The following is a 54,143-nucleotide window of genomic DNA, read 5'->3' as shown; positions in this document are numbered from 1 at the left end:
CGGCAAAGGTGTCAGCGCAAATAGTCCTGGACCCACTTCACCCAACAATCGGCGCCCACCTTCACCAACGCATCGTTGAAATCATAATGAGGGTTGTGCACCGAGCAACCATGAAACTCGCCGGTGCCATTACCCAGCATGAAGTAGCAGCCAGGCCGTGCCTGCAGCATGTAGGCGAAGTCTTCGGTGCCCATGACCTTCTTCGGCATTTTGTCCAGCAACGCGCCTTCAACGAACAACGGCCGCAGGCTTTCACGCAACAACGCGCTTTCGTGATCGCTGTTGCACAATGCCGGCGCCAGTTGGGTGAATTGCACCTCGATCTCCACGCCAAAGCTTGCGGCGTGCCCCTTGGCCAGGGCGTCAATGCGGCTGTTGATCTTCTGCTGCGTCTCGGCCGTGTCGGTGCGCACACTCAGCAGCATGCAGGCCTCATCGGGGATGATGTTGTAAACGGTGCCAGCCTGGATCATGCCGATGCTGATGACCGCATACTCTTCCACGCTCAGGTTGCGCGACTTGATGGTCTGGATGCCACTGATCAGGCTGTTCAACGCCATCACCGGGTCTACCGACAGCTCCGGCATCGCACCATGCCCGCCTTTGCCGGTGATTCGAATGCTGACACGCTCGGACGACGCCATGGTTGGCCCCGCCTGCACCACGCAAGTACCCACCGGCATGCCGGGCATGTTGTGCAGCGCATATACCGAGTCACACGGGAAGCGCTCGAACAGGCCGTCGTCGATCATCGCCTTGGCGCCGGCCAGCCCTTCTTCATCCGGCTGGAAGATCACGTTAAGCGTGCCGTTGAAGTTGCGCGTTGCCGCCAGCTGGGCAGCGGCTGCCAGCAGGATCGCGGTATGCCCATCATGGCCGCAGGCATGCATACGCCCAGGAATTTTGCTGGCATGCGCAAAGGGATTCTTTTCGCTCATGGGCAATGCGTCCATGTCTGCCCGCAGGCCCACACTGCGCGGGCTGTCGCCAACCTTGAGCACCCCGACCACACCATGCCCGCCCACATTGCGATGCACTACATAGCCCAAGGCCTGCAGCTTGTCGGCCACCAGTGCCGCCGTATCGGGGGTGTCGCCACCAAGCTCCGGCGCGGCGTGGATCTGCCGGCGAAGCATGACGAACTCGTCCAGCGCTGCTGCCGAGTGCCGGGGTTGATTGCTGTGCAAAATACCCATATCACGCGCATCCTTTGTTTTCGGGGAAGTTTTTGAGGCAGGCCAGGCTGACGACACCGCCGGCCAGCAGGAAATAGGCAGGTGCCAACGGCGTGCCCAGCGCGGCAATCAGCCAGGTGGCCACCAACGGAGAAAAGCCGCCGAACAACGTCACCCCCAGGCTGTAGCTGACCGAAGTACCGAAGGAGCGACTGGCCTTCGGGAAGCCCTCCATGATCAGCGCAAAGAACGCACCGGCACCGATACAGGTCGGCAGGATCAGAATTGCCACACACATCATGGCCAGGCCCATGTGCTGCACATGCCCCAAGAGGTAGAACACCGGCAAGGTCAACACCACTGGCGCGGCAACCGTCCACACCAGCAGGCGCTTTCTGAGCTGGTATTTATCGGCGAACTTGCCCGCCAACGGGCAGATGACCGCCATGCAACCGCTACTGATACAGGCAATCGCCATCGCGCTGCCCGCCGGATAATGCAAGGCCGTGGTCAAGTAGGTAGGCATGTAGAACACGAACAGGTACATGCCAATGGTCGAACTGGCCATCAGGCCGATGCCCAGCGCGATGCGCTTGAGCAGGTCGCCGTCCAGCCTCTTCTCCCCTTCGCGCGCCGGCGCGGCCTCGTGGGTTTCCGGCAAACGCGTGCGAATGTACCAACCGACCGGCCCGATCAGCAGGCCGAAAATGAACGGTATCCGCCACCCCCAGCTTTCGAGCGCAGCGGGGTCGAGCAATTGGCTGAGGGCCAGGCCAAAGCCGGCCCCGACCAACGCGGCATAGCCTTGGCTGGCGGCCTGCCAGCTCACGCTCTGGCAGCGGTTGCCAACCGCACTGGACTCCATCAGGAACACCGACGCGGTACCGATCTCCCCACCCGCCGACATCCCCTGGATGAGCCGGCCGGTTACCAGCAGCAGCGTGGCGAAAATACCGATCTGCGAATACGTGGGGGCAAAGGCAATCAATGCGGTGCCCAGGGTCATCAGCCCGATGGTCAGGCTCAATGCCGCTTTGCGCCCATGCCGGTCGGCATAGCGACCGATGACCATCGCCCCGACCGGGCGCATCAGGAAACCGACGCCAAACGTGGCTAGCGACATCAACAACGAAGCCATCGCCGAGTCGGAGGGGAAGAAATGCTTGCCGATCAATACAGCAAAGAAGCTGTAGATCGTGAAGTCGTACATTTCCAGCGCATTGCCCAACGAGCAGGCGATCAAGGTTTTGCGTGAAGACGATGCCTGCGCGGCAGAATGCGCGCCCTTGTGCAAGCTTGGCGATGCGGGTAGCGGTCTGGTCATTGTTATCTCCGTTGGCAAATCGCGGCGTGCAGCGAATATCAGCCAATCGGGCACTCAACACACTTGCAGTTTCGGCATGTGGCTAACCAATGGTTAATTGCCTGGCGCGGCCGTTGGCTAAATTGCCCTGAGCTGGCGCACAGTTCGCCCTCACTCCGCGCGCTGCCCCAACAAGGCTCACCGAGCAGCGACCTTGGGGCGGCCTTGCAGCCTGTTCCACGCCTGTCTAATGCGCGTGCTAGCGCCAATCCTCGCGCTGCGCCGACCTTTGATTAACCAAACGGCATGACCTGGCTGAATAAGCAATCACGCTGCAACCTGTTGTTCACCGAGGCTACAGCCACCACATCACCGTGCTGGCCTGGAGTCGTGAATGAACACTCGCACTACGTCGTTGCTGTTGATGATCCAAGGGGCCTGCCTGGCCGCGCAGGCACAGGCAGAGGGCTTTCCGACGCTCGCTCGGATTGCGCCGGGTTTTGGGTATTACGGGGTGGATCAAGGTTTCGATGACAAACTCAAGGTCCACGGCACCGTGGATGCGTTCGCCAGCTATCACGATTCACAGCACCACTCGGGCTTCAAGCTGGCCGGTGGCGGTGCCTGGACCAACAAGCTCGGGCTGTATGCACGCAAGGGGCTGACCCCCGAGACCGTCGTGGAACTTGACGTCGAGGAAGGCTTCAACGTCAATGGCAAGGCCCTGGAGGGCACCTGGGACACCCTCGGTACCCTGCGCCTGGCGACCGTTGCCCTGCGCTCGCGCACCTTGGGCAAACTCGAATTCGGCAAGACCTACAGCATGGGCACCCCCACCTACGCCGACCCGTTCCTGGCCACCTATGGCTCGCCCTACACCTACCTGGCGTTGCCCGCCGCCGGCAAGGGCGCCTTCTACCTGGACCTGCGCCCCAAGCACACCCTGGCCTACACGAGCCCTACCCTCAGCGGCTTCAGCCTCGGTACCGCACTGAGTTTCGGCTTCGACGATGCCGCCAGCCAAGGGCGCACCGTGCGCGGCGGCGGTGCCAGGTTGCAATACCGCAACAGCCGGGTGATGCTGCTGGCCTCGTACAACCTGTACTACAGCGACCCCTGGGATGACGGTGGCGTTTCTCGCCAGACCGCCAACTATTACAAAAGCCTGTCAGCGTTCTACGATTTCGGTCCGCTGGCCACCAGCTTGACCTGGCAGCGCCAGGACGTGGACCAGGCCGGCACGCCCAGCACCACGCTGTACACTTTCGGCGTGATGGCGCCAGTCGGCGAGCGGGATGTGCTGCGCCTGGCGGTGATGCAGCGCCAGGTCACCGCCCATGACAAGGACGCATGGGGGGCGATGGTCGGCTATGACCACTTCATCACCCTGCGCTGGGCCGTGTACGGGCGGCTCGGCATGATCGGCAACCAGCGCGCGTCATCGGTCACCTACGCAGGCACCCCGGTGGATCAGGTGGGTGACAACCCAAGCAACGTGTCGCTAGGCATGTACTACCACTTCTGACGCCACTGGACGGGTTTGCCTGAGCACCTGCCCGCGCAAGCTATGGAACAGCTCCTGGGCAGGCGCCGTGAGGCTGTGGCGGTCAATGCAGACCAGGTTGATGGGGTAATCGGGAATCAGCTCTTGCACCGGCATTGCCACGTACTCGCAATCGACGCCGAAGGTGAACCCCTGGTCCACCGCCAGCTGGCTGATGGTCATCAACGATTCGGTGTTCTTCAGCAGCTTGAGCGCCATCATCACCGAGGTGCATTCGACGGTGTTCTGCGGTACCCGCAGGCCGTTGGCTTCGAACAGCTGATGGAACTGGGAAGCCTGGTCGGACAGCTCGTCCAGGCTGATCCAGTGGGCATACTGCAAGGTGCGCAGTGACTGGGTGAACTTTTGCTGGTTAGAGGCATGGCAGATCACCCTGCCCTTGATACTGCCCAGTGCCTCCCAATCCAGGCTAAGCCGGCTCAGGGGTTGCTGCGAGGTAATGGCAAAGTCCAGGCTACCGTCGCGCAAACGCTGCAGGATCTGGCTGGGGCGCAAGTCGGTGATGGTGATCTTTACCCGAGGGTACTTGCGCCTGAACGCCAGGATACTTTCGTCGACCCCATCCAGCATTGCCGTCAGCGATGTCACCCCGATCGACACCGCCCCCAGCGCCGCATCCTGAATGCTCGCCGCTTCGATCTGCAGGCGGCGGATGCTTTCCACCACGAGGTTGGCATGGCGGATGACACGCTTGCCTTCTTCGGTAAGCGCCATGCCTTTGTGAGAACGCTGCAACAGGATGAAGCCCACCTCCCGCTCCAGTTCCTTGATCGAACGGCTCAGCGCAGGCTGAGTAATGTGCATCAGCTTGGAAGCTTCAAGGATGCTGCCTGCGTTATGGATGGCGACCAGCGCCCTGAGTTGGTGAAGTTTCAACCGTCTTTACCTTGTTGTTAGCGGGCGGTTTGAAATGTTCCTTGGCGGCCCCGACAGCCTATGCCGGCAAGGCCTGAAGCGTGAAACTAGCGCAGCGCAGCCAGCATGCTGGCGGCATCACTGACTTCGAACTTGCCGGGGGCTTCCACCGCGATGTGCTTGACCACCAGGTCGTCGACCAACATGGCATAGCGCTGTGAACGACGCCCCATACCGCGCGCCGAAAGGTCCTGGATCAGGCCCAGCGCCTCGCTGAATTCGCCATTGCCATCGCCGATCATCTTGACCGCGTCACCCACCTGCAGGCTATTGCCCCAGGCATTCATGACAAAGGCATCGTTCACCGAGACACAGAGAATTTCGTCGATGCCAGCCGCGAACAGCGCAGGTGCTTCAGCGACATAACCGGGAACATGACGTTCAGAACAGGTCGGTGTGAACGCGCCCGGCAATGCGAAGATCAGTACCTTTTTCTGCTTGCAACGCTCGCGAATGGAAAAGGCATTCGGGCCGATCGCGCAGGCGCCTGCGTCAGTGTTGTATTGGTAAAGGGTAACGTCGGGCAGTTGATCGCCAATTTTGATCATCGCTGTTTCCTGATTAGGGTGATGGCCGAGCGGGATATGATGCCGCAGTGCGCCACGCCAGGTACACAGTGCTTGCGCCAACGCCCGCCAGTTAACCCGCTGCTCAGGGGAACAGTATCGCCTGAGCATGATCGATGGCAGGAACCGACACCTGACCGCGCTGCGCGACCAGCCATTCGCGCATGCGCTCGGTATCGAAGATCTGCCCCTCTTCCATCATGACCAGAATGAGCGCCTGGGACATTCGGTAACATCCGCATCGGGAACAACACCGCTCTTCCCACCCGTGGGCACACTCGACGGATTCCGCCTGCCCTGCGCAGATCAGACAACTCATGTAAGCCCCCTTTTGTTCTTCATCCATGGAGGGTGGTTGATAAGCCTGGATAATCGTATGGCTTGCGATTGGCATGAGATATTCATGCCAACTGTAAATCCCTCCAATGTGTGTGACAACTTCTGTGGCCCTATCACGCACAGCCGCCTGGCCCAAAAACCGCCTCATCAACCCTGCAAGCAGTGCCCTTGCTGGACAATTCGGTCCTCAGCCCTGACACCCAACAGGCCGAATCGTAGAACGCATCATGAACAGCACTAAAAAATCTGTGAAATATCTTCAATACCCTTCATGCAAGGGGGCTGCCTAAAATACGTCTTAATCAAGGACAACATTAAGACGCCTGAGTGAAGGCCCCGGGAAATGACCGAGTCGATCGACCTCAGGCAACAGGACAGCGCCCAAGATGAATATTGAACCTGAATTTACCGTCAAACGCATCGCCTTCGACGAACATTATCACCCTGCCGAAAACACCCGCATCACGACCAACTTCGCCAATTTGGCGCGGGGTGCGAACCGCCAGGAAAACCTGCGCAACACGTTGGCCATGATTGACAACCGTTTCAATGCACTGGCGCATTGGGATAACCCTGAAAGTAATCGATATCACGTCGAACTGGAAATCATATCGGTCGAAATGAACATTGAAGCCGAGCGGCACGGCCATGCACTGCCGTTGATCGAAATATTGAAAACTCATATTGTCGACCGCAAAACCAACACCCGCCTGGCGGGCATGGTAGGTAACAACTTTTCCTCGTACGTGCGTGACTACGACTTCAGCGTGCTGCTGCTCGAACACAACAAGCATCGGCCAGCCTTCAGCACGCCTGACAACTTTGGCGAACTGCATGGCAACCTGTTCAAGTGCTTCGTCAACTCGCAAACCTACAAGGAGCACTTCAACAAACCACCGGTTATCTGCCTGAGCGTCTCGAGCAGCAAAACGTACCATCGGACCGAAAACCAGCACCCCGTGCTGGGTATCGAGTATCAGCAGGATGAATACTCCCTGACGGATGAGTACTTCAACAAGATGGGCTTGAAGGTGCGCTATTTCATGCCGCCGAACAGTGTCGCGCCGTTGGCGTTCTATTTTGCCGGTGACTTGCTGGCTGACTACACCAACCTTGAGTTGATCAGCACCATCAGCACCATGGACACCTTCCAGAAGATCTACCGACCCGAGATCTACAACGCCAACTCCGCTGCGGGCCATGCCTACCAGCCCAGCCTGAAGCACCAGGACTACTCGCTTACGCGCATTGTCTACGACCGGGAAGAGCGCGGTCGCCTGGCGATCGAGCAGGGCAAATTTGCCGAAGCGCAATTTGTCAAACCCTACCAGGCCACGCTGGAACAATGGTCCGCGCAATACGCCCGTTGATTAATTCAAAGTACAAGGTCACTGTTCATGAACACATTGCTCCCCACTTCCACTGCCGGCAGCCTGCCTAAACCCTCCTGGCTGGCCCAACCCGAAACCCTCTGGTCACCCTGGAAGTTGCAAGACGAACAACTGAGCGAAGGCAAGCAGGATGCCTTGCGCCTGGCGTTGCAAGAACAACAACACGCCGGTATCGACATCGTCAGTGATGGTGAGCAAACCCGTCAGCACTTTGTCACCACGTTTATCGAGCACCTCAGTGGTGTTGATTTCGAGCAACGTGAAACCGTTAGAATCCGTGATCGCTACGATGCGAGCGTTCCTACAGTGGTGGGTGCAGTGGCTCGGCAAAAACCGGTTTTTGTCGACGATGCCAAGTTCTTGCGCCAGCAAACCACACAGCCGATAAAGTGGGCGCTGCCCGGCCCCATGACCATGATCGATACGCTGTATGACAGCCATTATAAAAGCCGTGAGAAGCTGGCCTGGGAGTTCGCCAAGATTCTCAACCAGGAAGCCAGGGAACTGGAGGCCGCGGGCGTTGACATCATCCAGTTCGACGAACCCGCCTTCAATGTTTTCTTTGACGACGTGAATGAGTGGGGCGTGGCCGCATTGGAAAGGGCCATTGAAGGCCTGAAGTGCGAAACGGCCGTTCATATCTGCTATGGCTATGGCATCAAAGCCAATACCGACTGGAAAAAGACCTTGGGCGCCGAATGGCGGCAATATGAACAAGCCTTCCCCAAGCTGCAACAGTCCAGCCTCGATATCATTTCGCTGGAGTGCCATAACTCGCATGTGCCGATGGACCTGATCGAGCTGATTCGCGGGAAGAAAGTCATGGTCGGTGCCATTGATGTGGCCACCCCTACCATTGAAACACCCGAGCAGGTCGCTGCCACCCTGCGCAAGGCACTGCAGTTCGTCGACGCCGACAAGCTCTACCCTTGCACCAACTGCGGCATGGCGCCGCTACCGCGCCAGGTTGCCAGCGGCAAGCTCAAAGCGTTGAGTGCAGGCGCGGCCATCGTCCGCCAGGAACTCGCTAACGCACGCTGAAGCAAACGCAGCCACAGGACCTACTATGTTGCTTACCGGTAAGGCTATCGAACCGTCGGCTTTTCGCCAGGCACTCGGGCACTACGCATCTGGCATCACGGTGATTTCATCGCACCATGACGGTGAGCCGATCGGCTTCACCTGCCAGTCGTTCTACAGCGTGTCGATGAGCCCGCCGCTGGTGTCATTCAGTGTGATGTCCAGTTCGGCCAGCTACCCAAGAATTCGCCAGGCTGGCCGCTTCATGGTCAATATCCTGTCGGGTGAACAGGCCGGCATTTCCAACCGGTTTGCACAGCGAGGCGCCGACAAGTGGCACGGCGTCCAATGGCAGGTGTCGCCGCTGGGTAACCCGATCATTGCCGGCTGCCTGCACTGGCTCGATTGCGAAATTCACGCCGAGCACACCGCCGGGGATCACCTGATCGTGATTGGCGAAGTAAAAGCGCTGAACCTGCAGGCAGGTGCTGCTGCGCAGCCGCTGCTGTATTTCAAGGGGCAATATTGCAACCTCGCCGCGCACCACGCGGCTTGAGCCTCAGCCCTACTCACGGAAACCCACTGAAAGGGATTGTCAGGACCACTCGATAATGAGGAAAACCCACCTCTAGCGAGTGGATCCGTAATTTACCCATGATCGATTTACGCCACCTGCGAACCCTCCACGCGCTGCGTGAAACCGACAGCCTGCACGAGGCCGCCGAGCGCCTGCACCTGACCCAATCAGCCCTGTCGCACCAGTTCCGCGATATGGAGGAGCGCATCGGCATGCCGTTGTTCGTGCGTAAATCCAGGCCGGTGCGCTTCACCAGTGCCGGGCTGAAGCTGCTGCAGCTGGCCGATCAGGTACTGCCGCAGATCCGCAGCACCGAACGGGACCTGGGCAAACTGGCCGGGGGCTCCGCCGGGCGCTTGCACATCGCCATCGAATGCCACAGCTGCTACCAGTGGCTGATGCCTTCGGTGGATGAGTTCCGTGGCGCCTGGCCAGAGGTAGAGCTGGACCTCGCCTCCGGTTTTTCCTTCGCGCCGCTGCCGGCCCTGGAGCGCGGGGACCTGGACCTGGTGGTGACCTCCGACCCGGTGACCCTGCCGGGTATCAGCTACGTGCCGTTGTTCGGCTACGAGGCGCTGCTGGCCATCGACAACCATCACGCCCTGCGCCACAAGCCTTACCTTGAGCCCGCCGATATTGCCAGCCAGACTCTGATCACCTACCCGATCGAACGCAGCCGCCTGGACATCTTCACCCGCTTCCTCGACCCCGCCGACGTCGAACCCGCACAGGTGCGCACCTCTGAACTGACCGTGATGATGATGCAACTGGTGGCCTCCGGGCGCGGCGTTTGCTGCCTGCCCAACTGGGCAGTGCATGAGTACAGCTCACGCGGCTATGTCACCGCCAAGCGCCTCGGCGAACACGGCTTGCAGGCAAACCTCTACGCAGCGCTGCGCAGCGACATGCTGGAAGTACCCTACGTGAGTGATTTTCTGCTCACGGCCAAGGACATCTCCTTCACCACGCTGGCGGGTGTCAGCGTGGCTTCAGGCCCGGTCCTCTGAAAGAAAGTTGGGCAGCCGTTTCATCCCCCGCTGCCCAACCCACGCTTACACAGCCTGCGCCTGTCGGTCCGCATGGTAGGACGAGCGCACCAATGGCCCGGAAGCTACATTCCTGAAACCCATCGCCAACGCTTGCTCGGCAAACCAGGCGAACGTGTCCGGGTGGACGAAGCGCTGCACCGGCAAATGACTGCGCGAAGGTTGCAGGTACTGCCCCAAGGTCAACATGTCGACCTGATGCTCGCGCAGGCGCTGCATCACTTCGAGCACTTCGGCATCGGTTTCGCCCAGGCCAAGCATAAGCCCTGACTTGGTCGGCACCGTGGGTACACGTTGCTTGAAGCGCTCCAGCAGGTCCAGCGACCACTCGAAGTCCGAGCCCGGACGTGCCGCCTTGTACAAGCGTGGCACGGTCTCGAGGTTGTGGTTGAACACATCCGGTGGTTGCTGCTCGGTGATCGCCAGCGCCACGTCCATGCGCCCACGGTAATCCGGCACCAGGGTTTCCAGTTGGATGCCCGGCGACAATGCGCGGATCTCGCGCAGGCAATCGACAAAGTGCTGGGCACCACCGTCACGCAGGTCGTCGCGGTCTACCGAGGTGATGACCACGTATTTCAAGCGCAGGTCAGCAATGGCGATGGCCAGGTTCTTCGGCTCGTCGACGTCGAGCGGCTTGGGCCGACCATGGCCGACATCGCAGAACGGACAACGCCGGGTGCAGATGTCGCCCATGATCATGAACGTCGCCGTACCGCCAGAAAAGCACTCGCCCAGGTTCGGGCAGGCGGCTTCCTCGCACACACTGTGCAACTTGTGCTTGCGCAGCAGGGCCTTGACCCGCGCCACCTCCGGTGTAGTGGGAATCGCCACGCGGATCCAGTCGGGTTTGCGGGGTACATCTTCGGTGGGGAGGATTTTCACCGGGATACGCGCCACTTTCTCGGCACCGCGCAGTTTCACCCCGGCCTGCAGCGGCTGGGGACGCGGTGGGCTGTGTTGCAGTTGTTCGGTTGACATGGCTGGCTCCTGGCCTGCGATTCAGGTGTTGGGCTCAGGCCGGATAAACCGGGAACAACTTGCACAGTTCGCCCACCTGCCCCGCCACATGGGCCTCGACATCGGCATCACCAAGGTGGTCGAGGATGTCGCAGATCCAGGTCGCCAGGGCCCGGCATTCCGCTTCCTTGAAACCACGGGTCGTTACCGCCGGGGTGCCAATGCGCAGGCCCGACGTCACGAACGGCGACTGTGGGTCATTAGGCACGGCGTTCTTGTTCACCGTGATGTGCGCCCGGCCCAGCGCGGCGTCGGCGTCCTTGCCGGTGATGCCCTGGCGGATCAGGCTAAGCAGGAACAGGTGGTTGTCGGTGCCCCCGGAAACCACGTCGAAGCCCCGCTGCATGAAGACTTGCGCCATGGCCTGTGCGTTGTTGACGACCTGGCGCTGGTAGTCCTTGAAACCAGGTTCCAGGGCTTCCTTGAAGCACACCGCCTTGGCTGCGATCACATGCATCAGCGGCCCACCCTGCCCGCCTGGGAACACCGCCGAATTGAGCTTTTTCTCAAGCTCCGGGTCCGCCTTGGCCAGAATCAAGCCACCCCGTGGCCCGCGCAGGGTCTTGTGGGTGGTGGTGGTGACCACATCGGCATAAGGCAGCGGATTGGGGTACAGGCCTGCCGCCACCAAGCCGGCGACGTGGGCCATGTCAACGAACAGGTAGGCCCCGACCTTGTCGGCGATCTGCCGGAAACGCGGGAAGTCGAGGGTTTTCGAATAGGCCGAGAAGCCTGCCACGATCATCTTCGGCTGGTGCTCGACGGCCAGGCGCTCAACCTCGTCGTAGTCGATCAAGCCGTTGGCATCGATGCCGTATTGCACAGCGTTGTACAGCTTGCCCGAAGCCGACACCTTGGCGCCGTGGGTCAAGTGGCCGCCGTGCGCCAGGCTCATGCCCAACAGGGTATCCCCGGCCTGCAGCAAGGCCAGGTAGACCGCGGCGTTGGCCTGCGAGCCTGAGTGCGGCTGGACGTTGGCGTAACCCGCGCCGAACAGTTGCCTGGCACGCTCGATGGCCAGTTGCTCGACCACGTCGACATGCTCGCAGCCACCGTAATAGCGCTTGCCTGGGTAGCCTTCGGCGTACTTGTTGGTCAGTTCGGTACCTTGGGCCTGCATCACCTGCGGGCTGGTGTAGTTTTCCGAGGCGATCAGCTCGATGTGGTCTTCCTGGCGTTGCACTTCGCGGCGAATGGCCTCGGACAGCGCAGGGTCGAAGTCAGACAGGGTCAGGCTTTTATGGAACATGGGGGTGATTCCTTTTGGTTAGATCGGCAAGTTCAGGCGTCTTGATAACTCGACAGCGGCGGGCAGGCGCAGGCCAGGTTGCGGTCGCCGTAGACGTTGTCCACGCGCCCCACGGGCGGCCAGTATTTGCTTTCGCGCAGGTCGGCAAGCGGGTACACCGCCAGCTCCCGGCTATAGCGGTGCGGCCATTCGCCCGCCAGCTCGCTGGCGGTATGCGGGGCGTTCTTCAATGGGTTGTCGAGTGCGTCCAGCGTGCCGTTTTCCACCGCACGGATTTCTTCGCGGATGCAGATCATCGCGGCGCAGAAGCGGTCCAGCTCCTCTTTCGACTCGCTCTCGGTCGGTTCGACCATCAGCGTGCCGGCTACCGGAAACGACATGGTCGGGGCATGGAAACCAAAATCGATCAGCCGTTTGGCTACGTCCTCGACGCCAATGCCGCTGCTGTCCTTGAGCGGGCGCAGGTCGAGGATGCATTCGTGGGCCACCAGGCCGTTGTCGCCGGTGTACAGCACCGGGTAATGCTCCTCCAGGCGCCGGGCAATGTAATTGGCACTCAGGATCGCCAGCTGCGAGGCACGCTTGAGCCCTGCCCCGCCCATCATGCGGATGTACATCCAGGTGATCGGCAGGATACTGGCGCTGCCATACGGCGCCGCACTGACCGCGCCCTGCTGCTTCTGCAAATGGCCATGCCCCGGCAGGAACGGTGCCAGATGCGCCTTGACCCCGATTGGACCAACCCCAGGGCCACCGCCCCCATGGGGAATACAAAAGGTCTTGTGCAGGTTCAGGTGCGACACGTCGCCACCGAATTTGCCCGGTGCACACAGGCCAACCATGGCATTCATGTTGGCGCCATCCAGGTAAACCTGGCCGCCGTGTGCATGAATGATGTCGCAGATGCGCGTGATGCCGTCTTCGAACACGCCGTGGGTCGAGGGATAGGTAATCATCAAGGCCGCCAGCGTGTCTGTGTGCTGCTCGGCCTTGCGCTGCAGGTCGTCGATATCGACGTTGCCACGCGCGTCGCAGTTGACCACCACCACCCGCATGCCGGCCATCTGCGCCGTGGCCGGGTTGGTGCCATGGGCTGACGATGGAATCAGGCACACATCGCGCCCCGCCTGGCCACGGCTGGCGTGGTAGGCGCGAATGGCCAGCAGGCCAGCGTACTCGCCCTGGGACCCTGCGTTGGGTTGCAGCGACATGGCGTCATAACCGGTGGCCGCACACAGCATGGCTTCGAGCTCATCGGTCAACTGGCGGTAGCCCAGCGCTTGCTCGGCCGGGGCGAACGGGTGCAGGGCGGCGAACTCGGGCCAGGTGATCGGGATCATCTCGCTGGCCGCATTGAGCTTCATGGTGCACGACCCCAAGGCAATCATGCTGCGGTCCAGGGCCAGGTCTTTGTCACCCAGGCGCCGCAGGTAGCGCATCAGCTCGGTTTCCGAGTGGTAACGGTTGAACACCGGGTGTTGCAGGAATGGCGTAGCGCGCAGCAACGCCAGCGGCAGGCAGTCGGTGCCGTCGGCCGCCAGGGCGGCGTAATCCGGCAGCGTTTGCCCGGCCACCGCAAACACCTGCCACAGCGCCTCGACGCTGTCTTGCTCACAGGTTTCATCCAGTGAAAGGCCGACCCGCACCGAGTCGATCGGACGCAGGTTCAGTCTTGCGCTTTTAGCCGCGGCAAGCACATCGGCCACTGGCCCTGCAGTCACCACGGTAAAGGTGTCGAAGAAATGCGCCTGCTCCACACGATGCCCAAGCTGACGCAGCCCCTGCACCAGGATCGTGGTCAGGCGATGCACACGCCGGGCGATCTGGCTCAAGCCCTGAGGGCCGTGATACACCGCATACATGCTGGCGATGTTGGCCAGCAGTACCTGCGCGGTGCAGATGTTGCTGGTGGCCTTCTCGCGGCGGATGTGTTGCTCGCGGGTTTGCATGGCCAGGCGCAATGCCGGCTTGCCGAAGCGGTCGATGGATACCCCGACCAGCCGGCCAGGCATGTCGCGCTTGAACGCGTCACGGGTTGCAAAATAGGCCGCATGCGGGCCGCCGAAACCCAGCGGTACACCGAAGCGCTGGGCGCTGCCGATGACCACGTCGGCACCCAGCGCTCCCGGCGGGGTCAGCAACGTCAGTGCCAGCAGGTCTGCGCACACCGAAACCAGTGCGCCATCAGCATGGGCGCGCTGGATCAAGGCACGATGATCGACAATTTCGCCGGTACTGGCCGGGTACTGCAGCAGCAGGCCGAAATAGCCGTCGAGCGGCTGGCCATCCAGGGCCGCCTCGTCACCGATGACCACGTCGATCCCCAGTGGCTGGGCACGGGTACGCAACACATCGAGGGTTTGCGGGTGGCAATGACGGGAAGCAAAAAACGCCGGCGCCTTGTTTTTTGCCAGGCGCTTGCAGAAGGTCATGGCCTCGGCGGCAGCCGTGGCTTCATCGAGCAATGAGGCGTTGGCGATTTCCATCCCGCTCAGGTCGCTGACCAGGGTCTGAAAGTTCAGCAGCGCTTCCAGGCGCCCTTGGGAGATTTCTGGCTGATAGGGCGTATACGCGGTGTACCAGGCCGGGTTTTCCAGCAGGTTGCGCAAGATCGGTGTCGGGGTATGGCAGGGGTAATAACCCTGGCCGATATGGTTGCGGTACAGCTGGTTGTTGGCAGCAACGGCCTTGAGCGCGGCCAAGGCCTCTGCTTCGCCCAGCCCTGGGGTCAGCTCGAGCACATTGCTGCCCTTGATGCTGGCAGGGATGACGCTGTCGATCAGCGCGTCGAGCGATTCATGGCCGGTCAGCGCCAACATGGCCGCGATATCGTCTTCGCGCGGGCCAATGTGGCGGGCGACGAACTCATTATCGGTGCCCAGCGGGATGCGCGGTTTGTTCATGGCTGCCACCCCGGCTCAGGCGTTTTCGGCCAGGAAACGGTCATAGCCGTCCTGGTCCATCAGGCTATCGAGGTCGCCAGGGTTGCTGGCCTGGATGCGGAAGAACCAGCCGTCCTGCATTGGCGAGGCGTTGACCAGCTCTGGGTCGTCGGCCAGCGCCTGGTTGACGGCCACCACGGTGCCGGTCAAAGGCATGGTGATGTTGCTGGCGGCCTTCACCGACTCGAGCACCGCGACTTCATTGCCCTCGCCATACGCACCCGGCTCCGGCAGCTGTACGTACACCACGTCCCCCAAGGCCGCCTGGGCATAACTGGTAATACCGACGGTCAACTCGCCAGTCGCCTCCAGGCGCAGCCATTCGTGTTCGGGGGTAAAACGCAGAGTGCTCATGGATTGTCCTCTCTTGTTATTGGGTAGGCCCCTTCGCGGGGCTGCCGGATACCAGAGCAAGAGCAATGCCAATCAGTATTTATTTATATTTATCAGGTGCTTATAAACGTATCGTAGTGTTTTCGCCCCCCTGCAGCGGAGCGTATTCGCTCCACTGCCTGAGCCCTCTGCCTGCTTCTTTTGGGGCCGCCCATTGAATGCGCGCCTCACAGACAAACGGAGCGCTATCGCTCCAGCGGAGCGCATTCGCACCGAGCCGGTTACAAAGCCCGGCTGGCGATCCCGTACTTGCGCAGGCGCTGGCCGATGGCAGTGTGAGACGTCTGCAGACGCACGGCCAACTGCCGAGTCGAGGGGTAGCTCTCGTACAACTTTTCAAGCAAGGACTTTTCAAAGGCCTGAACGGCGGCTTCCAGGCTGATGATTTCGGCCCCGTCAGCCTGCTGACTGCTCAACGCGGTACCGGCCAGCTCCAGGTCATCGCAGTCGATCACCTCGCCTTCGCTGATCGCCGCGGCGCGGAAAATCACGTTCTGCAACTGGCGCACGTTACCTGACCAGCGATTGCCCAGCAGCAGCGGATGGGTCGCCAACGCCAGACGGCATGGCCCACGCTGTATCTGCGCACAGGCCTGGCGCAGAAAGTGTTCGGCCAGCAGCAGGATGTCCTTGCCCCGCTCACGCAGCGGCGGCACCTTCAGGTTGAGCACGTTCAGCCGGTAGTACAGGTCTTCGCGAAAACTGCCCTCCATCACCATGCTCTCCAGATTGCGGTGGGTGGCACAGACCACGCGCACATTCACCCGCACTTCGTTGCCGCCCCCTACCCGGCGAAAACTGCCGTCATTGAGAAAGCGCAACAGCTTGGCCTGCAAGTACGGCGACATCTCGCCCACTTCATCGAGAAACACCGTTCCGCCGTCGGCCAGTTCCAGCAGGCCTGGCTTGCCGCCACGTTGGGCGCCGGTGAAGGCACCAGCGGCATAGCCGAACAGTTCGCTTTCAGCCAGGCTTTCGGGCAGTGCCGCGCAGTTCAGCGCCAGGAAAGACGTGTCGCGCCGGGCGCTGAGCGCATGGCAGGCGCGGGCCACCAGCTCCTTGCCGGTGCCGGTCTCGCCCTGGATCAGCAAGGGTGCCTCCAGGCTCGCCACTTTGTGCAAACGTGCCTTGAGCGCCTGCAGCACCGCCGACTCCCCCAACAACGCGCCCAGCCCGTCTGCGTTGTCATGCAGCAACGAGGCCAGGCGCTCGCCGATGCGGCTCGCCGGGTACAGGGTCAGCAGGCCACCGACCAGGCCATCGGCCCCGCCGCTGATGGGCGTAGCCTCCAACAGCAACGGTTGGTCCTGAAAGCTCACCTCGCACATCGGCAGGCGAAAGCCCTTGTCGATCAGGGTGCGGGCCAGGTTCGGCTCGGCAAACAATCTGTTCAACGGCTCCCCCGCCGGCTCGCGGCCCACCAGGCTGACCAGCGTCGGGTTGGCCAACAGCACATGGCCAGCGGGGTCCACAGCCAGCACCGGGTCACTCATGGCCGCCAGCAAGGCTTCCAGCTGCAGGCGCCGGCGGTGGCCAGGCAGGAAGTCGACCAGCGACACCTCCTGCACACCGTCCACACCCAACAGGGCTGCATACAGCTCATCCAGCACGGCCGGAGACAAAGTTGGGGCATCGATGTAGACGTTGGGCGGAATCATTTCCACCGCGTCCAGGTTGAGGTTGCGCGCCCCAAGCAGCGACAGGATTTCCTGAGTGATACCGACACGGTCGACGAAAGTGACGTGGATTCTCATCAAAGCTCCTTATCCAAAGCCCTGCCTGGCAGAAAGACAACAGGGGGACAGCGCAATGGCGCCGTCCCCCTTGGGCAAAACGTGAATGTGCCGATCAATCGGCGTCGAACGACAACTGCGCGGTCTCCTGTTTCTTCTGCCGAATGGAGCGGTACGCCAGCCCCAGCACGGCAAACCACACCGGTACCAGGTACAAGGCCATGCGGGTATCGGCTTCCAGGGCCAGCAACGCCAGGATGAAGGCGAAGAACGCCAGGCACACCCGGCACATGAAGGTGCCGCCCGGCATCTTGTACTTCGACGCTTGGTGCAACGGGTCACGCTGCTTGCGGTACGCCAAGTACGACAGCAGGATGATCGACCAGACGAACATGAACAGCAGCGCCGACACCGTGGTGATGAGCGTGAAGGCATCGAGCATGTTCGGCACCAAGTAGATGACCAATGCCCCACCGGTCAGGCACACGCAGGAGAAGATCAGGCCATTGGAAGGCACGGCACGGCTGGACAGTGCGCTGAACTTGCCGGGCGCATCACCATCCACCGCCAGGCCATAGAGCATGCGGCTGGTGGAGAACACCCCGCTGTTGGCCGAGGACATGGCCGAGGTCAGCACCACAAAGTTGATGATGCCAGCGGCGGCAGGCAGACCGGCCAGCACGAACAGCTCGACAAAGGGGCTCTTGTTGGCCACCACTTCACGCCAGGGGGTCACGGCCATGATGGCGATGAGCGCCAGCACGTAGAAAACGATGATACGCACCGGAATCGAATTGATCGCCCGCGGCAGGTTGCGCTCAGGGTTCTTGGTTTCGGCCGCTGTTGTGCCAACCAACTCGATTCCGACGAAGGCAAACACGGCGATCTGGAAGCCAGCGAAGAAACCCATGGCACCATGGGGGAACATCCCCCCGTCGTTCCACAGGTTGGCCAGCGCGGCCGCATGCCCGGCCGGCGACTGGTACGCTGCCGCCACCATGTAGAAGCCTGTGCAGACCAGGGCGCAAATAGCCACGATCTTGATCATGGCAAACCAAAACTCCATTTCCCCGAACATCTTCACCGTCATCAGGTTCAGCGTGAGCAACAGGCCAACGCACGCCAGTGCCGGTATCCACAACGGCATGTCCGGGAACCAGAATTGGGTATAGGCAGAGATCGCAATCACGTCGGCAATACCGGTGACGATCCAGCAGAACCAGTAAGTCCAGCCCGTAAAGAAGCCTGCCCACGGCCCTAACAGGTCGGCGGAAAAATCGATGAACGACTTGTAATTCAAGTTGGACAGCAACAGCTCGCCCATGGCCCGCATGACGAAGAACAGCATGAAGCCGATGATCATGTAGACAAAGATGATGGAAGGCCCGGCAAGGCTGATGGTCTTGCCAGAGCCCATGAACAGGCCGGTGCCGATGGCACCGCCGATGGCGATCAGCTGGATATGGCGGTTGGACAGGTTGCGCTTGAGTTCGTGAGTATCGCCCTCAGGCGGGCAGTGACCGTGCGGCAAGTTATTCATTGTCATGTACCTTGCTAGTTTAATTGTTTTTATAACGTCACAAGTTCAACGCTCGAGACCGGATGAACAACTTTCAACGCCGATCGAGTGCAAGGTCGGGAGCAAGGTCTGTGCCAAGTGCAAATAGCGCTAGTTAGAGGGGGTTTATTGAGAGCACGGGTACTTCCTGTAAAGAAGTCACTCCATATATTCGTATCAATCAGGCGGTTTAACTGCCGGAGGCATCGGCAGCACTGCACTTGCCCGCCACGTATCGAAATCATTCCAATGGAGCGTATTCACTCCACAATCATCGACTGGCCTCTGTGGAAGCGGCCTTGGCCGCTCCCACGTTGACCCCATCAAGCGGATATTTAACGGATAGGCATCTCCCGCACGGGCTTGCGGCTACGCTGCTCCTCCTCCCAGCCCCCCACCAGGCCCACCGGTACATCGACCGGCGCCAGCGGCTGACGCCCGCGCACCAGGTCGGCTGCGCGCTCGGCCAGCATGATAGTCGGCGCGTTGAGGTTGCCGTTGGGCTCGCTCGGGAACACCGACGAGTCGATCACCCGCAGCCCCTGCAATCCACGCACGCGCAGCATTGAATCGACCACCGCCATCTCATCCTCACCCATACGACACGAGCCGCACGGGTGCATGGTGCTTTCCATGTTCGCGCGCACGAAGGCGTCGATTTCTTCGTCGGTCTGCACCTGCGGCCCGGGCGCCAGCTCCTCGCCACGGTAGCGGTCCATGGCCGGCTGGGCGATGATCTCGCGGGTCAGCCGTACGCACCGACGGAAACCTTCGCGGTCCTCTTCGCTCTCCAGGTAGTTGAAGCGGATTTGCGGATGCTGGTACGGGTCGGCCGACAACGCCCGCACATGGCCTCGGCTCTTGGGCTTGTTGGGCCCGGTCAGCACCATGAAACCATGGCCTTTGAACGGTTTGTCGCCGTCGTAGCGCATGGCCGCCGGCAGGAAGTGGAACTGGATGTCCGGCCAGCGCAAGCCCTTGGACGAGCGGATGAAACCGCCGGCTTCGAAGTGGTTGCTGGCCCCCAGCCCGTCCTTGAACAGCAGCCAGCGCAAGCCGATCATGGCCTTGCCCAGCAGGTTCATCTTGCCGTTGAGGGTCACCGGTTGCTTGCACGCATACTGGATGTAGATTTCCGAGTGGTCCTGCAGGTTCTCGCCCACCCCCGGCAGGTCGTGGCGCACCTCAATGCCGGCGCTTTTCAGCACCGCCGCTGGGCCGATGCCAGAGCGCTGCAGTAAATGCGGTGAGCCGATCGGGCCGGACGCCACCAGCACTTCCCGGTTACACATGACTTTGTGCGTCTGCCCGCCATGGTCATATTCCACGCCCACCGCCCGCTTGCCATCGAGCAGGATGCGCCGGGTCATGGCATGGGTGATCACGGTCAGGTTCGGCCGGGTCATCGCCGGGCGCAGGTAGGCATTGGCGGTGGACCAGCGCACACCGTCCTTCACCGTCATGTGCATGGCACCAAAGCCTTCCTGCATGTAACCGTTGCAGTCATCGGTCTTGATGTAGCCGGCTTCGGCGCCCGCCTCGACCCAGGCACCATACAGCGGGTTCTGCATATTGTTGCCGTTGTTGGTCGACAGCGGCCCGGCGCCGCCCCGGTAGTCGTCGCCACCGAACTTGTACTGCTCGGCACGTTTGAAGTACGGCAGGCAGTTGCGGTAGCTCCAGTTTTTCGCGCCGAGGCTTTCCCACTCATCGAAATCACAGGCATGGCCGCGGATGTAGACCAGGCCATTGATCGACGACGAGCCGCCCAGCACCTTGCCCCGAGGGCAATGCAGGCGCCGGTTGTCCAGATGCGGCTCGGCCACGGTCTCGTAGTGCCAGTTGTATTTCTTGGTGTTCATCGGCAAGGAGAACGCACTGGGCATCTGGATCAGCACGCTGCGGTCGCTGCCACCGAACTCCAGTACCAGCACCGAGGTACCGGCGTCTTCGCTGAGGCGGTTGGCCAACACGCAGCCGGCAGAGCCCGCACCGATGATGATGTAGTCGTATCGCTTGGTCATTGTTCTAGTCCTGTGCGCGAAGGCCGACGGCCTCGAAGTTGCGTTCGTTACGCTTTGGGTAGCCGCCCCAACCCAGGCGCGCGGCCAGCAGTCGGGTCAAGCCGTAATGCACCAGCCCGGCCAGCAGGCAGGACGGTAGCGAGGCCGTGGCGAAGGTGAAGAAGTCGGTATGGGCCAGGGTCTGCGGGTTGAACACCACCACATAGATCGCAAAGCCCGCCACCAGCGCCACCAGCGCAATGGGGTTGAAGCCTTTGCAGTAGCGCAGGGGTGACACGCTTGGTTCGGCGTAGAGCTGGCGCAGGTTCAAGCGCTGCTTGCGAAGGAAGAAGTAATCGGCGATGCCAATGCCGGCCAGGGCGCTGTTGAGTGCGGAGGTCCACACCAAAAAGATGAAGAAGCCATCGTAGATACCCGGCACCAGCACCACGATCACCACCGGGATGATGCAGAACAGCGTGATCAATACCCCCCAGCCCATGCTGCGCAGCCGTTCCCCGGCCAGCTGACGCAGGCCGATCACCGCCGTGTAGAGGATGTTGACCATGCCGGTCAGGTTGGCCAGCGCCAGGAAACTCAGGGCGATGATGCCAAAGCCCATGCCACCGGCCAGGCGCATCCAGGCGGTAGGGTCGCTGCTGCCCAGGGTGGTGGCGGCGAACAGGCTGACCGACTCGCCCAGTGAAGCGGCACCGAAGATGCCCACCAGGTTGGGCCAGAAGGCGGTACGCTGGTTGCTGCACAGGCGCGACAGGTTGCCGATGTAGGGCCACCAGGAAAAGCCCGCGGCAATGTTGATTTCCACCGCGACCATGAAGTTGACGTGCGGGTTCTCGAACGGTGGCTGCAAGGGCGGCATGGCCAGCAGCTGGTCAAGGCTGTAGCGGCGCGAAATGAAGTACATCAGCGCCAGCATGATCAGGATCAGGCTGGGCGCGATCACCGCACTCAGGCGGCGGATCATGTCTGGCCCGCGCATGGCGACCAGCGCTGCCAGCACAATGGCCAGCAACGCCCCGCCGGTCACCAGCCAACCGTCGCCGCTGGGTTGGGCCTGGTGCACCAGGGTCTGCAGGTTGTCCAGCGCCCGCCCGCACATCAGCCCCAGCACCGCCAGCCAACCCATGGTCAGCACCACCACCGAGAGGAAGTAGACCAGGCGGCTGCCATTGAGGCCGAACATGCTGCGCAGGAAGGTGAACTGCTCGACACCGTACTTGCCGCAGGGCAGGCAGGTGGACGAGGCTGCCAGGACCACGCCGATGATGTTGCCGATGATGATCGCCGCAATCCCTTGCAAGGGGCCGACGAACAGCGCCGTGGCACCGCCGATCAGGAACACCCAGGTAGCCACCGCCAGCGCCGAGTTGGCGTAGGCAAAGCCCCAAAAACCCCACACCCGCTCACTGGGCAGCAAGGGGGTGTCACCACGTTCCGCACCCAGGCGAAACTCCTGCTCACGGGAAGCACTCATGGGTGGCCTCCCAGGTAGTACGCGCCAGCGATCATCACCAGCACCAGCAAAGCGAGTGCGACCACATCTGCCGCCGTCAGGGCGCCCGGCCAATGCGCCCTCCTCTCCAGTTCCTCATAGGCGCACAGGCGCCTTTCCAGGTCTTGCGCACGCTCTACATCCACTTGGCTGTTCATCGGCATCACCTCTACAGGTTCTTGTTCTTGAAATTCGATGCTTGATTGAACCCGCGTCGCTCGCCAAACCTCAGCGACGCAGGCCGGCCCTGAACCTCAGGGCAAGGTGATCCACACCGCCTTGGTCTCCAGCAGAAACTCCAGTTGTTCCGCGCCCAGGTCCTTGCCGTAGCCGGACTGTTTGTAGCCACCGAACGGCATGGCCGGGTCGAGGGTACTGTGGGCATTGACGTATACGGTGCCGGCGCGAAGCTGCGGGATCAGCCCATGCACCTTGCCCAGGTCGTTGGAGTAGATCGCCGCTGCCAGGCCAAACAGCGAGTCGTTGGCAAGCTGCAGTGCCTCCTCCTGGCTGTCGAACGGCTGAGTGACCAGCACAGGGCCGAAGATCTCCTCGCTGACGATGCGCATGTCATTGCGGCAATGGGCGAAGATCGTCGGCTGCACGTAGAAGCCGGGGCCGTCGAGCAGCTCGCCACCATAGTGCACCTGCGCGCCTTCGGCCTTACCCAGGGCGATATAGTCCAGCACGCGCCGCTGCTGTTGCTGCGACACCATCGGGCTGATGAAGCAATCGGGGTCAAGCCCTGGGGCAATCTTCAACGTCGCCGTGTAGCGTGCCAACGCGTCGAGAAATGCCGGATAGACACTGCGCTCTACATACGCACGGGTACCGGCATCACACACCTGCCCAGAGTTGAAGAACACCCCATTGGCCACGGCTTGCGCCGCCGCCTCGATGTCCGCGTCGGCAAACACGATCACCGGGGACTTGCCACCCAGTTCGAGGGTAAGGCGCTTCATCTGGTCCATCGCCGTCTTGCCCACCGCACACCCCACTGGGGTAGAGCCGGTAAAGCTCAGCTTGTCGATGCCTGGGTGGCTGGACATCGCCTGGCCGACCACGCTGCCGCGCCCGGTCACGATGTTCACCACGCCATCGGGAATACCTGCCGCCTGTACCAGCTCGGCAAAGCGCAGCGCCGACAGCGAGGTCAGCTCCGCCGGTTTGACCACCACGGTGCAGCCGGTGGCCAGCGCCGCGCCCAGTTTCCAGGCCATGGTCTGCAGGGGGAAGTTCCACGGCACGATGGCGCCGACCACACCCACTGCCTCCTTGCGGGTATACGCCAGGTAGTTGCCAGGCAGCGAAGGCTCGACCGTCCGGCCGTGGATCTTGCTGGCCCAGCCGGCGAAATAGCGCAGGGTATCGACCGTGCCCTGGATGTCGACTGCGCGCGCCTGCACCACCGACTTGCCCATGTCGATGGCTTCGATCTGCGCCAATTCGTCGCCGTGGGTTTCGATCAAGTCGGCCAGGCGATGAATCAGGCGCTCGCGCTCCAGCGGCTTCAGCTGGCGCCAGGCACCACCGTCGAACTGCGCGCGCGCGGCGCACACGGCACGGTCGAGGTCATCTGCGGTGCCCATGGGGATGCGTGTCAGTACCCCTTCGGTGGAGGGCTCGATGACCTCGGCGGTACCTCCGTCGCTGGCCTCCAGCCAGGCACCGCCGATGAACATGCGCTGCGGCTTGCTGAGAAAACGCTGGGTCGCCTCGGAAACGCCAAAGGCCTGCAAGTAGGCTTTAACCTTGTTGTCCACAGTACAGTCTCCGGGTCAGCGGGCGTTGGCGCGCGCGTGGAAGATGAAGCCGATGCTGTTCATCAGCAATTGTGCGGCCAGGATCGAGGTCATGCCGGTGGGGTCGTAGGCCGGGGCCACTTCGACCAGGTCCATGCCGACGATGCGGCCATGGCTGCGCCGGGCCAGGGCCTGGATGATCTCCAGCACTTCGTAGTACAAGAATCCGCCATGGCTCGGCGTGCCAGTGCCCGGGGCGATGGACGGGTCGAAGCCGTCGATGTCGATGGTGATGTAGTAGTTGCGGCCTTCAGGAATTTTCGCCAGCACGCCCTCGCAGCCCAACCGACGTACGTCACGCACCGAAAGAATCTGCGAACCGGCGTCACGCGCGGCGTCGTAGTCGTCGCGGTTGGATGAGGACACGTTGCGGATGCCCATTTGGGTCATGCCAACGATGTGCTCCAGCTCCGATGCGCGGCGCAGCGGGCTGCCGTGGCCGTAGCGCACGCCGTGGCGCTCGTCGACGAAATCCAGGTGGGCGTCGAAATGCACGATGTGGATCGGCCCATGGCCTTCGAACGCCTTGATCACCGGGGCATGCACCGAATGGTCACCGCCCAGCACCACCGGCATCGCCCCCGCCGCAAGAATCTGCCGCACGGCCGACTCGATGTTGGCGTTACTGCTGGCCATGTCGGTGTGCACGATGTCGGCGTCGCCCACATCGACCATGCGCACCTGGTCTTCGGTCAGGTAGGTGGCGTCATCTTCGAAGTCATAGGCACCGGCATGGCCGAAGGAAAACAAGGTCGATGCCTCACGAATGCCGCGCGGCCCAAAACGCGCACCCGAACGCCACTGGGTGCCCATGTCGTTGGGTGCCCCCAAAATCGCCACATCGGCGTCGATTGCCGCCCAGTCGGTGCATACCGGCGCCTTGGCGAACGTGCAATGGCCCACGAAGGGCAGGTTCAGGCGGCCAGACTCGTAACCGTGCTTTGCCATGTTCTGCTTTCTCCACGTGTTGTTCTATGTCAGGAGACGGGGCGACTGCTCGACCACCGTTGCAGCCACTATGGCAACCAGGTTGGCGGGGAAAAATGCGCAAGTGCAGATACATACATCGCCATAGCCCGAAGTATTGGCAGGCAGCGAGTCCAGAAAATGCCAGGCATTGCAGTGGCGAGGCGCTCATGTTTAGCTTGCGCAACAAGAACAATACATGGGCGCTCATATCAGCACTGGCGATGTGAGGCTCTGCCGGGAGGCTACGGTGATCCAGCTCCACGATGTCGACCTGAAGCTGCTCAGGGTATTCACCACTATCGTCCGGTGCGGCGGCTTTTCCGCAGCGCAAGCGGCGCTCAATGCCGGGCAGTCGACCATCAGCGAACAGATGTCGCACCTGGAAACCCGCCTGGGGGTCAGGCTTTGCCAGCGCGGGCGCAGTGGCTTTCGCCTGACCGAGCAAGGGGTGGCAATCCATGAGGCAACCCTGCGCCTGCTCAGTGCCGTGGAGAGCTTTTGCCTGGACGCCGACGTGCTCAAGCAGCACATCAGCGGCAAGCTCAACCTGGGCATCATCGACTCCACCCTGACCGACCCCGTCTCGCCACTGCCGCGCACCACCCAACGCTTCGTTTCACGTGGGCATGATGCCCACCTGCACATCTACATCGGTGCCCCGGCAGAACTTGAAGAGCGCGTGCTGGACGGCAGGCTGCACCTGGCCATCGGCCATTTCCCCATGCGCGTCGCCGGGCTGTCCTACCTGCCGCTTTATGACGAGGCGCTTGGCCTGTACTGCGGCAGGCGTCACCCGCTGTTTGCCAGCAATGCGGGCAACGGCCGACTGATGGAGGACGTGCGCCAAAGCCGTATCGTGGTGCGCGGCTACATGCAGCAGTACGACCTGGAGCAGTTGGGCATCACCAAGGCCGATGCGACGGTGGAGAACATCGAGGCAGCGGCGATCCTGATCATTTCCGGGGCCTATATCGGCTTTTTGCCCGTGCACTTTGCCGAGCAATGGGTCAAGACCGGCGAAATGCGCCGCCTGGGGGCCAACACGCTGGACCTCAGCTCGCCCTTCGATGTGGCTACCCGGCGCGGTGTGTCGCGCCCGCCTATCCTGCAGGCCTTTCTGGAGGATTTGGCTGCCTGTACCGTGAGGACGGCCTCTCATCTCGACGCCGTCTAGAAATGTCTTTGAGCAATGTCTTCAGCAAATACGTAGTCACTCTGAAATGCTCATCCTCCTGACGAACCGTGCAGCAGGTTTTGGACTGATCTTTTCGTTGTTGAAATTTACGCTGTCACCGGCGCGCAGCGCACCGAGATCATGCCGGAGGCAATATCGACTGCAATGTGGAAGGTGCCCGGTTCATGCTTGGCTGAATACCGTTCAGGTGTGGCATCTGAATTGAACATGAGCAGCTTGTAGCGTGCGGCAGCGCCGCCTTGACGTAACTTGCGCAGGGCGCTGGCCTTTTTGCCTTGGAAGAACGACGGCGCGACATTGAAGGCCTCGCCAATCAGCGTTTCGCTGGGGGAGGAGGCGCGAATGTCGAAGCCGTTCTTGTCTTCATTTCCAAACTCCACCGTGTATTCGGTGAACGGGAATGTTTTTTCTCTAAGCAGGCCAGCGATGCCATTGAGGATCACCAGGTCGGACATGATTCGGTTGGCAGCTTCAAAGAGGGTGACCTGCGGGTAGGGGCCGGCCCCCACCTTATCCCGCTTGATCGAAGTCAATAGCTGAACACCGTGCTTGCCTTGAATTGACGCCCCCAGGCAATCAAGGCTCTGTTCAAACTCACTCTTGATGGCGTGTATGTTTTCGGCGTTCAGCGTTCTTATTGGTTGACGCATGGGTGTCCCTGGCAAACGAAAGATTGGAAATAGCGCCAGCCTTGCGCAAACGCTACAAAGGTGACCGCCATTATTGTGCCACCGCTGTATTCGTCAGTGCCATCCATCAGGTGCCAGGTCCATAAGCCATTACCTCCGAAGCTTGCTCCCGAGCGCTCTGGCAAGTAATACCGCCCTCTTCGCAGGTGACACCGGACAGCCTGCTCGCTGCACGCCCCAACGCGGGTCAAAACCCATAAGCGGATTCAAAGTGCCCTTTTTTGATGCACGTCTTCTTCCAGCCAGGTGTTGCTTGTTTGGGGCCGAGGCGAACACCGCCGTGTACTGGCAACCTGAAGCAGCACCTATTTGCTGTTTTCGCGCCCGTTCCACTCTATTTCGGAACGCCACAGGCCTTTAGGCACCTTCATTGCAAAGGCAATTGTGCGCATGACGCATAGACGATCACTTGCAACCGAGGCTCACAGCACCCACCGACCCCAGCAAGGCAGCACCCTGTAGAACCCAGAAAAACAGCAATGAAGCTGCCGGCGACGGCGGCAAGGAGTGGGTATGTCCCGGGCTTTTTTCAATGAAATGTACGAAGCGAACGGCAGTTGCCGCCCGCATTACCAGGAGTTCGCCCGCTGGCTGGCCAACACCCCGCTGGAGCTGTTGGAGCAGCGCCGGCGCGAGGCCGATCTGCTGTTCCACCGCGCTGGCATCACCTTCACCTTGTACGGCGACAAACAGGACACCGAACGCCTGATCCCCTTCGATATCATCCCGCGCAGCATCCGCGCCAGCGAATGGCGCACGGTCGAGCGTGGCTGTATCCAGCGGGTGCAGGCGCTGAACCTGTTCCTGCAGGACATCTACCACGACCAGCGCATCCTCAAGGCCGGCATCATCCCGCCAGAGCAAGTACTGGCCAACGAGGGCTACCAGATCGCCATGCAGGGCCTGGACCTGCACCGTGGGCTGTATGCCCATATCGCCGGGGTCGACCTGGTGCGGGACGGCGATGGCAGCTACTTCGTGCTGGAAGACAACCTGCGCACCCCCAGCGGCGTCAGCTACATGCTCGAAGACCGCAAGATGATGATGCGCCTGTTCCCCGAACTGTTTGCCGCGCAGCGTATCGCGCCCATCGACCACTACCCCAACCTGCTGCTGGACACACTCAAGAGCGCCAGCCCACTGGACAACCCCACTGCCGTGCTGCTCACCCCTGGCCGGTTCAACAGCGCCTACTTCGAGCATGCCTTTCTGGCCCGGGAAATGGGTATCGAGCTGGTCGAAGGCGCTGACCTGTTCGTGCGTGACGAGCATGTCTACATGCGCACCACCGCCGGCCCACAACAAGTGGACGTGATCTACCGGCGCCTGGACGACGACTACCTCGACCCGCTGTCTTTCAACCCGGAATCGACACTGGGCGTACCGGGGCTGATCTCGGTGTACCGTGCCGGCAATGTGGTGCTGGCCAACGCAGTGGGCACGGGCGTGGCCGACGACAAGTCGATCTACCCGTATGTCGACGACATGATCCGCTTCTACCTGAGCGAAGAGCCGATCCTCAACAACGTGCCGACCTGGCAATGCCGCAAGCCGGCGGACCTGTCCCATGTGCTGGCCCACCTGCCCAAACTGGTGGTCAAGGAAACCCAAGGCTCCGGCGGCTATGGCATGTTGGTCGGGCCGGCGTCGACTGCAGCCCAGATCGAGGACTTTCGTGCGCGCATCAAAGCCCGCCCGCACGCCTATATCGCGCAACCCACCTTGTGCCTTTCAACCTGCCCGACCTTCGTCGACAGTGGCATCGCACCGCGCCACATCGACCTGCGCCCGTTCGTGCTATCGGGCAGTGAAACGCGCCTGGTGCCCGGCGGCCTGACCCGCGTGGCATTGCAGGAAGGCTCGCTGGTGGTCAACTCGTCGCAGGGCGGCGGTACCAAGGACACCTGGGTGGTGGAGGACTGAACCATGCTTTCGCGAACCGCTTCGGACCTGTACTGGATGTCCCGCTACCTGGAACGTGCAGAAAACCTCGCGCGCATGCTTGAGGTCAGCTATTCGCTGTCGCTGATGCCACAGGCTGGGCGCAGCGACGGCCATGCCGAGCTGGCGATGTCGCTGTTGGCCTCCGGCACACTGGACGACTACATCCGCCGGCACACCGAGCTCGACACCGAGCGCATGCTGCACTTCTTCGCCCTCGACGCGACCAACCCCAGCAGTATCTATTGCTGCCTGCAGGCCGCCAGGACCAATGCCCATGCGGTGCGCGGCCGGATCACCGCCGACATGTGGGAGAACATCAATGCCACCTGGATCGAAATGCGCAACATCGCCAGCAATGGCCTTGGCCGCTATGGCATCAGCCAGTTCTGCGACTGGGTCAAGGAGCGCTCGCACCTGTTCCGTGGCGCGACCTCCGGCACCATCATGCGCAACGACGCCTACAGTTTCATCCGCCTGGGGACCTTCCTGGAACGGGCGGACAACACCCTGCGCCTGCTCGATGCGCGCTACGAAATGTTCGGCGAGGCTTCCGAAGAGGTCAGCGACAGCTCCGCCCGCGGTTATTACCAATGGAGCGCCCTGCTGCGGGCGCTGACCTCGTATGAAGCCTTCAACGAGCTGTATCGCGCGGCGCCCAGTGCCCGGCCGGTGTCCGAGCTGCTGTTGTTGCGGGTGGACGTGCCGCGCTCGCTGCATGCCTGCATCGAGGAGCTGGACCTGATTCTGGCCGGCCTGCCCGGCAGCAGTGGGCGCGCCGCCCAGCGCATGGCCGCCGAACTCAATGCGCGCCTGCGCTACACCGCCATCGACGAAGTCCTCGACGCAGGCTTGCACGCCTGGTTGACCGACTTCATCGGCCGCGTCAACCAACTGGGCCAGGCGGTCCATCACTCCTACCTGGAGGTTGTATGAAACTGTGCATTCGCCACGACACTACCTACAGCTACGCCAGCGACGTCAGCAACAGCATTCAGTTCCTGCGCCTGACGCCACGCAGCAGCGAACGCCAACGCATCGATGATTGGCAACTGGTCCTTCCCAGCAAGGTCAAGAGCCAGATCGACCCGTACGGCAACATCCTGCATGTGCTGACCCTGGACAAACCCCACGGGCACCTTGCACTGACTGCCAGTGGCCAGGTAGAGATCGACCCGGATTGCGAGCAGGAGGGCGAAAGCCAGTCGCCTCTGCCCTTCCTGCGTGACAGCCGACTGACTCAAGCCGATGACACACTCAAGGCCTTCGCCAACCGGCAGTGCGGCAAGCATCGCGACCGGGGGGCATTGACGGGGCTGATGCAAGGCCTGGCCGAGCACATGCCCTACAGCCCTGGGGCCACCTCGGTGGGCACCACAGCCATCGAAGCGTTCAGGGGTGGCGCTGGCGTGTGCCAGGACCACACCCATGCCTTCCTGGCCTGCGCACGCAGCCTGGGGGTGCCGGCACGCTACGTTTCCGGTTACCTGTGCACCGAGGACGAGCAGCATCTGGCCAGCCACGCCTGGGCCGAAGCGTGGATCAACGACGCCTGGTTCAGCTTCGACGTCACCAACCGCCTGACGCGCCCAGAACGTCACCTGAAGCTGGCAGTTGGCCTGGACTACCTCGATGCCTGCCCAGTCAGGGGGGTGCGCCGTGGCGGCGGCGTCGAATCGATGCAGGCCAGCGTCCACGTTCATCGCCAGTGACAGGTTGGCTGCAGGCAGGTCTTGTCGCGCGAGCGCGGCAAGGCCACTCCATACGCAACACAAGGGAAACCGCATGACTTACTGCGTCGCCATGCACCTGGAGGACGGGCTCGTCTTCATCAGCGACTCACGCACCAATGCCGGCATCGACCAGATCTCCACCTTTGCCAAGTTGTTCGTCTTCAGCGTGCCAGGCGAGCGGCTGATCGTGCTGCAGACCGCCGGCAACCTGGCGACCTCGCAGTCCGTGGTCAACCTGCTGCGCCAGCGTACTCTAGGCAGCGGCCAGCACCTGCTGAACGTTGCCACGCTTTTCGATGCCACGGTGCTGGTTGCCGACACCCTGCGCGAAGTGGTCAGCCGTGACCGCAGCAAACTCACCGCGGGCATCGACCTGAGCAGTTCATTCATTGTCGGCGGCCAGATAGCCGCCGGGCCCATGGCCATTTTCAATGTCTACGCGCAGGGCAATTTCTTTCAGGCCACGCCGGATACTCCGTTCCTGCAACTGGGTGAAAGCAAGTACGGCCGGCCCATACTCGACCGCAACCTGGATTACCGCACGCCGCTCGATGAAGCGTTGCGCTGTGGCCTGATTTCGTTCGACTCCACCATCCGCAGCAACCTGTCGGTGGGCATGCCGCTGGACTTGCTGGTGTACCGCAAGAACAGCCTGGAGAGCATGACACGCAGGCGCATCAACAGCGACGATGCCTATTACCAGCAAATTCGCAAGCAATGGAGCGACGGGTTGAAGACACTCCTGGCTGAACTGCCGGCGCCGCCTTATGGCTGAATGAGGCGCCGTGGCCAGGTTTCATTGGGGAAGCGACGCAGGTTATCCTGCACCCTCCCCTTGTCACGAGATTGTCATGTCGTCCGTCGCCACTCCGGTGCAAACCCAACGCGCCGACCGAGACTCGCGCAACGCGGCCCAGGTGCTCAGCCTGTGCCTGCCCAGTGACGTACTGCTCTACCTGCTGCTGCCGATGTACGCAGCCGACTTCGGCGTGACCTTGGCCGAAGCTGGCGTGCTGCTGGCGGCCAACCGCCTGGTGCGCATCATCGGTTACGGCTGGGTCGTGCGCTTCTATGCCCGCCATGGCGACCGCGCGGCCTGCAGCCTTGCGGCCTTCGCCGCCGCCGTGTGCGCACTGGGCAATGCGATGCTGACCGGTTTCGCCGCGCTACTGTTGCTGCGCCTGGTCTGGGGCCTGTGCTTTGCCACGTTCAACCTGAGTACCCAAACCCTCGCTACCGCTGAGGTACAAGGGGCGGCACGCCGTGCGGGACGCTCGCGAGCGACCCTTTCCATCGGGCCAATGCTGGCCTTGCCGCTGGGTGCGCTGATGGCACAGGCCTACGGCCCGCGCAGTGTGTTCTTCGTGCTCTGCATCGGTGCTCTGTTCGGGCTGTGGCGTGCGCGCGCCCTGCCCGGCACCGGCCACGCGGTCGCCAGCCGCGGGGGCCGGCGCCTGCGCCTGCCCGACAGCATCGCTACCTGGTCCTTCATCGAAGGGGTGACCCTGGACGGCTTGTTCATCTTCGGCCTCTCGCTCTACGCACAAACCCACCTGGGGGAGTCCGGCGTGCTGGCAGCGGGCGTGCTGATGGCGGTGCGCTACCTGAGCGAAATGCTCTTCAGCCCCTTCGGCGGGCGCCTGGCCGACCGCTTCGGGCCGCTGCGCATGTTGGTAGCGCTGTCACTGGCCACGTCGCTGGCGCTGCTGCTGTTTGCCAGCCACTGGTTGTTCATCGGCGCCTTCTTCGTGCTGGTGCTACGCGCCCTGCAACTGCCGCTGGTGATGACACTGGTGGCCCTGCGCAACCCGCAACAACGCATCCAGGCGCTGGCCGGCAACGCCGTGTGGCGTGACATTGGCGCGGGGCTCGGGCCGATGCTGGCGGGTGTGCTGCTGCCGCAGGTGCCAGCGATCTGGGCCTACGCCGGGGCGGCACTGGCGATCGCGATGGCAGCCTTGAATTGCGCCTGGTCGGCGCGACAATGAGTGCTGACGCCATGCATGACATGGGCTCACCTATGGTGTGAGGAGTGATCGTTTGAGTCGATCAAATCGCTGAAATCTAATGGTTGCAAACCAACAAGAAGCTCGCACGGAAGCGATCAGCGATAGAGATAACTATACGATGACTCCAACGTTCTCATTAATCGTTCTGGGCACTGCAATACTGCTGATCGTGGTCATGATCAGCAAGCTCAAGGTCCACCCCTTCCTGGCACTGCTGGCCGCAAGCCTGGTGGTGGGCATTGGTACCGGCATGCCGCCGACGGCCATGGTTGCCGCGTTCGAAAAAGGCATGGGCAGCACGCTGGGCTTTCTTGCCGGCATCATCGGCCTGGGCAGTATCCTCGGCAAACTGCTGGAAGAGTCGGGTGGGGCCAGGCGCATCGCCACCACGCTGCTGAACCTGTTGGGTGAACGCAATGCTTCATGGGCCATGATGCTGGTGGGCTTCATCGCTGGCATCCCGGTATTTTTCGAGGTCGGCTTCGTGCTGCTCATTCCGCTGATCTACGTGGTTGCCCGGCAAACCCGCATCAGCATGCTGTACCTCGGCGTCCCGCTGGCCACCTCGCTGATGGTGGTGCACTGCATTCTGCCGCCACACCCAGCTGCTACGGCGATTACCGGCATGCTCAATGCCGATATCGGCACGGTCATCCTCTATGGCCTGATCGTTGGCTTGCCCACTGCCATCATCGCCGGCCCGGTCTGGGTACGCTTCGCCTGCAAGCGCGGCGCAACACAAGCGCAAGATACCTTCCTTTCGGCACGTACCGAGGCCCAGGTCAATGACCAGCCGCTGCCTGCTTTCGGCATTACCCTCGCCACCGTCCTGCTGCCGTTGCTGCTGATGGTCGGCAAAACCTTGGCCGTCATGGTGCTGGCAAAGGGCTCCACGCTGTACGAGTGGGTGGCCTTCGTTGGCAACCCACTGATCGCCCTGGCGCTGTCGGTTATGTTCGGCTACTGGGCACTGGGCCTGCGCCGCGGCCTGGACATGGCGCAGTTGCTCAACCTGACCCAGCGCTGCTTCCCGCCCCTGGCCGGTATTTTGCTGATTATCGGTGCCGGCGGCGCCTTCAACGACATGCTGGTCGGTAGCGGCATCGGCAAGGCGCTGGCTGACGTGCTCAACCAGACCCAGCTCAACCCGGTCATCCTCGCCTGGCTGATCGCTGGGATCATGCACTTCGCGGTCGGTTCGGCCACGGTGGCAATGATCAGCGCGGCCGGCATGGTCATGCCGATCCTGGGCCAACACCCCGAATACAACCGGGAAATCCTGGTGATCGCCATCGGTGCAGGCGCCATCGGCTGGACACACATTACCGATTCGGCGTTCTGGGTGGTGAAGGAGTATCTGGGGCTGTCACTCAGCGATGCGTTGAAAAAATTCACTGCGGCGACAGTGCTGGCCTCGGTGATCGCCTTGTGCCTGACCCTGCTCCTTTCAAAAATTGTCTGATCTACTCTGCAAAGACTGCACAACAGGTGAAATCATGATTCACGGAAAAACCCTGGAAGCCTGGCAACAAAGCCACCCGATCATCGCCGACCTGGTCGCCCTGAAAGAAACAAGCTGGTTCAACCCGGGTATCGCCCAGGCATCCGAAGCCCTACGCGACGTGGGCCTCACGGCTGCAGACGTGCAGGCGGCGAGCGCACGGCTGCAGCGGTTTGCGCCGTACCTGGCAACAGTCTTCCCCGAAACAGCGCCAGCCGGTGGCATCATCGAGTCGCACATCGCCCCATTGCCGCTGCTTCGCCAACGGCTGATCGAGGAAGGCGCATTGCGCAACGCCGGCAGCCTGTGGCTCAAGGCAGACAGCGACTTGCCTGTTTCCGGCTCGATCAAGGCCCGGGGTGGTATTCATGAAGTACTCAAGCATGCCGAAGACCTGGCCCTGGCGGCCGGCCTGATCACGCCAACGGATGACTACACCCGGCTGGCAAGCGAGCAGGCGCGCGCCTTCTTCGGCCAGTACAAGATCGCCGTGGGCTCGACCGGTAACCTGGGTTTGTCGATTGGCATCATGAGCGCGAAGCTGGGCTTCCAGGTGAGCGTGCACATGTCGTCCGACGCCAGGCAGTGGAAAAAGGACAAGCTGCGTGCCAACGGCGTGACCGTGGTCGAGCACGCCTCTGACTACAGCGTTGCGGTCGAGCAAGGGCGCCAACAGGCGGCAGCCGACCCCAGCTGCTACTTCGTTGACGACGAGAACTCGCCTCAGCTGTTCCTGGGCTATGCCGTCGCCGCTGAACGGCTGGCCCTCCAGTTCGACCAGGCTGGCATCCAGGTGGACGCAGATCACCCGCTGTTCGTCTACCTGCCTTGCGGCGTAGGGGGCGGCCCTGGCGGCGTAGCGTTCGGGTTGAAGCTGGTATTCGGCGATGCGGTGCACTGTATCTTTGCCGAACCCACCCACTCCCCTTGCATGTTGCTGGGCGTGTACACCGGCCTGCACGATGAAACCAGTGTGCAGGACTTCGGCATCGACAACATCACCGCCGCCGACGGTCTGGCGGTCGGGCGGCCATCCGGGTTCGTCGGCAAAGCCATGCAGCGGCTGATCGATGGTTACTACACCGTGACCGACGAAGCACTGTACCGCTTGATGGTCATCGCCCATGAGCAGGACAAGGTCAAACTGGAACCTTCTGCCTTGGCCGGCGTACCCGGTATGCTACGGGTATTGCAGGCAGACGAGTACCTGGCTCGTCAAGGCTTCACCCCAACCCAGCTGCAGGAGGCAACCCACCTCGTCTGGGGAACCGGTGGCAGCATGGTGCCGGAAGATGAGTTCAACGCCTACCTGGCGAAAGGGCGCAGCGTGTAACCGCAATCAGTGAACTGCACAGGAAGGATTGAACCATGAAAAAGCCCAGCGGCGGCGCCGTGAAACTCAGTGGCTCGCACCTGGGCAGCCTGCATGTCTTTCTGGTGGCCGCACGGCACTTGAGCTTCTCTCGCGCGGCGGATGAGCTGTGCCTGACGGCCAGTGCCGTGAGCCATCGCATCAATCGACTGGAAGATGAACTGGCGCTCAAGCTGTTCCACCGCATGCCGCGCAAAGTCAGCCTCAGCGAAGACGGCGAGCGCCTGTTCGCGGTCATGCAGCGCACCATGGATGAGCTCAGCGAGGCCGTGCAGGCACGCGCGCACGCCGAAATCGCCGGCCAGCTGACGCTGTATGTACGCCCGTCAGTCGCACAGTGCTGGCTGGTGCCACGGCTGGCGCAGTTCACCACCCGTTACCCCGACATCCAGCTCGATATCAGGGTGGGCAACGAGAGCATCGATTACCGCACCCGCAAGATCGACCTGGTCCTCTGTTATTCGGATGGTCACCATCCGGGTTTGCAGAGCATCCATTTGATGAACGAGCGAATCGCCCCGGTGTGCTCACCTCATTACGCTCAGACCCATGCATTGGCCAATGACCTGAACCGGCTGGATCAATGCACCACATTGCATGATGTAGCGGCCTGGGACAACGCTGCATTCGATGCCGAATGGCAGCTCTGGGCCAGCACCACAGGTGCGCGTATCAGCCTCCCGCGCCGGTTCCTCACCTTCGATCGCTCCGACCTTTGCACGCTCGCGGCACTGAACCACACAGGCGTCGCGATCGGCCGGGAACAACTGGTCAGAACGCGCATTGCGCAAGGTGAACTGGTCCTGCCGTTCGGCGGTTTCGTCGACACCCCCAACTATGGCTATTACCTGGTCTACCCGCATCATGACCCGATGCCCAAACGTCTGCAGGTGTTGATCGACTGGCTCGTGGAATGCGCCCAGTCACCTGGCCCGAACCCATGACTTGCACGACGGCGCAAGCTTCAACCCTTTATCTTTATCGATGTATCCAAGCTTCGCGCCCGTGTTCGATTGCTTCTTTTCATTTGTTTGCGGTCGGCTGCGCTGGGGTGCGCAGCGCCGATGACGACACATTCTGACCATCGCCCCCCAGACCATGAGCACCCCACAGCATCAGGATGTTCATCATGGGTTCTCGACTGCACCCCTTCGCCTTCGACAGCCGTCGCACTGTCGATACCTGCACACTGTCCCTGAAGTGGAGTTTCCAGCTGCTCCTGGACCTTGGGGCGCATCGTACGTTCATCGGCCGCCACGGGCTGAATGACGATGACCTGGGTTATGAGCTGGGCATCGCAAAGTGGGTGGATGACGACCACTACAAACCTGCCCTTGCCTTGGCCGCGTTGCGCAAGAGCGCGCGCGCCTTCACCGCCGAGCATCCGCAAGTAGATTACCCGGATAACCTGGCGGCCAATCTCGAGGCTTTGGGGCAATTGCTGAGTTTTTCCGAAGCGGACCTGCAGGTACTCGGCTTCTGCGTGTTGTTGCACTGCGACCCAACGCTGAGCGATGCCACCGACCAGTTGGGCATGCTGGGGTTCAAACAAGCAGTGAAAGTGCTGTCTGTACTCCTCGGCTTGCCACTTGCGACCGTAGAAGCGTGCCTGGCACACAACAGCCCGCTGCTGCGCACCGGCCTGCTGGAAATCAGCACCAGCAACCGCGCCGCCATGGCGCTGAGCTCGATGTTGTCGGTGAGCAACCAGGAGCTGCCTGGCCGGTTGCGCTTCAACAAGGGTACGCCCCTGGAGCTGTTCGCCTACGCTTTTCGCTTGAGCCCACCTGGCAGCTTGACGGCGGAACACTACAGCCATGTCAGCCAGCAGTTGCTGATCGCCGAGCGCTACCTGGGCAGCGTCCTGGCCAAACAGCGCCCAGGTGTGAACATCCTGCTGTACGGCCCTCCTGGCACTGGCAAAACCCAGCTGAGCAGACTACTCGCCAATACCTTGGGCCGTGCGCTTTATGAAGTAGCCTGCACCGACAGCCACGGCGACCCGGTATCGGCAAAACAGCGCCTGTGTTCGCTGCGCGCGGCCAACAGTGTGTTGCAAACGCAATCCGCCCTGCTGGTACTGGACGAAATCGAAGACATCTTCCAGGCCGCCAGTGCAGACGCTGGCAAGCGCTCGCAAAAGGGTTGGATCAACCGCATGCTGGAAGAAAACACGCTGCCGTGCTTTTGGCTGAGCAACAGCATCGAAGACATCGACGCTGCGCATATTCGTCGCTTCGACCTGGTGATCGAGGTGCCGAACCCGCCCTTGGCGCAGCGCCAGCAGATGCTGCGCGAATGTGGCGCAGGCAAGCTGGGCAGTACCTTGGTAGAACACCTCAGCGCCCATGACCAGGTCACCCCTGCTGTGCTGGACCGGGCAGTGCGTGTGGGGCGAAGCGTGGCCCCGCGCGCCGGCAAGATGCTGGACAACACCATTCGTTGCGTCGTGAACGCGACCTTGAAGGCACAAGGTTTCGACAAGCTGCAAAGCAATGAGCATTCTCTGCCCGCTTTCTATTCCCCCGCCTGGATCAACACCGACCAGCCCCTCGACGGGCTGGTCGACGGGCTACGCGCTGACGCAGAGGCCCGGCTTTGTTTTTACGGCCCGCCAGGCACCGGCAAGACCGCGTTTGGCCACTGGTTGGCGCAACAGCTGGGCAAACCGCTGATGGTAAAGCGTGTCTCGGACCTGGTTTCGCCCTACGTGGGTACGACCGAGCAGAACCTGGCACAAGCGTTCGATCGTGCCCAGCAAGAACAGGCCGTTCTGCTGCTCGACGAAGTCGACAGCTTCCTGCAGGACCGCCGCAAGGCTCGCCAGAGCTGGGAGGTCACTGCGGTCAATGAAATGCTCACGCAAATGGAAAGCTACCGAGGGCTGTTCATCGCCTCGACCAACCTGATGAGCGATCTGGATGAAGCCTCTTTGCGCCGCTTCGACCTCAAAGTGCATTTCGGCTACCTGAAAACCGCCCAGGTTCAAGCGCTGTTCAGCGCACACCTCAAGGCGCTGGGGCTCAAAGACCCACAGCACGCTGCCGCCGCCCGTCTGCGCGGCGAAACCTGCCTGACCCCGGGTGACTTCGCCGCGGTTGCCCGACGCGGCCGATTCAAACCCTTTGCCAACGCCAATGAACTGGCCACGGCGTTGATTGCCGAATGCCGCCTGAAAACTACGGCGCAACAACGCCCCATCGGCTTCACCCAGTGGACGAATTAAAGGTTGCAGGTTTGGCGCCGATAGGCAGACTAGCCGCCATTGCTGGCCATAAGCCAGCCCTGCCACCACAAGGATGACTCTCTTGCCTTCAGCCAAGACCCATACCGCGCTGAGCCGCCAGTGGGAGCTGCTGCGCCAGCTGCCAAAACGCGCCCCCGGCAGCACGGTGACTGAACTGCTGGCCCGCCTGACGGGCGCGGGCTACGTCATCAGCAGACGCAGCATCGAGCGCGATCTGCATGACCTTTCCCTGGTGTTTCCGTTGCAGCGCAACGAAGGGGGAACGCCATCGGGCTGGTACTGGAAGCCAGGTGTGAGTGTCGAGCTGCAAGGCATCACGTTGACCGAAGCCGTCAGCCTGGCGCTGGTCGAGGACGCCGTTCGCCCCTTGTTGCCAGGGAGCATGCTGAGTGTTCTGGAACCACGCTTCGAGCACGCACGGCAAAAGCTCAAGGGGTTGGGCGACGGCAACCCAGCAGCCCGCTGGCCAGACAAAGTGGCCAGCGTGCGGCCGGACTTCAACATGCAAGCGCCGCAGGTTCATGCAGAAACGCTTGAAGCCCTGCAGCACGCCTTGATCAGCGAACAGCAGATCCGCTGCCAGTACTATTCGGCGCACAATGACAAGCAAAGCGACTTGACACTCAACCCGCTGGCGATTGTGCAGCGCGGCTTGATCACCTACCTCATCGCCACGGCAGCGCCCTACACCGACGTCCGTCAATTCGCGGTGCACCGCTTCCGAGAGGTGACCGTACTCGACTCGCCGTGCCAGGGGCTGGAGTCGTTCGAATTGCACAGCTACCTCGCCACGGATGCCCTGCAATTTGGCAAACCCGAAAAGATCTGCCTGGAAGCTTGGGTGAGCGAACGCCAGGCACGCCTGATTCGCGAAACCCCACTGAGCACGGACATGACGCTCGAACCGTGGGAGCAAGGCTTCCGCCTTCAGGCAACGGTCAACAATACCTGGCAGTTGCACTGGTGGCTGTTGTCGCTCGGTGACGCGGTGGTGGTGCATGCGCCAGCACAATTGCGCCAACAGATCGGCGATACGCTGCGCCGCGCCGCCGCCGCGTACGCGCCTGAACAGTGCCTGGCCTGAGCACCTGGTGCCCGAAGCGGTACAGCCCGGTAAGCGAGTAGAGTCATGACTGCAATGAGTGATAGCCTATAGCCATAACTTACCTGATGGGCCCTGCCCCGCGAATACGGCCTCCCAGCCAGCATTGCCCTAAGCCAAGGAAGTAAACGCAATGGACTACCAGTCGCTCAAGACTCGTCAGCGCATTGAACGCGACGCCCATCACCCCAACCTGGCGATTCGTATACACCGTGCCCTGAGCTGGCTACAGCGCGCCGAGCAGGCCGACGACGTCGATGGTCGCTTCGTTTTCCTGTGGATTGCCTTCAACGCCGCCTATGCCACGGATATCGACGAGCAGTATCGATTGTCCGAACAAGAGGCATTCAAGGCCTTCCTGCACAAGCTCTGCGTGCTGGACAGTGAGCATGTCATCGAGAAACTGGTGTGGTCGGAATTTTCTGGCAGCATCCGCGCACTGCTGGACAACCCCTATGTGTTCCAGAGCTTCTGGGAGTTCCAGAACGGCAAAATCAGCGAAACCGAGTGGGAAGAACGCTTGCGCAACGGCAAACGCGCCGCCCACCACGCACTGGCGGAGCGTGATACGGCCAAGGTTCTGGGGGTACTGTTCAACCGCATCTACACCTTGCGCAATCAACTGATGCACGGCGGTGCGACCTGGAACGGCAGCGTCAATCGCACACAGCTGCGCGACTGCACCAAACTGCTGGGCAAGCTGGTCCCTTTGATCATCCTGCTTATGCTCGACAACCCCGACACCCTCTGGGGCGACGCCTGCTACCCGGTGGTCAGCGACTGACCTCCTGACCCGGAGCCCTGACGTCCAGCCAACGCCACCATCGCGCCAATTGCCCGCCAGCCAGCGCACAAGCTGGCTGCGACACAAGCTGTCGCCCCCCGCTCACACAATGGAACAAACCTGCCCACAGGCCAACGTCACTGCTGCCCAAGTGGTGCGCTGGATACAAGGAGCGCCAAAGTGCCTGAAATGCTCATCACGTTCGGAATGCAACTCGACGGTCAGCGGGCTACACAGCCCGGCAATCGGCTAGGCGCCCTGACAGTCGGGCCACAAGGTTTGCTGGACATCCTCGAAGGCCAGCTGGGCCTGCTCGCCGTGCGGCCATGTGCAGCGCAGCGCGCAGCCGCGTACCGCGCCTGCCTGGCCCAGTGCGATAACGGGCAACGCTTCTATCACGCCAGCTTCAGCGCCGACGAACTGGGCGTGGCAGCCACGCTGCTGGCCTGGCGCGACGACTTGTACCTCCACGGCTGGGACGGACGCGCAAAAGCAGTTGCCAGCCAACGGATCAACGACCTTGCCGAAGTTGAAGCCGATGCTTGCGAGGTCGTGCCACCGTCCATCGGGCAACGACTGCAACAGGTTGCCGAAGCGTTGGCCGTTCGCCGCGCCTGCATTACCAACGTGTACCTCAGCGATGCATGGGAGGTGTACCCCCTGGCCTGGCAACGGGTGCTGCAACGGCTGCCTCACGCGCAGCTGCCTAACCCGTCGGGTGCTGCACCAGGTTTTCTCGGGCAGTTGCAGGCGGTGTTGCGCGACAGTGTTGCAGGCGCGCCCGTCTCCCCCGTGCCCTGGCAGGATGACGGAAGCGTCCGGGTGGTTCAGGCGCAGACCCGAACGCTGGCCGCTACCTGGCTCAGCCGCACATTGCCCCAAGGCCGGCAGACGCTGCTGGTGGCCACTGCCGACGGCGCCTGCCTGGACAGCCACCTGGCAGGTGCAAACCAGGCCCGGCATGGCCTTTCTGGCAGCAGCATTCTGCGGCCGGCCTTGCAAGTCTTGCCGCTGACGATGGAATTGCTCTGGGCACCGCTGAATTACCCGGTGCTTCTGCAGTTCCTGACCCATCCGATCAACCCCGTTCGGCTGTTTGCCCGCCGCCAGCTGGCAGCCAAGATATCCAGCATGCCCGGCATTGTCGGGGCCGAATGGGACAGGCTGCTCGAACGCATCAGCGCGTACTACGGCCCTGACGCGCCAAGTGTTCGCACGTCTATCGAACATTGGCTCGAAGCACCCACGTTTTCCCCTGACACGGGTGCTCCGCTGAACGAAGTGCAGGTGCGCGTTCAGCGCTTGCAAGCGTTCTTTCAGCTGCGCCTGGGGCACCAGGACCCAGCACAGCGCCAGGCAGCGCAGGCCGGCCATGGCCAATGTCAGGCAGCGCTGCAGGCACTGGCCGCCCTCGAGCAGCAAGGTGTCGAGTTCCTGCGCCCACGGCAGTTGCAGCAGGTTATCGAGCAAGCGACTGCAAACGGCTCGGACAACCCGCTGCTGGCGGCACAGGCCGACGCCTACCTGACCGTCACTCGCCCGGGTGCAGCCATCGAACCGGCCGACACCGTGACATGGTGGAACCTGGCCATGCCGGCGTTGCCGGCACGCTCCCCGTGGTCCAGAGCTGAAAGCCGCCAATGGGCAGACCTGGGTGTCGCCTTGCCCGACAGCACCGCGCAACTGGCTCAGGCAGCCCAGGACTGGCTGCGTCCCGTCCTGGCAGCACGGCAGCAGTTGACACTGGTGCTGGCGCCGCCCCAGGAAGAGCCCCACCCGCTCTGGCAGTTGATCGAAACGGTCGTCAGCCAGCCGCACGTGCACGCATTGGAGGACCTCATGCTCGCGCCAGGGCCGTTGTGCCAGGCACAAACCCTGCACGCGCTGCCGCTACGCAAACGCTGGTGGAAGCTGCCTGCCGGCACCCCACTGGCTGCGCCAGAGAAGGCTTCGTATACAAGCCTTAACCTGTTGCTGTTCAACCCTTACCACTGGCTGCTGCAGTACGGTGCCAGGATCCAGGCCAGCAACAGCCCCAGCTTGAGCGACAGCTATCGACTGAATGGCGCGCTCGCACACCGCCTGGCCGAGCGCTTTTTCAACGTGCCGGACGCGCTGACGATGTCCACTGACGCGTTCGATACCTGGTTCGCCACGCACTTCGAGCAGGTGGTGCTCGAGGAAGGGGCGGTCCTGCTGATGCGCGGCCGTGGCGCCGATCTGGCAACACTGCGCCACCGCGTACGTCGCGCAATGATCCAGCTGCGCAGCCACTTCGCACGGGCCAATGTCGTGGCTGTCACCACTGAGCAGCCACTGGCCGGCACCTTCGTGGGCGGTGCGCTGGCAGGCTCGGCAGACCTGGTAGTGACCACCGCCAACGAGCTGCGTGCGGTCGTCGACATGAAGTGGGCCGGTGGCAAGAAGTACCCCGACCAACTTCAGGCCAACCGCCATCTGCAACTGGCGATCTATGCCGAACTGCTGCAGCAGCAGACCGGCTCGGTGCCATCCGTGGCGTATTTCATTCTGGAGCCTGCACGCTTGCTGACACCGGACGACCGCGTGTTCGCCGACGCGCAACAGGTGCCTGCCAACCCCCCAGGCAACACCCGCGAGCTGTGGCAGGCCTTCATCAAAGCCTGGAAATGGCGGCAAGGGCAGCTTGCCGATGGCCACTTCGAGCTGGCGCTGGTAGGCATCGAGGAGGACGAGGCATCCCAGCCACCGGCGCATGCACTGGCCATGGAATACCTCAAAGAAGCCTACAACGACTACCTGAGCTTGGCTGGATGGGAGCAATGAGCATGTCCGACAACCCGCGCATCACGTTCATCAGCGCTGGCGCTGGCAGCGGCAAGACCTATCGGCTCACGGAGCTTTTGTACCAGGAGCTGACCAGCCAACAGGTACAGCCAGAGGGCATCATCGCCACCACGTTCACCCGCAAAGCCGCTGCCGAGCTGCGCGAGCGCGTGCGCAGCCACCTGCTCGACAAGGGGCAGGTCGGCCTGGCCAGCGCTATGGGCCAGGCACGCATCGGTACGGTAAACAGCCTGTGTGGCCAGTTGCTCGAGCACTTCGCCTTTGAAGCCGGCATGCCACCGCAACAGCGCGTGCTGGAAGAAGAGCAGGCGAAGGTGCTGCTCAACCAGGCCGTCGATAGCGTCCTTGACGGTACGCGCATGGAGGCGTTCCTTGCCATCAGTCGGCGCCTGGGGCTGGAGGTTACCCTCCAGCAGAGTGACCATCCCAGTGACAACTGGCAAGTCGCACTACGCCGACTGCTGGATCAACTGCGCAGCAATGACATTGACCTCGACCGCGCGCGCGGCTTCGCTGCGCGTAACGCCCAGGACCTGCTTGCGCACTTCCCCAGCGCAACCAGCAGCGATCTGGACCGTGAACTGCTGCGCACCATTCCAGATGTGCTTGCCCAGCTGCAAGCCGCCAACAGCAAAGTCAGGCTGACAGCGACGTACATAACGTTGCTCAAGGACTTCCAGCGTGAACTGCAACAAGGCAATGCCCGCTGGAGTGACTGGGCAAAGCTGGCGAAAACGGCTCCGGAGGCCAAGCTGACGCCGTTGGTGGCCGGCGTGACCGAAAGGGTACAGCGCTATGCCGAGCACCCGCGCCTGCACGCCGATCTGAGGGAATACCTGGACCAGATATTCAACCTCGCCATCGATGCCTTGCAACTGTACAGCCGTAACAAGATCGAGCTGGGCGTGCTGGACTTCGCCGACCAGGAACATGCGTTGCTCAGATTGCTGGACAACCCCGCGGTCATCGAGGTGCTGGAGCAAGAACTGGACCTGGTCATGGTTGACGAGTTCCAGGACACCAGCCCTATGCAGTTGGCGATTTTCCTGAAGCTTGCCCGCATCGCCAAGCGGGTTTACTGGGTAGGCGATATCAAACAGGCGATCTACGGTTTTCGTGGCAGCGACTGCGCCTTGATGCAAGCCATCCTTGGCGCTTTGCCTGGCATGGGCGGGGTCAAAGAGGTATTGCCCAAATCCTGGCGCTCGCGCCCTGAGCTTGTCGAGTTGACCAACGAAGTGTTCACCCAGGCGTTCAGCAACAGCCTGTCCGCCGACGAGGTCCGGCTCACGCCTACTCGACAGGACCCGCTTGGCGGGCCCGCCTTTGCCAACTGGATACTCGATGGCAGCAATGCCGAGCAGCAGACCTGTGCACTTGCCGAAGGGATAGGGCAACTGCTCGAAAGCCGCTACCAGGTGTTCGACAAGACCACCCAGCAGGCCCGTGACCTGCAGGCTGGCGATATCACCGTGCTTTGCTACTCCCACAGCAATGTGGCCAAGGTAGCGGCGGCCCTGGCCGCCGCAGGCCTGCCCTGCTCCACGGCCCAGCCCGGGCTGCTGGCAACGCCAGAAGCGACACTGGCGCTGGCCTGCTTGCGCCGGTTGAATGACCCGACGGATACCCTGGCCACCGCCCAGATCGTCTCCATGACCAGCGCCGAGGAACCAGAAAGCTGGGTTGCAGAGCGCTTGCACTATCTGCACGCCGGGCACCCGCAAGGCCAATGGCGAGAACGAGCAGTCGATGCGCATGCAGCACATCCGCTGGTCGCCGAACTGGCACGGCTACGTGCCGACCTGCCATTGCTGACGCCGGTCGAGGCGCTGCAGCGCTTGATCGCCGAATGCGACTTGGCCCGTTGCGTAACGGGCTGGTCGACCACGCCGGCACAGGCGCAGAAGCGCCTGGCCAACCTGGACGCGTTGCTTGAACTGGCGCAACGCTACCAAGACCTCTGTCGCAATGGGCTGGGGGCGGCATCGATTTCCGGGCTGGTGCTCTGGTTGGGGCAAACCGCCGGCGCGGGCAATGATGCGCTGGCAACCCCGGCCCTGGATGCGGTCCGGGTGATGACTCACCACGCCAGTAAGGGCCTGGAGTGGCCCGTGGTCATCCTGATGGACCTGGCGCGGGACGTTGGCGAGCGGCTGTGGTCGGTTTCGGCGCAGTCCGACAGTGCCCTGGACCCGAATGATCCATTGCGCGACCGCTTTATCCGTTACTGGCCGTGGCCACTGGGCAAGCAGAAAAACGTGCCGCTGGCGGACACCATCGGCAAAACCCCCGCTGCCAAGGCGTGCCGCGATGAGGCTGTCGAGGAAGCCAAGCGCCTGCTGTACGTGAGCATGACCCGCGCCCGTGATTTTCTGGTGATTGCTCGTTCCAGCAGGCGGTTGACTGGGCCGTGGCTAGATTGCGTCCAGGCTCCATGGCTGACGACCGAAGCAGGCACACATGATTTGCAGCTGAAAAGTGGAACAACCGTGCGCGTCGAGCATCGCACGCTTGGCGCCGGCAGTGCGCCAGTCATTGCAACAGCCACCACCAACCAGCTGCACTGGTTTGCGTCCCCCGACAGCGTTACACCTCGATTGCCACTTGGGGTGCAGCCTTCGGCCACCCAGGCCAGCGCGCTTGCTGGTGCACAGGAAACCTGCCGTATCGGTAGCCGCATCACCTTGCAAGGCAACCCGGACATGAGCGCAGTAGGCACTGCGATTCATGCCAGCCTTGGCCTGTCGTTCAGCGACCCGGAGCGCCCGATAAGCCAGGACGAGGTCAACCGATTGCTGCAGGGCCTGGGCGTACTCGAACACGTCGATGCCCGCCAGGTACTGGCCCAGGTGACGGCCTTGCATGCCTGGATTGCAAGTCGCTGGCCCCACGCCGACGCGGTGGCTGAATACCCGGTACAACAGCTGCTGGATGCCGGCCAGGTACTGGATGGCCGCATTGACCTGCTGTTGGCCACCCCAGAGGGTTGGGTGTTGATCGACCACAAGTCCAACCCGGCACCCGAGGCGCAATGGCAGCGGCTGGCGGCAACGCACGCGGGGCAGTTGCAGGCCTACGCCAAGGCTGTGGAGGCCGCATCAGGCAAGCCGGTGACAGAGGCCTGGCTGTTCTTGCCCGTAGCTGCCGGTGCCGTTCGCGTGTTCTGAAAACCAGCCACTTGCAAGGTTTGCAGATAGACTCAGGCGGCCTGACTGAGCAGGCCGCCCCATTTACCAAGGAAAGAACATGACGTTGTACGAATCCATTGTCCTGGAAACCCGTAATGGCGCTCTGGGAGATACTTTCGAGCTTCAAGAGCTCACGTCCGAGCACCGCCGTGTAATGTGCCCGGACGGGCCAGCGCTGGTCGAAAAGTATCGGATCGGTTTCGAGTTTTTCATGAAAACAGCAATCGGCACCACCATCGCCAACTATGCCCGTGACGCTCACAGCGGCGCAGGCGGCTACAACGTCAACAAGGGCGCCGCCGCCAAATTCCTGCGCGTGGCACACAGTACCTATAAGGTTCTCGCAGACGATCAATAGCCGTAACTGCAACCTCACACCGGGGCTTTAGCGAATTACCCCAGCAACTGGCTCAACACCGCGCGCAACTTCCCCGGTTTTACCGGTTTGTTCAGCAGTGGTGCGCCAAGCTTGTGCAAGGCCCGCCGGCATTGATCGCTGCGGTCGGCGGTGATGATCACCGCCGGTATCGGCGCGGCAAAGTGCTCACGCAAGTGCCTGACCACCTCGCAGCCCACCACACCATGGTCCAGGTGGAAATCCGCCAGGATCAGCTCTGGAGCGCGCTCTTGCAAGGCCTGCAAGGCGCCTTCCTGGTCGGTTGCGGTTACCACTTCACAGCCCCACTGCCCTAGCAGCGCGCCCATGCTTTCAAGGATGCTCACCTCATTGTCCAGCACCAACAGGCGGCGGCCCGGCAGCGGGTTGCCGACGCTTGGCAGCGGCACGGCCTGGTGAGCGGCCAGGGGCACCGCTTTACCAAGCGGCACTTCGATGCTGAACATCGAGCCACGCCCAGGCCACGAACGCACTTCGATCCGATAGCCGAGAATCTTGGCGATCCGTTCTACGATCGCCAACCCCAGGCCCACGCCCTTGCGATCCGCCGCGCGGCCAACGTCCAGCTGGTTGAATTCGAGAAAAATGGCCTGCAGCCGATCCTGCGCAATGCCCCGCCCGGAATCCCACACCTCCAGCCGTAAATGGCCGCTGCGGCGCCTCGCGCCGAGCAGGATACGCCCCTGGTCGGTGTACCGGCACGCGTTGCTGAGGAAGTTGCGCAGGATACGTGTCAGCAACCGCAGGTCAGTGCAGATGGCATAGTCGGCTATGCGCGCATGCAGCTTCAGGCCTGCAGCATCGGCGACCGAGCTGAACTCCGAGACCAGCGGCGCGAACAGCTCATCCAAGCGGTACACGGCTACGTCCGGCTTGACCGCCGCCTGGTCGAGCCGAGAAATGTCCAGCAGGTCGGTCAGCAGGTCTTCGGCGCCTTCCAGGGCCTGGTGGGTGCGCTCCACCAACACATGCTCGGCCTCTGGCAACGGCCGCTCGCGCAAGGTGGAGATCAGCAGGCGCGCAGCGTTCAGCGGTTGCAGCAGGTCATGGCTGGCGGCGGCGAGGTATTTGTCCTTGCTGCGGTTGGCCGCCTCTGCGGCATCACGCGCCTCCAGTAATTCATCGGTACGCGCAGCAACCCGCTGCTCCAGTTCGTCATTGAGCTGTTGCAGGCGCTGCTGGGCCAGTTTGCGTTCGGTGATGTCGGCGACAAACCCCTCTACTATGCCCTCCTGGCCGGGCTTGAGCAGCAGGTTCATCAGCACATCGAGGTGGCTGCCGTCCTTGCGCCGCAAACGGGTTTCGTAGCCATGCAGGCTGTGCTCGCGGGCGAGGATAGCGGTAATGGCCTGCAACTCCTCGGTGCCGCCGTCAAACAGGTGTGCGGCCAAGTCAGTCAGGGAAAACAGCACCGCTTGCGGGTCGTCGTAACCGAGCATGCGCGCCAGCGCCGGGTTGGCGGCACGCATGCCGTCCTGCAGGCTGGCCTGGAAAATCCCGTGCACGGCGTTTTCGAACAGCCACTTGTAGCGGTTGCGTTCGGCCTCCAGTTCGTCCAGACGGGCGGAAAGTTCCGGGTAGTGGCTTTTGCGCGCCGAGTGGTCGCCCAGCCCCAGCAGCCCGGCCAGCGCCCGTTGCTGCTCGTCAGAGGGCCTCGCCATAGACCACCTCAACATCACGCTGGCTCGACGCACGGGGGTTGGTGAGGATGCACGGGTCATCCATCGCATGTTGCGACAGGAACGGAATATCGGCAGTACGCACCCCATGCAGCCCCAGGGTTTCATGGAAGCCGATGGCGTGCTTCAGGGCAATCAGGTGCTCCACCAGGCGGCCGCAGATTTGCCGATGGTTGAGGCCACGGCAGTCGATGCCGAATACCTCGGCAATCACTTTGAAACGCTCGGGTGCCGAACTGTAGTTGAACGCCACCACGTGCTCCACCAGCACCGCGTTGCACAAGCCATGGGGCAAGTCGAGGAACCCGCCCAGGCTGTGCGACATGGCATGCACCGCGCCCAGAATCGCATTGGAGAACGCCAGCCCCGCCTGCATGCTGCCGAGCATGATCTTTTCGCGCAGGGCAATATCGGTGGGGTTTGCAATCATCTCCACCAGGTTGCCATTGATCAGGCGCATGGCTTCCAGCGCATGGGGATCGGTCAGCGGGCCATGGCCGGTGGAGACGAAGGCCTCGATGGCATGCACCAGCGCATCGATGCCGGTGCAGGCCGACAGGAACGGGTCCATGCTCAGGGTGGTTTGCGGGTCGATCAGCGACACGTCCGGCACCACCGCCTTGCTGACGATGGAGAACTTCATGCGCTCCTGCTGGTTGGAAATGATCACGAACTGCGACACGTCCGCCGAGGTGCCGGCGGTGGTCGGGATCAGGATCAGTGGCGGGCTGGGCACGCGGATCATGTCCACGCCTTCGAACTCGAGGATGCTGCGCCCGTGGGCGACCACGATGCCGATGGCTTTGCCGCAATCCATCGGGCTACCGCCGCCAACGGCGACGATAACGTCACAGTGGTTCTGCCGGTAGATCTCGGCGCCGAGCATTACCTCTTCGACTCGAGGGTTGGGAGACACGTCGGTGTACAGGCAGTAGTCGATGCCCTGGGCCTGCAGGCTGGCCTCCACATCCGCCACCCAGCCGGCGGCGATCACGCCGGGGTCGCTGACCACCAGGACCTTGCGTGCACCGAAGGTCTTGGCGTAATTGGCGACATTGTGCCGGCAGCCGGCACCAAAGATGATTTCAGGCGATACGAACTTGCGAAGCGGGCTGAAACTCTGGCTCATCGGAAAGCCTGTTCTTATTGTTCTGGAAGGTAACCGCCAGCGTAAAGCATCCGGCCGCGAAAGCAACCAGACCAAAGCGGGGCCACGGTTCATTCGACCCAGGCCTTGGCGCGGGCCACCTCCAGGAACGCCAGCACGTCCTCTTCGAGCCCTGCTGCGCTGGGGAAGCGCCTTGCCAGGCGATCTATGATGGCAGCCACGCTACGCTGGCCGTCCAGCAGCTCCAGTACCCAACCGGCACTGGCGTTGAGCTCGATGATGCCTCCGGGGTACAGCAGCACATGGCAAGCCTGCAGCGGCTCCCAGTGCAGGCGGAAACCTTTGCCCAAAGCCAGTGTGTGCTCGCGATCGATCAGCTTCACAGGGGCATCGGCACTGAAGGCCCGGCCACCGATGCGGTGGCCGGGCAGGCATCAGCGATTGGCGAAATACATCGTCACTTCGAAGCCAATGCGCAAGTCGGTATAGGCGGGTTTATTCCACATCGGGCAAGTCCTCTTCTTGTGCCGGAGAATTCCGGTAGAAGCATTAATGCACGGGGGCGGGCTGGGCCGAATGCTACTTTGGAACGAGCTTGCGGGGTGCGTTGGTAGGGGGCCTCTTCGCGGGCACGCCCGCTCCCACAGGCCTGCAGTTGTGCGGTCCCTGTGGGAGCGGGCGTGCCCGCCAAGCAAGCGGCGTGGTTTAGAAGAAGCCCAACGGGTTGATATCGTAGCTCACCAGCAGGTTCTTGGTCTGCTGATAATGGTCGAGCATCATCTTGTGGGTCTCACGGCCAACACCCGACTTCTTGTAGCCACCAAACGCTGCATGCGCCGGATACAGGTGATAGCAGTTGGTCCATACCCGCCCGGCCTTGATCCCCCGGCCCATGCGGTAGGCGCGGTTGATGTCGCGGGTCCACAGGCCGGCGCCCAGGCCGAATTCGGTGTCGTTGGCGATCGCCAGCGCTTCAGCTTCGTCCTTGAAGGTGGTCACGCCCACCACCGGGCCGAAGATTTCTTCCTGGAACACGCGCATCGTGTTGTTGCCCTTCAACAGGGTCGGCTGGATGTAGTAACCGCTTGCCAGGTCGCCCTGCAGCCGCTCGGCACTGCCGCCAGTCAGCAGCTGCGCGCCCTCCTCCTTGGCAACCTGCAGGTACGAAAGGATCTTGTCGTACTGTTGCTCGGAAGCCTGGGCACCGACCATGGTCTCGGTATCCAGCGGGTTGCCACGTGTGATCTTGGCGATTTTCTTCATCACCTCGGCCATGAACGGCTCGTAGATCGATTCCTGGATCAGCGCCCGCGACGGGCAGGTGCATACCTCGCCCTGGTTGAAGAACGCCAGCACCAGGCCTTCGGCGGCCTTTTCGATGAACGCGGGCTCGGCCTGCATGATGTCTTCGAAGAAGATGTTCGGCGACTTGCCGCCCAGCTCGACGGTGGACGGGATGATGTTCTCGGCCGCGCACTTCATGATGTGCGAACCCACCGGGGTGGAGCCGGTGAAGGCGATCTTGGCAATGCGCTTGCTGGTAGCCAGGGCCTCGCCAGCCTCGCGGCCAAAGCCCTGGACGATGTTCAGCACACCGGCCGGTAACAAATCGGCGATCAGCTCGGCGAAAATGGTGATCGACAGGGGCGTTTGCTCAGCCGGCTTGAGCACCACGCAGTTGCCGGCGGCCAGCGCCGGGGCAAGCTTCCAGGCGGCCATCAGCAGCGGGAAGTTCCACGGGATGATCTGCCCGACCACGCCCAACGGCTCATGGATGTGATAGGCCACGGTGCCTTCGTTGATCTCGGCGGCACCACCTTCCTGGGCACGGATGCAACCGGCGAAGTAACGGAAGTGGTCCGCCGCCAGCGGCACGTCGGCATTCAAGGTTTCGCGCACGGCCTTGCCGTTGTCCCAGCTTTCGGTGACGGCCAGCACTTCCAGGTTCTGTTCGATGCGGTCGGCGATTTTCAGCAGCATCAGGGCGCGGTCTTGCACCGAGGTCTTGCCCCAGGCTTGAGCGGCGGCATGCGCGGCGTCCAGGGCGCGGTCGATGTCCTGGGCAGTGGAGCGCGGGAATTCGGCAATCGGCTGGCCATTGACCGGCGAACTGTTGGTGAAGTATTGGCCAGCCAGCGGCGGCACGAACTCGCCATTGATGAAGTTGCCGTAACGTGGTTTGAAGGACACGACGGCACCTGGAGTTCCGGGTTGTGCGTAGATCATGCTGAGCCTCTGCGGGTCGATGCCTGTCCCACGACAGGCGATGGACCGATGGTAAAAAGCCCCGCGTGCCGGGCGAATGCATCGTTGGCAGCGGGGCTCTCGTCATTTGGTAGTAGGGTTACAGCGTTATGGCTGAGCGCTTGCCGTTTGCTGCAACTGTTTGGGCAGTTTGAAGGTCCAGAGCATGCCGCCCTGGTTGAAGTCCTTGACCCGCTTGGCCACTTCGCCGCCCCACAGCGGCACCGCACCACCCCAGCCGGAAACCACCGAAACGTATTGTTCGCCGTCCATTTCCCAGGTCACGGGCGAGCCGAGCACGCCGGAGCCGGTCTGGAACTCCCAGACCTTGTCGCCAGTCTTGGCATTGAAGGCCTGCAGGAAGCCTTCCGGCGTGCCGGTGAACACCAGGTTGCCCTTGGTGGTCAGCACCCCGCCCCACAGCGGCGCGTAGTTCTTGTGGCGCCACACTTCCTTGCCGCTGATGGGGTCGATGGCGCGCAGCACGCCGATGTAGTCTTCGTTGAGCGGCTTGATGGTGAAGCCGGCGCCGAGGAACGCCGCGCCCTTCTTGTAGGCGATGCCTTCGTTCCAGATGTCCATGCCCCACTCGTTGGACGGCACGTAGAACAGCCCGGTGTCCTTGTTGTAGGCCATCGGCATCCAGTTCTTGGCACCGAGGAAGGCCGGGGCGACGAACACCGAGCTGCCCTTGGCCTCGCTACCCGGCGCGCCTGGGCGGCTGGCGTCGTTGTAGATAGGCCGGCCATCCTTGTCCAAACCGGTGGCCCAGGTGATCTTGTCGACGAAGGGGAAGCCGCGGATGAACTTGCCGTTGGTGCGGTCCAGCACGTAGAAGAAGCCGTTGCGGTCGGCCGTGGCGGCAGCCTTGACCTCCTTGCCGCCGTCCTTGTAGTTGAACGAAATCAGCTCATTGACGCCGTCGAAGTCCCAGCCATCATGGGGCGTGCTCTGGAAGTGCCATTTGATGGTGCCGTCGTCCGGGTTCAGCGCCAGGCGCGACGAAGAGTACAGGTTGTCGCCGGGGCGCAGGTGCGAGTTCCACGGCGCAGGGTTGCCAGTGCCGAACAGGATCAGGTTGGTTTCCGGGTCGTAGTACCCGCCCAGCCATGGCGCCGCACCGCCGGTCTTCCACAGGTCGCCAGGCCAGGTCTTGCCCGCCTCACCGCCAGAAATACCGTTTTCGATCGCCTTGCCATCCTTGTACACATAACCCATGTGCCCTTCCACGGTGGGGCGCATCCACAGCAGCTCGCCGTTTTCCGGGTTGTACGCCTGGATCTTGCCCACCACGCCGAACTCACCACCGGCAACGCCGGTGATCAGCTTGCCGTTGACGATCATCGGCGCGGCGCTGATGGAGTAGCCTTCCTTGTGATCGGCCACTTTCTTGCTCCAGACCACCTTGCCGGTGTCCTTGTTCAAGGCCACCAGCTTGGCGTCGAGGGTGCCGAAGAACACCAGGTCGCCGTACAGCGCCACGCCACGGTTGATCACATCGCAGCACGGGCGGATGTCGTCCGGCAGACGTGCATCGTATTGCCACAGCTTCTTGCCGGTGCGGGCGTCCACGGCGAACACCCGCGAGTAGGAGCCGGTCAGGTACATCACCCCGTCCTTGATCAGCGGCTGGGCCTGCTGGCCGCGCTGCTTCTCACCGCCGAAGGAGAACGCCCAGACCGGCCGCAGTTCCTTGACGTTGTTGGCATTGAGCAGGTCCAGCGGGCTGTAGCGCTGGCCCTGCACGCCCAGGCCGTTGGTCACGATCTGCTGCGGGTTCTTCGGGTCCTGGAGGATTTCTTCATTGCTGACAGCGGCGTGAGCCGCGCCGGCAAGCAGCATGGCGCTGAGCACCAGGCTCACGGCGAACAAGGGGCGACGTGGGGATCGGGTCATGACGGCTACCTTTGGCTTTATTGTTGTGTCCGGGAAAATTTCCCGGTGTGCCGAGAATTCTTGGTTGCCTACCCGGTTACCAACAATTGGCCGCAGTGCGGAGATTTCTAGTTCCTTGGTATCGGCTTGGGATTTGCGTGGGGGCACAGATCGA

At 62.2% G+C, this 54,143-nt stretch carries 43 protein-coding genes; 20 read left to right on the top strand and 23 right to left on the bottom strand.

Annotated elements, in window-relative coordinates:
* Positions 1–11 precede the first annotated feature (11 nt).
* Positions 12–1,196, bottom strand: a complete 1,185-nt coding sequence (locus APH35_RS19340; RefSeq protein WP_012272705.1) for a M20 aminoacylase family protein — start codon at positions 1,194–1,196, stop codon at positions 12–14.
* 1 nt (position 1,197) lies between these two features.
* Positions 1,198–2,499 carry an MFS transporter gene (locus tag APH35_RS19335; RefSeq protein WP_060515295.1) on the bottom strand — a complete coding sequence of 434 codons (1,302 nt, stop codon included), beginning with the start codon at positions 2,497–2,499 and terminating at the stop codon, positions 1,198–1,200.
* A 373-nt stretch (positions 2,500–2,872) separates the two neighbouring features.
* Here APH35_RS19335 and APH35_RS19330 point away from each other — a divergent pair, with 373 nt between their 5' ends.
* Complete coding sequence (locus APH35_RS19330; RefSeq protein ID WP_060515294.1) at positions 2,873–4,003, top strand: porin; 1,131 nt, start codon at positions 2,873–2,875, stop codon at positions 4,001–4,003.
* Here the strand turns inward: APH35_RS19330 and APH35_RS19325 are convergent.
* The 3 genes from APH35_RS19325 to APH35_RS29075 all read right to left on the bottom strand — a co-directional run bounded on the left by APH35_RS19325 (position 3,980) and on the right by APH35_RS29075 (position 5,749).
* On the bottom strand, positions 3,980–4,918 hold the full coding sequence (locus APH35_RS19325) for a LysR family transcriptional regulator (protein ID WP_060492478.1): 939 nt from the start codon (positions 4,916–4,918) through the stop codon (positions 3,980–3,982). The two genes, APH35_RS19330 and APH35_RS19325, sit on opposite strands and share 24 nt — an antisense overlap.
* 86 nt (positions 4,919–5,004) lie before the next feature.
* Positions 5,005–5,505, bottom strand: coding sequence for a peroxiredoxin (locus APH35_RS19320; RefSeq protein ID WP_012272709.1), 501 nt, complete (start codon positions 5,503–5,505; stop codon positions 5,005–5,007).
* Between the two features lie 103 nt (positions 5,506–5,608).
* Positions 5,609–5,749: a hypothetical protein gene (locus tag APH35_RS29075; RefSeq protein WP_012272710.1), complete on the bottom strand. Its 141-nt coding sequence runs from the start codon at positions 5,747–5,749 to the stop codon at positions 5,609–5,611.
* Between the two features lie 499 nt (positions 5,750–6,248).
* Between APH35_RS29075 and APH35_RS19315 the strand changes: the two genes are divergently transcribed.
* From APH35_RS19315 to APH35_RS19300, 4 genes are all read left to right on the top strand, one after another.
* On the top strand, positions 6,249–7,232 hold the full coding sequence (locus APH35_RS19315) for a DUF1852 domain-containing protein (protein WP_012272711.1): 984 nt from the start codon (positions 6,249–6,251) through the stop codon (positions 7,230–7,232).
* A 27-nt stretch (positions 7,233–7,259) separates the two neighbouring features.
* Positions 7,260–8,294 (top strand): methionine synthase, encoded by a 1,035-nt coding sequence (locus tag APH35_RS19310; RefSeq protein WP_060515293.1) that lies wholly within the window; start codon positions 7,260–7,262, stop codon positions 8,292–8,294.
* A 25-nt stretch (positions 8,295–8,319) separates the two neighbouring features.
* The gene (locus APH35_RS19305; RefSeq protein WP_060492476.1) at positions 8,320–8,829 is read left to right on the top strand and encodes a flavin reductase family protein; all 510 of its coding nucleotides are present in this window, start codon (positions 8,320–8,322) and stop codon (positions 8,827–8,829) included.
* Between the two features lie 98 nt (positions 8,830–8,927).
* Positions 8,928–9,857 carry a LysR family transcriptional regulator gene (locus APH35_RS19300; RefSeq protein ID WP_060515292.1) on the top strand — a complete coding sequence of 310 codons (930 nt, stop codon included), beginning with the start codon at positions 8,928–8,930 and terminating at the stop codon, positions 9,855–9,857.
* Positions 9,858–9,902: 45 nt separating this feature from the next.
* Here the strand turns inward: APH35_RS19300 and lipA are convergent, their stop codons facing one another.
* The 11 genes from lipA to speB form a co-directional block, all read right to left on the bottom strand.
* On the bottom strand, positions 9,903–10,877 hold the full coding sequence (gene lipA / locus APH35_RS19295) for a lipoyl synthase (protein ID WP_012272715.1): 975 nt from the start codon (positions 10,875–10,877) through the stop codon (positions 9,903–9,905).
* 34 nt (positions 10,878–10,911) lie between these two features.
* On the bottom strand, positions 10,912–12,165 hold the full coding sequence (glyA, locus tag APH35_RS19290; RefSeq protein WP_012272716.1) for a serine hydroxymethyltransferase: 1,254 nt from the start codon (positions 12,163–12,165) through the stop codon (positions 10,912–10,914).
* A 32-nt stretch (positions 12,166–12,197) separates the two neighbouring features.
* On the bottom strand, positions 12,198–15,068 hold the full coding sequence (gene gcvP, locus APH35_RS19285) for an aminomethyl-transferring glycine dehydrogenase (protein WP_060515291.1): 2,871 nt from the start codon (positions 15,066–15,068) through the stop codon (positions 12,198–12,200).
* A gap of 15 nt (positions 15,069–15,083) precedes the next feature.
* Positions 15,084–15,461, bottom strand: a complete 378-nt coding sequence (gene gcvH / locus APH35_RS19280; protein WP_012272718.1) for a glycine cleavage system protein GcvH — start codon at positions 15,459–15,461, stop codon at positions 15,084–15,086.
* Positions 15,462–15,721: 260 nt separating this feature from the next.
* Positions 15,722–17,254 carry a sigma-54-dependent transcriptional regulator gene (locus tag APH35_RS19275; RefSeq protein ID WP_060515290.1) on the bottom strand — a complete coding sequence of 511 codons (1,533 nt, stop codon included), beginning with the start codon at positions 17,252–17,254 and terminating at the stop codon, positions 15,722–15,724.
* 94 nt (positions 17,255–17,348) lie between these two features.
* Entirely contained in the window at positions 17,349–18,773 is a 1,425-nt protein-coding gene (cycA, locus tag APH35_RS19270) for a D-serine/D-alanine/glycine transporter (RefSeq protein ID WP_123109003.1), read from the bottom strand.
* Between the two features lie 353 nt (positions 18,774–19,126).
* On the bottom strand, positions 19,127–20,815 hold the full coding sequence (gene betA, locus APH35_RS19265; RefSeq protein ID WP_012272721.1) for a choline dehydrogenase: 1,689 nt from the start codon (positions 20,813–20,815) through the stop codon (positions 19,127–19,129).
* Between the two features lie 4 nt (positions 20,816–20,819).
* A complete protein-coding gene (locus APH35_RS19260; RefSeq protein WP_060515289.1) occupies positions 20,820–22,289 on the bottom strand; it encodes a cytosine permease in 1,470 nt (489 codons plus the stop codon).
* The gene (locus APH35_RS19255; RefSeq protein ID WP_012272723.1) at positions 22,286–22,465 is read right to left on the bottom strand and encodes a hypothetical protein; all 180 of its coding nucleotides are present in this window, start codon (positions 22,463–22,465) and stop codon (positions 22,286–22,288) included. Before APH35_RS19255 ends, APH35_RS19260 begins: the two co-directional genes overlap by 4 nt.
* A 96-nt stretch (positions 22,466–22,561) precedes the next feature.
* The gene (locus APH35_RS19250; protein WP_012272724.1) at positions 22,562–24,070 is read right to left on the bottom strand and encodes an aldehyde dehydrogenase family protein; all 1,509 of its coding nucleotides are present in this window, start codon (positions 24,068–24,070) and stop codon (positions 22,562–22,564) included.
* 15 nt (positions 24,071–24,085) lie between these two features.
* Positions 24,086–25,057: an agmatinase gene (gene speB, locus APH35_RS19245; RefSeq protein WP_012272725.1), complete on the bottom strand. Its 972-nt coding sequence runs from the start codon at positions 25,055–25,057 to the stop codon at positions 24,086–24,088.
* A gap of 268 nt (positions 25,058–25,325) precedes the next feature.
* On the opposite strand from speB, the gene APH35_RS19240 reads away from it, so the two are divergent.
* Complete coding sequence (locus APH35_RS19240) at positions 25,326–26,252, top strand: LysR family transcriptional regulator (protein ID WP_060515297.1); 927 nt, start codon at positions 25,326–25,328, stop codon at positions 26,250–26,252.
* 107 nt (positions 26,253–26,359) lie between these two features.
* On the opposite strand, the gene APH35_RS29070 is transcribed toward APH35_RS19240, so the two are convergent.
* The gene (locus APH35_RS29070; protein ID WP_012272727.1) at positions 26,360–26,923 is read right to left on the bottom strand and encodes a hypothetical protein; all 564 of its coding nucleotides are present in this window, start codon (positions 26,921–26,923) and stop codon (positions 26,360–26,362) included.
* Between the two features lie 552 nt (positions 26,924–27,475).
* Here APH35_RS29070 and APH35_RS19230 point away from each other — a divergent pair.
* The 14 genes from APH35_RS19230 (at position 27,476) to APH35_RS19165 (ending at position 47,023) form a co-directional block, all read left to right on the top strand.
* Complete coding sequence (locus APH35_RS19230) at positions 27,476–28,885, top strand: circularly permuted type 2 ATP-grasp protein (RefSeq protein ID WP_012272728.1); 1,410 nt, start codon at positions 27,476–27,478, stop codon at positions 28,883–28,885.
* Positions 28,886–28,888: 3 nt separating this feature from the next.
* Entirely contained in the window at positions 28,889–29,839 is a 951-nt protein-coding gene (locus APH35_RS19225; RefSeq protein WP_012272729.1) for an alpha-E domain-containing protein, read from the top strand.
* On the top strand, positions 29,836–30,615 hold the full coding sequence (locus APH35_RS19220) for a transglutaminase family protein (protein WP_012272730.1): 780 nt from the start codon (positions 29,836–29,838) through the stop codon (positions 30,613–30,615). Before APH35_RS19225 ends, APH35_RS19220 begins: the two co-directional genes overlap by 4 nt.
* Before the next feature lie 73 nt (positions 30,616–30,688).
* Positions 30,689–31,411: a proteasome-type protease gene (locus APH35_RS19215; protein WP_012272731.1), complete on the top strand. Its 723-nt coding sequence runs from the start codon at positions 30,689–30,691 to the stop codon at positions 31,409–31,411.
* A gap of 76 nt (positions 31,412–31,487) precedes the next feature.
* Positions 31,488–32,624: an MFS transporter gene (locus tag APH35_RS19210; RefSeq protein ID WP_012272732.1), complete on the top strand. Its 1,137-nt coding sequence runs from the start codon at positions 31,488–31,490 to the stop codon at positions 32,622–32,624.
* Between the two features lie 139 nt (positions 32,625–32,763).
* Positions 32,764–34,107 (top strand): GntT/GntP/DsdX family permease, encoded by a 1,344-nt coding sequence (locus APH35_RS19205; RefSeq protein ID WP_060515288.1) that lies wholly within the window; start codon positions 32,764–32,766, stop codon positions 34,105–34,107.
* A 34-nt stretch (positions 34,108–34,141) separates the two neighbouring features.
* Positions 34,142–35,479 carry a D-serine ammonia-lyase gene (locus APH35_RS19200; RefSeq protein ID WP_060515287.1) on the top strand — a complete coding sequence of 446 codons (1,338 nt, stop codon included), beginning with the start codon at positions 34,142–34,144 and terminating at the stop codon, positions 35,477–35,479.
* Between the two features lie 35 nt (positions 35,480–35,514).
* Positions 35,515–36,462, top strand: coding sequence for a DNA-binding transcriptional regulator DsdC (dsdC, locus tag APH35_RS19195; protein WP_060492470.1), 948 nt, complete (start codon positions 35,515–35,517; stop codon positions 36,460–36,462).
* 185 nt (positions 36,463–36,647) lie between these two features.
* Positions 36,648–38,744, top strand: coding sequence for an AAA family ATPase (locus tag APH35_RS19190; RefSeq protein WP_012272736.1), 2,097 nt, complete (start codon positions 36,648–36,650; stop codon positions 38,742–38,744).
* Between the two features lie 73 nt (positions 38,745–38,817).
* Entirely contained in the window at positions 38,818–39,849 is a 1,032-nt protein-coding gene (locus tag APH35_RS19185) for a helix-turn-helix transcriptional regulator (protein ID WP_081336932.1), read from the top strand.
* 151 nt (positions 39,850–40,000) lie between these two features.
* Positions 40,001–40,651: a HEPN domain-containing protein gene (locus APH35_RS19180; RefSeq protein ID WP_060515285.1), complete on the top strand. Its 651-nt coding sequence runs from the start codon at positions 40,001–40,003 to the stop codon at positions 40,649–40,651.
* A gap of 189 nt (positions 40,652–40,840) precedes the next feature.
* Positions 40,841–43,456: a PD-(D/E)XK nuclease family protein gene (locus APH35_RS19175; RefSeq protein ID WP_256213800.1), complete on the top strand. Its 2,616-nt coding sequence runs from the start codon at positions 40,841–40,843 to the stop codon at positions 43,454–43,456.
* Positions 43,453–46,644, top strand: a complete 3,192-nt coding sequence (locus APH35_RS19170; protein WP_256213797.1) for a UvrD-helicase domain-containing protein — start codon at positions 43,453–43,455, stop codon at positions 46,642–46,644. The genes APH35_RS19175 and APH35_RS19170 overlap by 4 nt, the downstream gene beginning before the upstream one ends.
* 79 nt (positions 46,645–46,723) lie before the next feature.
* Complete coding sequence (locus APH35_RS19165; RefSeq protein ID WP_012272741.1) at positions 46,724–47,023, top strand: hypothetical protein; 300 nt, start codon at positions 46,724–46,726, stop codon at positions 47,021–47,023.
* Positions 47,024–47,058: 35 nt separating this feature from the next.
* Here APH35_RS19165 and APH35_RS19160 read toward each other — a convergent pair whose 3' ends face one another.
* The 6 genes from APH35_RS19160 to pedH all read right to left on the bottom strand — a co-directional run bounded on the left by APH35_RS19160 (position 47,059) and on the right by pedH (position 53,989).
* Positions 47,059–48,723 (bottom strand): PAS domain-containing hybrid sensor histidine kinase/response regulator, encoded by a 1,665-nt coding sequence (locus APH35_RS19160; protein ID WP_060515283.1) that lies wholly within the window; start codon positions 48,721–48,723, stop codon positions 47,059–47,061.
* On the bottom strand, positions 48,707–49,870 hold the full coding sequence (gene ercA, locus APH35_RS19155) for an alcohol dehydrogenase-like regulatory protein ErcA (protein WP_012272743.1): 1,164 nt from the start codon (positions 49,868–49,870) through the stop codon (positions 48,707–48,709). The genes APH35_RS19160 and ercA overlap by 17 nt, the downstream gene beginning before the upstream one ends.
* Positions 49,871–49,959: 89 nt before the next feature.
* Positions 49,960–50,232: a pyrroloquinoline quinone biosynthesis peptide chaperone PqqD gene (gene pqqD, locus APH35_RS19150; protein WP_012272744.1), complete on the bottom strand. Its 273-nt coding sequence runs from the start codon at positions 50,230–50,232 to the stop codon at positions 49,960–49,962.
* 51 nt (positions 50,233–50,283) lie between these two features.
* Positions 50,284–50,355, bottom strand: coding sequence for a pyrroloquinoline quinone precursor peptide PqqA (gene pqqA / locus APH35_RS28470; protein WP_071984777.1), 72 nt, complete (start codon positions 50,353–50,355; stop codon positions 50,284–50,286).
* Positions 50,356–50,554: 199 nt separating this feature from the next.
* Positions 50,555–52,075 (bottom strand): acetaldehyde dehydrogenase ExaC, encoded by a 1,521-nt coding sequence (gene exaC / locus APH35_RS19145; protein WP_012272745.1) that lies wholly within the window; start codon positions 52,073–52,075, stop codon positions 50,555–50,557.
* Between the two features lie 126 nt (positions 52,076–52,201).
* Positions 52,202–53,989 (bottom strand): PQQ-dependent alcohol dehydrogenase PedH, encoded by a 1,788-nt coding sequence (pedH, locus tag APH35_RS19140; RefSeq protein ID WP_012272746.1) that lies wholly within the window; start codon positions 53,987–53,989, stop codon positions 52,202–52,204.
* Positions 53,990–54,143: the final 154 nt, after the last annotated feature.

This window comes from Pseudomonas sp. NBRC 111132 (assembly GCF_001320565.1).
GTDB lineage: Bacteria > Pseudomonadota > Gammaproteobacteria > Pseudomonadales > Pseudomonadaceae > Aquipseudomonas > Aquipseudomonas putida_P.
The sequence above is the reverse complement of the archived record's forward strand: the minus strand, read 5'-3'. Positions and strand labels throughout refer to the sequence as shown.

Coding starts and splice junctions, on each gene's coding strand:
- APH35_RS19340 (WP_012272705.1), bottom strand. CDS start 1,196: ATGGGTATTTTGCACAGCAATCAACCCCGGCACTCGGCAGCAGCGCTG.
- APH35_RS19335 (WP_060515295.1), bottom strand. CDS start 2,499: ATGACCAGACCGCTACCCGCATCGCCAAGCTTGCACAAGGGCGCGCAT.
- APH35_RS19330 (WP_060515294.1), top strand. CDS start 2,873: ATGAACACTCGCACTACGTCGTTGCTGTTGATGATCCAAGGGGCCTGC.
- APH35_RS19320 (WP_012272709.1), bottom strand. CDS start 5,505: ATGATCAAAATTGGCGATCAACTGCCCGACGTTACCCTTTACCAATAC.
- APH35_RS29075 (WP_012272710.1), bottom strand. CDS start 5,749: ATGTCCCAGGCGCTCATTCTGGTCATGATGGAAGAGGGGCAGATCTTC.
- APH35_RS19315 (WP_012272711.1), top strand. CDS start 6,249: ATGAATATTGAACCTGAATTTACCGTCAAACGCATCGCCTTCGACGAA.
- APH35_RS19310 (WP_060515293.1), top strand. CDS start 7,260: ATGAACACATTGCTCCCCACTTCCACTGCCGGCAGCCTGCCTAAACCC.
- APH35_RS19305 (WP_060492476.1), top strand. CDS start 8,320: ATGTTGCTTACCGGTAAGGCTATCGAACCGTCGGCTTTTCGCCAGGCA.
- APH35_RS19300 (WP_060515292.1), top strand. CDS start 8,928: ATGATCGATTTACGCCACCTGCGAACCCTCCACGCGCTGCGTGAAACC.
- lipA (WP_012272715.1), bottom strand. CDS start 10,877: ATGTCAACCGAACAACTGCAACACAGCCCACCGCGTCCCCAGCCGCTG.
- glyA (WP_012272716.1), bottom strand. CDS start 12,165: ATGTTCCATAAAAGCCTGACCCTGTCTGACTTCGACCCTGCGCTGTCC.
- gcvP (WP_060515291.1), bottom strand. CDS start 15,068: ATGAACAAACCGCGCATCCCGCTGGGCACCGATAATGAGTTCGTCGCC.
- gcvH (WP_012272718.1), bottom strand. CDS start 15,461: ATGAGCACTCTGCGTTTTACCCCCGAACACGAATGGCTGCGCCTGGAG.
- APH35_RS19275 (WP_060515290.1), bottom strand. CDS start 17,254: ATGAGAATCCACGTCACTTTCGTCGACCGTGTCGGTATCACTCAGGAA.
- cycA (WP_123109003.1), bottom strand. CDS start 18,773: ATGAATAACTTGCCGCACGGTCACTGCCCGCCTGAGGGCGATACTCAC.
- betA (WP_012272721.1), bottom strand. CDS start 20,815: ATGACCAAGCGATACGACTACATCATCATCGGTGCGGGCTCTGCCGGC.
- APH35_RS19260 (WP_060515289.1), bottom strand. CDS start 22,289: ATGAGTGCTTCCCGTGAGCAGGAGTTTCGCCTGGGTGCGGAACGTGGT.
- APH35_RS19255 (WP_012272723.1), bottom strand. CDS start 22,465: ATGAACAGCCAAGTGGATGTAGAGCGTGCGCAAGACCTGGAAAGGCGC.
- speB (WP_012272725.1), bottom strand. CDS start 25,057: ATGGCAAAGCACGGTTACGAGTCTGGCCGCCTGAACCTGCCCTTCGTG.
- APH35_RS29070 (WP_012272727.1), bottom strand. CDS start 26,923: ATGCGTCAACCAATAAGAACGCTGAACGCCGAAAACATACACGCCATC.
- APH35_RS19230 (WP_012272728.1), top strand. CDS start 27,476: ATGTCCCGGGCTTTTTTCAATGAAATGTACGAAGCGAACGGCAGTTGC.
- APH35_RS19225 (WP_012272729.1), top strand. CDS start 28,889: ATGCTTTCGCGAACCGCTTCGGACCTGTACTGGATGTCCCGCTACCTG.
- APH35_RS19220 (WP_012272730.1), top strand. CDS start 29,836: ATGAAACTGTGCATTCGCCACGACACTACCTACAGCTACGCCAGCGAC.
- APH35_RS19215 (WP_012272731.1), top strand. CDS start 30,689: ATGACTTACTGCGTCGCCATGCACCTGGAGGACGGGCTCGTCTTCATC.
- APH35_RS19210 (WP_012272732.1), top strand. CDS start 31,488: ATGTCGTCCGTCGCCACTCCGGTGCAAACCCAACGCGCCGACCGAGAC.
- APH35_RS19205 (WP_060515288.1), top strand. CDS start 32,764: ATGACTCCAACGTTCTCATTAATCGTTCTGGGCACTGCAATACTGCTG.
- APH35_RS19200 (WP_060515287.1), top strand. CDS start 34,142: ATGATTCACGGAAAAACCCTGGAAGCCTGGCAACAAAGCCACCCGATC.
- dsdC (WP_060492470.1), top strand. CDS start 35,515: ATGAAAAAGCCCAGCGGCGGCGCCGTGAAACTCAGTGGCTCGCACCTG.
- APH35_RS19190 (WP_012272736.1), top strand. CDS start 36,648: ATGGGTTCTCGACTGCACCCCTTCGCCTTCGACAGCCGTCGCACTGTC.
- APH35_RS19185 (WP_081336932.1), top strand. CDS start 38,818: ATGACTCTCTTGCCTTCAGCCAAGACCCATACCGCGCTGAGCCGCCAG.
- APH35_RS19180 (WP_060515285.1), top strand. CDS start 40,001: ATGGACTACCAGTCGCTCAAGACTCGTCAGCGCATTGAACGCGACGCC.
- APH35_RS19175 (WP_256213800.1), top strand. CDS start 40,841: ATGCTCATCACGTTCGGAATGCAACTCGACGGTCAGCGGGCTACACAG.
- APH35_RS19170 (WP_256213797.1), top strand. CDS start 43,453: ATGAGCATGTCCGACAACCCGCGCATCACGTTCATCAGCGCTGGCGCT.
- APH35_RS19165 (WP_012272741.1), top strand. CDS start 46,724: ATGACGTTGTACGAATCCATTGTCCTGGAAACCCGTAATGGCGCTCTG.
- APH35_RS19160 (WP_060515283.1), bottom strand. CDS start 48,723: ATGGCGAGGCCCTCTGACGAGCAGCAACGGGCGCTGGCCGGGCTGCTG.
- ercA (WP_012272743.1), bottom strand. CDS start 49,870: ATGAGCCAGAGTTTCAGCCCGCTTCGCAAGTTCGTATCGCCTGAAATC.
- exaC (WP_012272745.1), bottom strand. CDS start 52,075: ATGATCTACGCACAACCCGGAACTCCAGGTGCCGTCGTGTCCTTCAAA.
- pedH (WP_012272746.1), bottom strand. CDS start 53,989: ATGACCCGATCCCCACGTCGCCCCTTGTTCGCCGTGAGCCTGGTGCTC.